Annotated in this window: 46 protein-coding genes and 2 tRNA genes (2 of these 48 cut by a window edge); 23 read left to right on the top strand and 25 right to left on the bottom strand. The window is 46.9% G+C overall.

The window, feature by feature from the left end:
* The 5 genes from ACZ5PW_RS08250 to ACZ5PW_RS08230 all read right to left on the bottom strand — a co-directional run.
* Positions 1 to 358: the start of a chemotaxis protein gene (locus ACZ5PW_RS08250; protein WP_464559758.1), read on the bottom strand. It extends 632 nt beyond the left edge of the window; only the first 358 of its 990 coding nucleotides appear in the window; it begins with the start codon at positions 356 to 358; its stop codon lies off the left edge, out of view.
* Positions 359 to 484: 126 nt separating this feature from the next.
* Positions 485 to 1903: a tetratricopeptide repeat protein gene (locus ACZ5PW_RS08245; RefSeq protein WP_464559756.1), complete on the bottom strand. Its 1419-nt coding sequence runs from the start codon at positions 1901 to 1903 to the stop codon at positions 485 to 487.
* Positions 1900 to 3192 (bottom strand): HlyD family type I secretion periplasmic adaptor subunit, encoded by a 1293-nt coding sequence (locus tag ACZ5PW_RS08240; RefSeq protein WP_464559754.1) that lies wholly within the window; start codon positions 3190 to 3192, stop codon positions 1900 to 1902. Before ACZ5PW_RS08240 ends, ACZ5PW_RS08245 begins: the two co-directional genes overlap by 4 nt.
* Entirely contained in the window at positions 3189 to 4952 is a 1764-nt protein-coding gene (locus ACZ5PW_RS08235; protein WP_464559752.1) for an ATP-binding cassette domain-containing protein, read from the bottom strand. The genes ACZ5PW_RS08240 and ACZ5PW_RS08235 overlap by 4 nt, the downstream gene beginning before the upstream one ends.
* Positions 4953 to 5055: 103 nt before the next feature.
* Positions 5056 to 6408, bottom strand: coding sequence for a TolC family protein (locus tag ACZ5PW_RS08230; protein ID WP_464559750.1), 1353 nt, complete (start codon positions 6406 to 6408; stop codon positions 5056 to 5058).
* A gap of 173 nt (positions 6409 to 6581) precedes the next feature.
* Between ACZ5PW_RS08230 and ACZ5PW_RS08225 the strand changes: the two genes are divergently transcribed.
* Entirely contained in the window at positions 6582 to 8942 is a 2361-nt protein-coding gene (locus ACZ5PW_RS08225; protein ID WP_464559748.1) for a CHASE2 domain-containing protein, read from the top strand.
* Positions 8943 to 9215: 273 nt separating this feature from the next.
* Here the strand turns inward: ACZ5PW_RS08225 and ACZ5PW_RS08220 are convergent, their stop codons facing one another.
* The gene (locus ACZ5PW_RS08220) at positions 9216 to 11510 is read right to left on the bottom strand and encodes a cysteine synthase (RefSeq protein WP_464559746.1); all 2295 of its coding nucleotides are present in this window, start codon (positions 11508 to 11510) and stop codon (positions 9216 to 9218) included.
* 187 nt (positions 11511 to 11697) lie between these two features.
* Between ACZ5PW_RS08220 and ACZ5PW_RS08215 the strand changes: the two genes are divergently transcribed.
* The 5 genes from ACZ5PW_RS08215 (at position 11698) to ACZ5PW_RS08195 (ending at position 17745) form a co-directional block, all read left to right on the top strand.
* Positions 11698 to 13473 carry a motility associated factor glycosyltransferase family protein gene (locus ACZ5PW_RS08215; RefSeq protein ID WP_464559744.1) on the top strand — a complete coding sequence of 592 codons (1776 nt, stop codon included), beginning with the start codon at positions 11698 to 11700 and terminating at the stop codon, positions 13471 to 13473.
* A gap of 359 nt (positions 13474 to 13832) precedes the next feature.
* Positions 13833 to 14057 (top strand): hypothetical protein, encoded by a 225-nt coding sequence (locus tag ACZ5PW_RS08210; RefSeq protein WP_464559742.1) that lies wholly within the window; start codon positions 13833 to 13835, stop codon positions 14055 to 14057.
* A 12-nt stretch (positions 14058 to 14069) separates the two neighbouring features.
* The gene (locus tag ACZ5PW_RS08205) at positions 14070 to 14696 is read left to right on the top strand and encodes a phosphatase PAP2 family protein (RefSeq protein ID WP_464559740.1); all 627 of its coding nucleotides are present in this window, start codon (positions 14070 to 14072) and stop codon (positions 14694 to 14696) included.
* Between the two features lie 4 nt (positions 14697 to 14700).
* Positions 14701 to 16338, top strand: coding sequence for an ArnT family glycosyltransferase (locus ACZ5PW_RS08200; protein ID WP_464559738.1), 1638 nt, complete (start codon positions 14701 to 14703; stop codon positions 16336 to 16338).
* A 183-nt stretch (positions 16339 to 16521) separates the two neighbouring features.
* The gene (locus ACZ5PW_RS08195; RefSeq protein ID WP_464559736.1) at positions 16522 to 17745 is read left to right on the top strand and encodes an HDOD domain-containing protein; all 1224 of its coding nucleotides are present in this window, start codon (positions 16522 to 16524) and stop codon (positions 17743 to 17745) included.
* A gap of 17 nt (positions 17746 to 17762) precedes the next feature.
* Here the strand turns inward: ACZ5PW_RS08195 and ACZ5PW_RS08190 are convergent, their stop codons facing one another.
* Positions 17763 to 18107, bottom strand: a complete 345-nt coding sequence (locus tag ACZ5PW_RS08190) for a hypothetical protein (RefSeq protein ID WP_464559734.1) — start codon at positions 18105 to 18107, stop codon at positions 17763 to 17765.
* A gap of 110 nt (positions 18108 to 18217) precedes the next feature.
* Positions 18218 to 20995 carry a response regulator gene (locus ACZ5PW_RS08185; RefSeq protein WP_464559732.1) on the bottom strand — a complete coding sequence of 926 codons (2778 nt, stop codon included), beginning with the start codon at positions 20993 to 20995 and terminating at the stop codon, positions 18218 to 18220.
* A 200-nt stretch (positions 20996 to 21195) separates the two neighbouring features.
* Here ACZ5PW_RS08185 and ACZ5PW_RS08180 point away from each other — a divergent pair, with 200 nt between their 5' ends.
* Entirely contained in the window at positions 21196 to 22845 is a 1650-nt protein-coding gene (locus tag ACZ5PW_RS08180; RefSeq protein WP_464559730.1) for an NAD+ synthase, read from the top strand.
* Positions 22846 to 23061: 216 nt separating this feature from the next.
* Here ACZ5PW_RS08180 and ACZ5PW_RS08175 read toward each other — a convergent pair whose 3' ends face one another.
* Positions 23062 to 23718, bottom strand: coding sequence for a trimeric intracellular cation channel family protein (locus ACZ5PW_RS08175; protein WP_464559728.1), 657 nt, complete (start codon positions 23716 to 23718; stop codon positions 23062 to 23064).
* Between the two features lie 255 nt (positions 23719 to 23973).
* Between ACZ5PW_RS08175 and purU the strand changes: the two genes are divergently transcribed.
* Positions 23974 to 24843, top strand: coding sequence for a formyltetrahydrofolate deformylase (gene purU, locus ACZ5PW_RS08170; RefSeq protein ID WP_464559726.1), 870 nt, complete (start codon positions 23974 to 23976; stop codon positions 24841 to 24843).
* Between the two features lie 187 nt (positions 24844 to 25030).
* Here the strand turns inward: purU and ACZ5PW_RS08165 are convergent, their stop codons facing one another.
* Positions 25031 to 26608 carry a hypothetical protein gene (locus ACZ5PW_RS08165; protein ID WP_464559724.1) on the bottom strand — a complete coding sequence of 526 codons (1578 nt, stop codon included), beginning with the start codon at positions 26606 to 26608 and terminating at the stop codon, positions 25031 to 25033.
* A gap of 229 nt (positions 26609 to 26837) precedes the next feature.
* On the opposite strand from ACZ5PW_RS08165, the gene ACZ5PW_RS08160 reads away from it, so the two are divergent.
* Positions 26838 to 27143 (top strand): hypothetical protein, encoded by a 306-nt coding sequence (locus ACZ5PW_RS08160; protein WP_464559722.1) that lies wholly within the window; start codon positions 26838 to 26840, stop codon positions 27141 to 27143.
* On the opposite strand, the gene ACZ5PW_RS08155 is transcribed toward ACZ5PW_RS08160, so the two are convergent.
* The gene (locus ACZ5PW_RS08155; protein WP_464559720.1) at positions 27100 to 27642 is read right to left on the bottom strand and encodes a hypothetical protein; all 543 of its coding nucleotides are present in this window, start codon (positions 27640 to 27642) and stop codon (positions 27100 to 27102) included. The two genes, ACZ5PW_RS08160 and ACZ5PW_RS08155, sit on opposite strands and share 44 nt — an antisense overlap.
* Positions 27643 to 28185: 543 nt before the next feature.
* Here ACZ5PW_RS08155 and ACZ5PW_RS08150 point away from each other — a divergent pair.
* Positions 28186 to 28866 (top strand): anaerobic ribonucleoside-triphosphate reductase activating protein, encoded by a 681-nt coding sequence (locus ACZ5PW_RS08150; protein ID WP_464559718.1) that lies wholly within the window; start codon positions 28186 to 28188, stop codon positions 28864 to 28866.
* Positions 28814 to 30868: a ribonucleoside triphosphate reductase gene (locus ACZ5PW_RS08145; protein WP_464559716.1), complete on the top strand. Its 2055-nt coding sequence runs from the start codon at positions 28814 to 28816 to the stop codon at positions 30866 to 30868. The genes ACZ5PW_RS08150 and ACZ5PW_RS08145 overlap by 53 nt, the downstream gene beginning before the upstream one ends.
* Positions 30869 to 31147: 279 nt before the next feature.
* On the opposite strand, the gene ACZ5PW_RS08140 is transcribed toward ACZ5PW_RS08145, so the two are convergent.
* Both ACZ5PW_RS08140 and ACZ5PW_RS08135 read right to left on the bottom strand, forming a co-directional pair.
* Positions 31148 to 33199: a copper-translocating P-type ATPase gene (locus ACZ5PW_RS08140; protein ID WP_464559714.1), complete on the bottom strand. Its 2052-nt coding sequence runs from the start codon at positions 33197 to 33199 to the stop codon at positions 31148 to 31150.
* Positions 33200 to 33753: 554 nt separating this feature from the next.
* Entirely contained in the window at positions 33754 to 33990 is a 237-nt protein-coding gene (locus tag ACZ5PW_RS08135; RefSeq protein ID WP_464559712.1) for a hypothetical protein, read from the bottom strand.
* Positions 33991 to 34145: 155 nt separating this feature from the next.
* On the opposite strand from ACZ5PW_RS08135, the gene ACZ5PW_RS08130 reads away from it, so the two are divergent.
* The gene (locus tag ACZ5PW_RS08130) at positions 34146 to 34532 is read left to right on the top strand and encodes a tyrosine-type recombinase/integrase (RefSeq protein ID WP_464560379.1); all 387 of its coding nucleotides are present in this window, start codon (positions 34146 to 34148) and stop codon (positions 34530 to 34532) included.
* Positions 34533 to 34637: 105 nt separating this feature from the next.
* On the opposite strand, the gene ACZ5PW_RS08125 is transcribed toward ACZ5PW_RS08130, so the two are convergent.
* The 6 genes from ACZ5PW_RS08125 to ACZ5PW_RS08100 all read right to left on the bottom strand — a co-directional run bounded on the left by ACZ5PW_RS08125 (position 34638) and on the right by ACZ5PW_RS08100 (position 40453).
* Complete coding sequence (locus ACZ5PW_RS08125) at positions 34638 to 35474, bottom strand: DUF5677 domain-containing protein (RefSeq protein ID WP_464559710.1); 837 nt, start codon at positions 35472 to 35474, stop codon at positions 34638 to 34640.
* Positions 35475 to 35995: 521 nt separating this feature from the next.
* Positions 35996 to 36835 (bottom strand): hypothetical protein, encoded by an 840-nt coding sequence (locus ACZ5PW_RS08120; protein WP_464559708.1) that lies wholly within the window; start codon positions 36833 to 36835, stop codon positions 35996 to 35998.
* Between the two features lie 191 nt (positions 36836 to 37026).
* A tRNA-Ala gene (locus ACZ5PW_RS08115) sits at positions 37027 to 37102 on the bottom strand.
* Positions 37103 to 37261: 159 nt separating this feature from the next.
* The gene (locus ACZ5PW_RS08110; protein ID WP_464559706.1) at positions 37262 to 38923 is read right to left on the bottom strand and encodes a nickel-dependent hydrogenase large subunit; all 1662 of its coding nucleotides are present in this window, start codon (positions 38921 to 38923) and stop codon (positions 37262 to 37264) included.
* A gap of 28 nt (positions 38924 to 38951) precedes the next feature.
* Entirely contained in the window at positions 38952 to 39917 is a 966-nt protein-coding gene (locus ACZ5PW_RS08105; RefSeq protein WP_464559704.1) for a hydrogenase small subunit, read from the bottom strand.
* Positions 39918 to 40051: 134 nt separating this feature from the next.
* Positions 40052 to 40453 (bottom strand): cytochrome c3 family protein, encoded by a 402-nt coding sequence (locus ACZ5PW_RS08100; protein ID WP_464559702.1) that lies wholly within the window; start codon positions 40451 to 40453, stop codon positions 40052 to 40054.
* A 269-nt stretch (positions 40454 to 40722) separates the two neighbouring features.
* Between ACZ5PW_RS08100 and ACZ5PW_RS08095 the strand changes: the two genes are divergently transcribed.
* The 6 genes from ACZ5PW_RS08095 to ACZ5PW_RS08070 all read left to right on the top strand — a co-directional run bounded on the left by ACZ5PW_RS08095 (position 40723) and on the right by ACZ5PW_RS08070 (position 47206).
* Complete coding sequence (locus tag ACZ5PW_RS08095; protein ID WP_464559700.1) at positions 40723 to 42942, top strand: mechanosensitive ion channel family protein; 2220 nt, start codon at positions 40723 to 40725, stop codon at positions 42940 to 42942.
* A 413-nt stretch (positions 42943 to 43355) separates the two neighbouring features.
* Positions 43356 to 44255, top strand: coding sequence for a DUF362 domain-containing protein (locus ACZ5PW_RS08090; protein WP_464559698.1), 900 nt, complete (start codon positions 43356 to 43358; stop codon positions 44253 to 44255).
* Positions 44256 to 44257: 2 nt separating this feature from the next.
* A complete protein-coding gene (locus ACZ5PW_RS08085; protein WP_464559696.1) occupies positions 44258 to 45772 on the top strand; it encodes a 4Fe-4S binding protein in 1515 nt (504 codons plus the stop codon).
* Positions 45773 to 45930: 158 nt separating this feature from the next.
* Positions 45931 to 46554 (top strand): cysteine hydrolase family protein, encoded by a 624-nt coding sequence (locus ACZ5PW_RS08080; protein WP_464559694.1) that lies wholly within the window; start codon positions 45931 to 45933, stop codon positions 46552 to 46554.
* 3 nt (positions 46555 to 46557) lie between these two features.
* On the top strand, positions 46558 to 47007 hold the full coding sequence (locus tag ACZ5PW_RS08075; RefSeq protein ID WP_464559692.1) for a MarR family winged helix-turn-helix transcriptional regulator: 450 nt from the start codon (positions 46558 to 46560) through the stop codon (positions 47005 to 47007).
* The gene (locus tag ACZ5PW_RS08070; protein WP_464559690.1) at positions 47000 to 47206 is read left to right on the top strand and encodes a hypothetical protein; all 207 of its coding nucleotides are present in this window, start codon (positions 47000 to 47002) and stop codon (positions 47204 to 47206) included. The genes ACZ5PW_RS08075 and ACZ5PW_RS08070 overlap by 8 nt, the downstream gene beginning before the upstream one ends.
* Before the next feature lie 49 nt (positions 47207 to 47255).
* On the opposite strand, the gene ACZ5PW_RS08065 is transcribed toward ACZ5PW_RS08070, so the two are convergent.
* The 3 genes from ACZ5PW_RS08065 to ACZ5PW_RS08055 form a co-directional block, all read right to left on the bottom strand.
* Positions 47256 to 47702, bottom strand: a complete 447-nt coding sequence (locus tag ACZ5PW_RS08065; protein WP_464559688.1) for a GNAT family N-acetyltransferase — start codon at positions 47700 to 47702, stop codon at positions 47256 to 47258.
* A gap of 144 nt (positions 47703 to 47846) precedes the next feature.
* Entirely contained in the window at positions 47847 to 48437 is a 591-nt protein-coding gene (locus tag ACZ5PW_RS08060) for an SET domain-containing protein (protein ID WP_464559686.1), read from the bottom strand.
* A 10-nt stretch (positions 48438 to 48447) separates the two neighbouring features.
* Positions 48448 to 50436: a GNAT family N-acetyltransferase gene (locus ACZ5PW_RS08055; protein WP_464559684.1), complete on the bottom strand. Its 1989-nt coding sequence runs from the start codon at positions 50434 to 50436 to the stop codon at positions 48448 to 48450.
* Positions 50437 to 50734: 298 nt separating this feature from the next.
* Here ACZ5PW_RS08055 and ACZ5PW_RS08050 point away from each other — a divergent pair, with 298 nt between their 5' ends.
* Complete coding sequence (locus ACZ5PW_RS08050; RefSeq protein ID WP_464559681.1) at positions 50735 to 51397, top strand: YaaA family protein; 663 nt, start codon at positions 50735 to 50737, stop codon at positions 51395 to 51397.
* 94 nt (positions 51398 to 51491) lie between these two features.
* Here the strand turns inward: ACZ5PW_RS08050 and ACZ5PW_RS08045 are convergent.
* Positions 51492 to 51567 (bottom strand) — tRNA-Ala (locus ACZ5PW_RS08045).
* 276 nt (positions 51568 to 51843) lie between these two features.
* Here ACZ5PW_RS08045 and ACZ5PW_RS08040 point away from each other — a divergent pair.
* From ACZ5PW_RS08040 to ACZ5PW_RS08025, 4 genes are all read left to right on the top strand, one after another.
* A complete protein-coding gene (locus ACZ5PW_RS08040; protein WP_464559679.1) occupies positions 51844 to 52836 on the top strand; it encodes an ABC transporter permease in 993 nt (330 codons plus the stop codon).
* Positions 52836 to 53678 (top strand): ABC transporter permease, encoded by an 843-nt coding sequence (locus ACZ5PW_RS08035; RefSeq protein ID WP_464559677.1) that lies wholly within the window; start codon positions 52836 to 52838, stop codon positions 53676 to 53678. Before ACZ5PW_RS08040 ends, ACZ5PW_RS08035 begins: the two co-directional genes overlap by 1 nt.
* A gap of 14 nt (positions 53679 to 53692) precedes the next feature.
* Positions 53693 to 55252, top strand: a complete 1560-nt coding sequence (locus tag ACZ5PW_RS08030) for a DNA repair protein RecN (RefSeq protein WP_464559675.1) — start codon at positions 53693 to 53695, stop codon at positions 55250 to 55252.
* Between the two features lie 151 nt (positions 55253 to 55403).
* Complete coding sequence (locus ACZ5PW_RS08025) at positions 55404 to 55781, top strand: response regulator (RefSeq protein ID WP_464559673.1); 378 nt, start codon at positions 55404 to 55406, stop codon at positions 55779 to 55781.
* A 23-nt stretch (positions 55782 to 55804) separates the two neighbouring features.
* Here ACZ5PW_RS08025 and ACZ5PW_RS08020 read toward each other — a convergent pair whose 3' ends face one another.
* Together ACZ5PW_RS08020 and ACZ5PW_RS08015 are read right to left on the bottom strand one after the other, a co-directional pair.
* Entirely contained in the window at positions 55805 to 56707 is a 903-nt protein-coding gene (locus ACZ5PW_RS08020; RefSeq protein WP_464559671.1) for a CheR family methyltransferase, read from the bottom strand.
* A gap of 21 nt (positions 56708 to 56728) precedes the next feature.
* Positions 56729 to 57671 carry the 3' portion of an EAL and HDOD domain-containing protein gene (locus ACZ5PW_RS08015; RefSeq protein ID WP_464559669.1) on the bottom strand. 311 nt of this gene lie beyond the right edge of the window, so only the last 943 of its 1254 coding nucleotides appear in the window; its start codon lies off the right edge, out of view; it ends in the stop codon at positions 56729 to 56731.

The raw sequence follows: 57671 nt of genomic DNA, 5'->3' as shown, positions 1-57671 counted from the left end.
CAAGAAAAGCACTCACCAGCTCATTGAATTCAGTAACAAGAACCATGCGGTTCTCTCCGCGGACAGGCTCCATACGCAACCATCCGCTAAGATCAATCAACGGAATGACCGTCCCCATAAACTCAAACATACCGAGAACAAGAGGACTGCTGGTATCTACTCTACCCGCAAGGGAATCTTCATGGCCCCGACCGGAAAATTTATTAAGATCAGTCTCTTTGATTATTTTTTTAACTTTAGCGACATTAAGTCCGAAGGACCAGCGCTTACGCTTTTCCCCGGTTCCCTCATCGAGGTACAATTCAAGCAGTTCAACCTCGTTGGTGCCTGCTTTGAGCAGAATCTTACTCCCCGTCATTATTTACCCTGTTTTCCTTCAATATAAATCCCGGCGCAGTGAGTGCACCCTTTAAAAATCAATTAAGTTAAGAATTACCGCAGCAGCTCTTTCACGTCCAGACCTGTTACAAAAAACACACAATTCTTAAACTGTCTGTATCTCTATTTCATTTTTAAGCTTTTTGAGCATGGCATCGAAAACAGGGTCCCAGCCGCCGGATTTCTTCTGTCTGAAAAGAGTCATCGTGGGATACCAGGGGCTGTCAGTGCGCTTCCGCATCCATCTCCAATCGGGATTGTAAGGGATCGCAACCCAGACCGGAATTCCAAGAGCCCCGGCCAGATGTGCGACTGAAGTATCAACTGTTATTACAAGATCGAGCTGCAGCATAACTTTTGCGGTATCCGCAAAATCCTCACACCCTCCGGCAAGCTCTCTGACAAGAGTTCCGCAGGAATAAATATCCCGCTGGGCAGATTCAGGCCCTTTCTGTAAAGAATAAAGGGTCACACCGGGAATTCGAGTAAAAGTAAGAAAATTTTCAACGCTTACCGATCGGTTATGGTCATTCTTGTGAGTCGGTTTGCCAGCCCACACAATACCGATCTTTTTCCGGGTCCCCGAGGGAACATGAACCGGAAAACCAGATTGCGCAGGCGGAATGATATAGGGACATTCCACAGGTATCGTTTCAAGTTCATGCTTAAATATGCGGGGAAGGCTCATGAGCGGGGCCTGTACATCAAACTCGGGAAGCTGATCACCGGGACTGATGATTTTTTCAAGACCGTCCATACCGCTGAGCAGGGTTCGAAGTTCAGGCTGGCACTCCAGAATCACCCGCCCGCCGGCTTCAGCCACAACAGGCACATAACGGCTGAAATTAATTGTGTCCCCGAACCCCTGTTCGGTGTACAGAAATATCCTTTTCCCATCTAGCGGCCCTCCTTCCCACAGCGGCTGACGGAAATGCCGTTCTCTGAGTTCTTCCCTTTTCCAACGATATTCATAAGCCTTGAACCCTTCAATAAAATCGCCCTTTGAGAGCAGGGCGAGTGATCTGTCCCAATTTATATTTACATTGTCAGGCTTATGTTTGAGGCAGTAATCAAAGATTTTAATGGCTTCATCAAGCTTTCCCAGATCCTGAAGGACAAGTGCCATATTGTAATAAGCATCGATAAATTTCTTATCCAGTCCTACCGCCTTGCGATGACAGGCTACAGCCTCCTTGAGCCGTCCCTGTCTCCTGAGCACATTACCGAGATTACTCCAGCTTCCCGGAGAATCCGGCTTTACGGCTATGGCGCGACGGTAACACATTTCCGAAGCCCTGTTCTTCCCCTGCGAGCGCAGCACCACACCAAGATTGGTCAGAATAACCGGATCATCCGGAACAAATGACAATGCCATTGCATAGTGGTTCACCGCATCTTCTAACCTGCCGGAGGAATGGCTGCGTACAGCCTGTTCAAAAGCACCGCGCGCATTGGGTGGAAGGCGGTCAATCCATTGCAAATCATTATCCTGCTGTGCAGGTACTTCCGGGTTATCCTGATTCATCGCTCCCTCATGGCATAGCTCATGGACCCCATGAACGGTTCAAGAATGTATTCCAGCACGGTACGGGTTCCGATATGGATTCCCGCAATCACCCTTATTCCGGGGAAAAGTTTGTAATAGTTGCCGTCATGTTCAAAATAATCACGGTCCGTCTCAATCCGCACCCTGTAAAAAGTCAACCCACGATCCGTAGAGTCTGCGTCCGGGCTTATATTAACGACTTTTCCATCAAGATTACCAAAACGGGATGCATCCCTTGAAGCAAGCTTGACCACGGCCTTCTGCCCGTCCTTAACATAGCCGATATCACTTATAGGCAACCGGGCCTCGACAACAAGTTTATCTCCGGCAGGGACTATGTCCATTATAGTCAAACCCGGACGAACTACTTCCCCCACGCTGACAACATAAAGCGTCTTGATCACTCCGGCTACAGGGGATCTTATCACAGTTCGCTTCAGGTTGTCCCTGAATTTACGCAACCTCTGGGAGAACTCTTCAAGCTCCATGCGGTCATCCTGCAGTTCTTGCCGCACCGAAGCGTAATAGGAATTCCTGATCTCCTGAATGTCGGCCTTCGCCTGTGCAAGCGCGGACCTTGCCTTGGCAAGCTTCGCAGTATCCTCTTCAATGGAGCTTTTCAGCTTGGACTCCTCTTTGAGGAAGCCGAGATGCTTGTAGCGTGATGTGAGTCCGTCAGCCAGAAGTCCGGCACTTATTTCAATCTGCTCCCTGAGCAGCTTGAGACTGTTACGGGAGTTTCGCTGCCGGGATGTTATCTGTTTAATGTCCTGTTCACGCTGCTTGATTTTCTCCCTTTCAGATTCCAGATCACTGCTGAGACGCTTCTTTCTGGTCTGGAAAAGCGTAAGTGAACGCTCCACCAATTGAGGAAATTTCCTAACAATGTCTGCGGGATAATCCGGTTCATCCAGATTTTTATCCTCGGCCTCAAGCCTTGCAATATTCACTCTCAAAGAAGTGACCCGAACATCAAGTTCCTCCACACTGGAATCGCTTGCTGTGGCTTCAAGCTCAATCAGTTCCTGCCCTTTCTCAACATCATCACCTTCCCGGACGTTTATCTTAAGGATAATCCCACCCTCAAGATGCTGTACCGGCTTCACCCGGGAACTCGGAATAACCTCTCCCTCCGCCTGACTTACAATATCAAGCTCGAAATAACAGGCCCAACCGAAGAAACCGAGGCACATCAGAATGCAGAGCCCGAGAAAAAGATGATGGGCCGAGCGGACTTCACCGGAGTATCTTTTTTCCATATTCATCATTTATGGACCTCCCCGGTTTCAGGTTCGCCTGCACTTTCAGTTGCGGATTCACTATCTCCATAATCTTTATCAGTGACAGCACTTTCCCTGCCCCGATCCTCCTTTTCCAATTCCGAGGTATAGGAAACTTCAGGGCGGGGTTTGCTGCTGAGATCAATTATGATGTCGGCACGCTGCATTATGCGCATATCCTGCGTAACTATAACAAGGGTTTTTCCGGCCTTGACCATGCTCTGAATAACCATATCCATTATTCTCAGACCCTCAATATCAAAACCTTCAGCAGGTTCATCAAGAACCGCCACAGCTCCGCGTACGGCAAGAGCCCTTGCAAGGGCAAGTCTTCGGCGGATTCCTACGGCCAGCTCTGCACCACCGTTGACAACTTCCGCCTCAAGACCTTTCACACTGGTATCAAGATATTTTTTGAGTCCTGCCGCTTCGACTATCCGTCTTACCCGCTCTTCATCCAGATCAGGGTTATTCAGACAGATATTCCGCTTGATCGTAGTATTAAGAAATGTAGGTTCCTGCGGAAGATACATTATCTGAGTCCTCCACCACGGCGCGGAAAGCTGCCGGATATCCACTCCCCCAGCCAGAATCTGTCCCCTGCCCGGATCAAGAAGCCCCAGCAGAAGGCGGACCAGCGTGGTTTTCCCTGATCCGTTATGTCCGGTTACAACCACCATATTTCCGGGTTTAATATCTACATCCAGTCCTTCGAAAAGCGGTCCCGTAGATCCCGGATATGCAAAGCCGAGATCCTTGATTTCAAGAGCTCCGCGGTAATTGCCAAGCTCCGTTCCGCTCTCGCTCTCAAGCGGCTGGCGCATGAACTCCTGAAGGGACTGCATCATGGTCGCCGCCTGACTGATCATTGTTTTTGATTTCATAAATGAAGCGGAAACAGACAGAGCCTTGCCGGAAAGAATAGATGCACCGATCAGCCCTCCCATGCTCAACGAGCCCATAACAACTTCACGGGCCCCGATGGCATAAACCATGACCCGCAAAAGCATTGCCAGAGTCTGGAGCACAGCCTGTCCTCTGGTTCCGCTCTGAACCATATCACTTTTTATTCTATGAATTTTATCAACCTGAGAATGAAAAATACCTGAAAGGAACTCCCGACCACCAAAAGCCCGCACAGTGTCAGCCCCGGAGATGGCATTGGAGAGATTCCCCCGGTGAACAACTGATTCATTGCGCATGGCGTCACTCATCTTTTTGCCACGGCGCATATTCAACCACCCCGCGAGAATGGTGCATAAAACCGCGGCAAGGGTAATCAGCGCAAGGACTGGACTTAAAAAGAAGACCGCGCCGACGAAAAGCAGGAAAAAGGGCATGTCCAGTACAGAACAGAGAACAGAAGCATCATATCCGGACTGAACAGTCTGGATACCGCCCATGAGTTCGTGGATTCTTGCGGGAGGAATGCGGCCGAGAGTAGTCATTTTTGCCCTGGCCAAGCAGTTCAGCACTGCCTCAGAAAGAGCGCGGTCCGGTCCCACGTTAACTGCCGAGGCCAGCCGTACCCGGACCACAGTGAACCCGTGATTCAGGAAACCGGCAATCAGCATCCCTGTGGTCAGTGTGATGAGGGTTCCGTCAAAACCGTATCCCACATAGCGGTTCAGCACCTGAATAACAAAAATAGGCGAGGCAAGAGAAAGCACATTAATAAACAGTGAAGCCACTGTAATCTCTAAGGCGAGAAACGGATGCAGGGAAAGTCTGCGCAGCAATTCTCTCATCAATGTATCCTTTTATACGGAACAGCCTCTAAAAAAAGAAAATTCCATGGGCTTTCACGCATGGAATTTTCATAGAACTGCATATTTTAAAATGTTCCTGCCGCTACTCGAAAACTCCGAGATTCATCATCCCCATCTGGTAGAGCAGTCTGTAGGCATAAATTATATTGTCGATATCAGCGGCTACACTGGCACTGGTTGCGGTTGAATAGTCTCGCTCACCAACCAGGATATCCAGCAGTTCAACCTGCTCGCCGGTGGCCCTTTTTTTCTTGATCAATTCAAGAAACTCGGCGGTAATGTTGGCCTGAGTCCGGTACAGTTCGGCATTTTTACGCAGAGTCATGAGTTCCAGCCACGCGTTGCGGACGTTTTCCTCAACTGTGCGCCTTGTATCAAGATCCTGCTTGCGTATTTCACGAAGCTGAGCCTTGGCGGACTGCATTCCTTCATACTCGTAAAGACCTGTAAAACCTGAATAGCTCACCCGAAATGTAGCCTTGTTCTCGGTTCTTACACCGTTAGCACCCTGATCCTGTTCCCGTCTTTTGCCTTCAAGCTCAAACTCGAACTTGGGATAAAGGGTTGCCTCCTGCACATCTATTTCTTCACTGAGACGGTTCTTGATGAAACCGATCTGGGTCAGCAGAGGGTTCTGTTCATTGGCCTGTGCTATTGCGTCATCCAGGGTTCCGGGCATATAACGCGCGGGCATAGTGACCGGGACCATCTTCTGGATTTCATCCATAGCCACGGGATAACCGAAAACCGCCTTGAAACGGTTGCGTGCGGTCTGAAGTGCACGCTCCTGAGTAACCCGGTAGGACATTGCCCCGGCAAGCTGAGCCTTGATCTGGAGTTCCTTGTAAGAAAGTCCGGCTCCGCGTTTTACAAGAGTCTCTTCCATACCGGAAAGCCTTTTCATGCTCTCCTCGGACTGGATAGCATATCTCAGGGTTTCACGGGCTCTGATAAGTCCCATGTAAGCTGAAACGCCTTCTATAATCAGATCCTGCCGGACCCTTTCAAGTACGGCCTTGTATTCATTGAGGGTAGCCTTGGCACTGTCGATGGAACTGGATGTACCGTCAAAATCATATATCAACTGGGTAGCTGTGAGGGATTGTTCATTTCTGTATTTATTGCTTCCGCCGCCGGGCTTATCGATCTCTTCCCGACCGGCTTCCGCTTTTACATCAAAAGAGGGAGTCCATCCGGACCAGCTCTGTGTGACGAGATGCTCGGCTGATTCCACCCGTGCTTCAGCCGCCTTGATGCGGTCATGGGTTGAGAGGAGATCCTTGAGGATTCCCAGCAGGTAGGGTTTACCGTCCACCTGTCCGGGGTTCATGGCGGACATTCCTTCCGACATGGCCGGTTGCGCCATAACATTGCCCGCGGGGACAGCCAGCGAACATGCTAAAAGCAGACTTATGGCATAACGTTTAAAAGACACTCGAACCCCCCGAATAAGCTAAACAAAATATATTAAATTTTTAAAGAGAACTGCACTCCGAACTTAACATTTCATATATATATAAATTCAATTGAAAAATCCAGATTTATAATACAATATTAGTCGGTATTCTTACCATTTTCTTAACACATTTTTTCCGAGGTGCACAAAAAATGTTTTCGAAAGTTAAAAAAATCCTGAGTTCAGATACCTTGATTCTGCTTCTCACCGGATTTGCTGCTTCGATAATGGTTGCGGCTCTCTATATTTTTCAGCCCAAGATACTGCAGTTCGTAGATTATAAAATATACGACCAACTCATGCGCAGCAGTCCTGTAGGCCAAAAAACCAATGTTCCGGCAATAATCGACATTGATGACGAAAGCCTCGCGGAACTCGGACAGTGGCCATGGCCCCGTTACCGTATGGCTCTGTTGATGGCCAAGATACAGCAGGCGGGAGCTCTCTCCACCGGGCTTGATATTCTGATAGGTGAACCGGACCGCACCTCTCCGGCAACCATTCAGCAAAGCCTTAAAAACGAACTGGGAGTTGCGGTAAATTTCAAAGGGCTACCCTCGGCCCTGATGGATAATGACAAGGTCCTGGCAGATGTTCTCGAGCGAGGGCGCTTTGTACTCGGGTTTTATTTTGATTTCATGCAGCAGGAGAATGAGCCAACAGTTGATTCACAGCCCTGTATGGTAAAACCCCTGCCTATCGCCCAGCTTAAGGCCAAAGGAGCCCCACCGGTCAAAGATCTTACCTTGAAAGCCCTTGACGCCATCTGCCCGCTTCCTGTCCTCGCGAAGGCTTCTCCTCTCTGCGGTTTCTACAACAGCATAACAGACTACGATGGAGTGGTTCGCCGGGTCCCGCTGATAATCACATGGAACGGAAAGCAGTACCCCAGTCTGGCACTGGGCACTCTCATGAAAGCTATGGGGCGCAAAAATGTCATAGTCAAAACCGCTATCACCGGAATCGAGTCGATCAGACTAGGCAAGACAACTATTCCAGTTGATGCCAAAGGGCAGATGCTGGTCCGCTACAGGGGCGGAATGGAGGAATTTCCATACTACAGCGCAAAGGATGTCTTGAGTGGAAAAGTCGGAGAAAAAGAGCTCAAGGGCAAAATAATTTTCATGGGAACCTCCGCCGCGGGTCTCAGAGATCTCAGGGTTACCCCATTTGCGGCTGACTACCCCGGTGTCGAAGTTCATGCCACGATCGTGGACAACATCCTTACCAAAGATTTCATACTCAAACCGGACTGGGTTCCGGGACTGGAACTTCTACTGATCATCTGTGCAGGTATAGCCTCCACAATGCTGCTGACCTGGACCCGCTCCTTGTGGATGATTCTGCCGATAGCAGCTATGGGAGCTTCGATCGTCTACGGTTCCGTTTACATTTTTCAGGAGTATAACGCCTACCTGACTCCGATGTATTCACTGATAATTCTGGCCCTGAACTTCACCATGCTCACACTCATCAAATTCTGGCGTGAGGAAGGACAGAAAAAATTCTTGCAGGCAACCTTCTCATCCTACCTCGCACCGGAACTCATTGATGAGATGTTTTCAAACCGCGAGATGCCCGAACTTGGGGGTGAAGCAAGGCAGATCACCGCTTTCTTTACTGATATCCAGAGCTTCTCAACCTTCTCCGAGAAACTCACCGCACCACAACTGGTTGAACTTCTCAACGAATATCTTTCCGCAATGACGGATATTCTAATTGAAGAGAAAGGAACGCTCGACAAATATGAAGGGGACGCCATCATTGCATTTTTCGGTGCTCCCATGGATGTTCCCGACCATGCCCTCAGAGCATGCCGTGTAGCGGTGAGAATGCAGCAGGCCAACAATGAACTGCGCGATAAATGGGCAAAAGAGATGCAACTTCCTGAAGAGGAGGACCGCAACACAAAAGGCTTCCCGGAAGAGCAGTGGGCCAAAGGTGAAAAATGGCCTAAGGTTGTGCATAACATGCGCACCAGAATCGGTGTAAACTCCGGTGAAATCGTGGTCGGAAACATGGGTTCCTCCATGCGCATGAACTACACCATGATGGGTGACGCGGTTAACCTCGCCGCCCGTCTGGAAGAAGGAGCCAAGCAGTTTGGTATTTTCACCGCGGTCAGCCATTTCACACTGGATCAGGAAGTGGAATACGAAGGTAAAACCCAGAAAATACTTGATTTAGTTGAAGCAAGGCTTATCGATAACATTCAGGTAGTCGGAAAGAATGAGCCGGTCCGCATTTACGAACTGGTGGCAATGAAAGGTGAACTGACTGAAAAAGAACAGAAGCTATTCGACCTATTCGCCAAGGCCCGTGAGGAATACGTTGCCACAAACTGGGACAAGGCAATCGAGCTTTATACAGAAGCCAACAAATACGAACGCTTCTCAGACACCAAGCACACCCCTTGCGAAGTGTTCATAAAACGAGCACAGGAACACAAGGAAAATCCCCCGGTTCCAGAAGGTGAAGTATGGGACGGAGTTTACCGGATGACCAAGAAGTAAGAAAACCTAAATCATAGTTATGAATGAAAATTCCCCCTTTGCTTTTGCAAAGGGGGAATTTTCATTTCGTATATGAGCGCACTGCCCATAAACAGTATTCATCAAATTAATAGCTGCTCCAAGAAAATCCATAGGACCGTATTAGTCAGTCAAATACTTTGCTACAAATCCTGCGAATATTCTGCTCAAAGCGGATCAATCCTTCCGGATAATCAAAAGCAGCCTTCGGCCCAACTACTATTCAAGTCCATAAGAAACATCCAGATTACAAAACTACCTTACACGGAAAACCCGTGCTCCCTCGGCACTGTCCTCCACGTTGAAGCCCTGATCCAGCAATTTGTCCCGCAGAGCATCGGCAGTGGCGAAATCTTTCTTTACCCTGGCCAGTTCACGCTGTTCAAGCAGATCTTTGGCTTCCTCCGGCAAAGAGCTGAAGGCTACAGGCATAGCATCGTGGTCGAGGATTCCGAGGATATCGTCAACCTCAAGAAGCTGGTCGAGACAGAACCTTGCTTCACGGGCAGACAACTTACTTCCGCTAAGCAAAGAGTTTATGGACTTGGTGAAGCTGAACAGGATCGGCCAAAAACGGTGCAATTTGAGGTTATCGTCAAGTGCCTGTGAAAGCCCGCTTTTAAGGGTGAAAACCTCCTGATCAATCTCTTCGGAAACTTCTCCTGAATCTCCGGCAACACCGCTCAGGCCAGCAGCCAGTTCCTGCACTCTCTGCTGGTTCTTGACCCACATTGAAACAGCCTGTTCGCTACAGACCAGAGGCTTCTTATAAGATGAGGAAAGCATCCACATACGCACAGCCATGGGCTGTCCCGCTTTTTCAATAAGCTCATCAACGCAGGGCAGAACAGGTCCGCCGGGCAATACCGGCTGGGCGACCATCCAGACCTGCGGGGAAACTCCCGCCCCCGCCCAGATTGCGCGCAGATTCTCAAGATGCGGAAAACGGTGAATCTCCCCGGCAAGCAGCAGACTTACACCGGGCAGCCCTTCAAGAGCGGTTACAGCCTGCTGCATGAACCAGCTGGGACGCACATTCCCCCACTCGGTTTCAATGATATCACCCAGTTTCAGATCCTGCAGGGTCGCTCTTTTCAGCAGAGTGAAATCACGGGGATTTTCTTTAACATAATCGTTCATATCCACAGTCTTGCCGAGGCTGACTTTATCGATATCCATATTGGACATCTGACCGTAGCCCTTGTCACGTGATATATCAAAATATACCGAGCGCAGCTTCTCATAAGCAAGCCCGTGGGCAAGGAGTGTCCGGCAAAGCTCAACCGTCCTGTCCACTGACTCCGAAGCCCGTTCAAATCGCATGCTTTTGCGCACACCCAGCAGATGGGCGGCCTTGCTGACTGCCGTTGCTATTTCACCGGAAAAAGTGTTTCTGTCCACTCCCCTTTCTCGGGAGGCGGCAAGAGTCTGATCCTCTAAATCGGCAAGCCCCACAAGGGCGGAGACCCTGCTGCCTTCACGTTCAAGATGCCGGGCCAGCACATCCAGTAAAATTATCCGGCGAAAAGCCTCGGGATCATAGGGATTATCGAATGAGGGGCCCATTGTGAAAAGCCCGTTTTCAGATTCGGTGACAGACAAAATTTTGTCTTCCCCGGAGCAGTGGTCAAAAATCTTAGGCCCCTTGAGCACCTGCGGACGGAACAGCGGCGTAGACAGATAGCGTTCACCGCCATCAGGAAAGATTGTAACTACAAGCCCTTCATCCAGTTCCGAAGCAACAATCGCGGCTCCGGCCATTGCAGCACCGGAGCTCATACCCACAAAAACGCCCTCTTCACTGGCAAGGCGGCGGCAGGCATCAAAGGCGTCATTGTCCTGTACCCTTATTATACGGTCCAGTTTCTGCTTATCATAAATTCCCGGAGGGTAAGACTCCTGCATATTTTTGAGCCCCTGAATCTTGTGTCCCGGTTCCGGCTCAACAGCTATCATCTGAATATCTTTATTCAGTTCTTTAAGTCTCTTGGTAATTCCCATTATGGTTCCGGTAGTTCCGAGACAGGCCACTACATGGGTGACTCTGCCTTCCGTCTGATCCCAGATTTCCTGCCCGGTTCCGTAATAATGGGCATCAATTGAGCCTTCGTTATTGTACTGGTCCATCAACAGATATTTATCAGGTTCCTCACGATAAAAACGGTAGGCCTGCTCAATGGCGCCATCAGTTGCCAGATGCCCGGGGGTAAGCATGATCTCGGCTCCGTAGGCGCGCATGATCATCTTGCGTTCCTCGGAAGCTGTTTCAGGCATGATAAGCATCAGCTTGTATCCCTTGACCGCACAGGCCATCGCCAGACCGATTCCCGTATTACCGGAAGTTGCCTCGATAATTATTTTGTCCGGGGTCAGCTCTCCCGCTTCCTCCGCCCTGCGAATCATGGCTCCGGCAGCACGGTCCTTAATGGACCCGCCGGGGTTCATGGATTCAAGCTTAGCCAGAATACTGACATTTTTATTGGGATTAAGAACCCGCATTTCAACAAGCGGGGTTCCCCCGACCAGATCCAGTATATTATTAGCAAACATTTATTTAATCCTTTCAGTGTTTTATCAATAAGAAAATGAAATACGACATCGCCCTTAGGCACTTGGCAATAATTTTGCAAATGAGGCAGAGAGAAGATCAGTGCAGCGTGTGCAGGCCGGGAGGAAGGAATTAACCCGGTACGCTTCAGAATTTAACGAATACAACAGTCTGCCAAGGACGGAACCAATGTCAGCTTATCCTTTTCTTAAAGACAACATCGAAGCACTTGCAACATACAACCCGCCCTTTTATGCCTGGCTCAGCAGTCAGAATATTGACGAAGAAAAATTAAAAAATTCACTGTTCAAGAACAAGTGGGATATTCTCGACTGGAAAATGGAAAACGGAACAGGGCTTTTTGAATCGGTTATGCCCAACATAATCTACAAAAGCTGGGAAGTTACCGAAAAAGCTGAAACCAGCGCGACTTTCATAGTAGGCTGCAACCTTGGGTACGGCCTCAATCATGTGCTCATGAACACCCCTGAGTCCCACAAGGTTATCGTTTCGGAACCTAATCCCGAAATGCTGATCGCCTGTCTGGGACAGTCCGATTACCGCCCATTCATGGAAAAGGGCAAGCTCCATTTCTGTACTGTCGATGAAAACTCACTGATGAGTATCATTAAAGAACTCGACCTTCAATTCGTATACGGCAAAATTTATCTGCGTCTTGATCTGCCCAGTCAGCAGATCGGCCCCGAGTATGCCCGCTGGTCCTCAACCATCAGGGATAAAATGGAATCCTTCACCGTTGAGATGACCACCCTGCGCCTGAAGCAGGACGTAATGGTCGGCAACGAACTCGATAATTTCAGTAGAATTCTGGAAGACGGGAGCATCACCCCGCTCAAAGGAGCTGGACAGGGACTCGGCGCGGTAATTCTCGGTGCTGGTCCTTCACTCGGCGAGTTCGGGCCGGAACTGGCCAAGAATCCCGGCACTGCAGTCTACTGCACTTCCCTGCAGGGACTCCCCGCTGTCCATAAAGCCGGCATCAAGCCCCACTTCGTAATCGGTATCGACTATAACGCCTCGATGGGACGTGTCTACCAACAGCTGGATAAGGAATGGGCCAAGGATATACCGCTCATTTATTCCACCAAACTGGACCACAAGGTTCTTTCCGAATACCCCGGCCCGACCATTCCCATGTGGACCATGGGCGGACTGGGAACCTTTGCGCTCAATCAGCATGAAGAAGTATTTGACGCAGGAAGTAACGTCAGTGTGACGCTGGCAAGATTTCTCGACTGGTGCGGATTCAACCGTATCCTGCTGGTCGGACAGGACTTTGCGTGGAAGGGAGATAGTTCCCATGCCGCAGGTCACCAGAACGCCAACGCAGTGAAGAATAACGCCTACAACAAGTCCATTCTGGTGAATCTCAAAAACGCAGACGGGGAAGAACTGACCTCGACAGTACAGTACATCTCCTCCAAAAGGGAAATGGAAGAAGACATCAGAAAACTCAAAGCCAGAGTCTTCAACCTCTATGGCGGATGCGCACTGATCGACGGAACCATCAACGTGGACCTGCAGAAAGTTCACATGGATGGACTGCTCGCCTCGGCTCCAGGAAGGATGGACTATTTCATGACTGCCATGAACGTGTCCCGCACCCCCAAGGACTTCCCCATATTCGAGCCCAGAAGCCCGAAATGGACTTCCTCACTCAATCACGTAACCAAAAGACTTGAAAAACTATTCCGAAAGCACGCCAAAAACCAGAAAGAAATCCATAAGGCCCTGCACGAAGTATATTTCTTCATCCGGCAGGACCCGCTCTACATGCCGTATCTTTACAATGAGATTCTCGATATGGCGGGGCTGGCCAGAGCAAGGTCAAGCTATGCTCCAAAGGATCTGCCGCATTATAAACGGATCATTAAAAAGACACTCAAAAAAGTACGCCACATGGACCGCTGTCTGGCACTGGCAGATAAAAGGAAAGCCGCCTGAAAGAAAGCTGAAAACAAATAAAAATTCAATCCATCATCTGAAAACCCCTGTCACACCTGCCCGTGGCGGGGGTTTTCCGTTTTTCATCAATCCTTTCCATAAACGCCCTAACTTTTGACTCATAATTCTCCATGCGCAACAAAATGGTATCATTCATCAAACCGTATGGGGGAGGTATACAGCTGCCTTGCCTGTTCCATAAATAAGTATTTCCGTTCCTTCAGAGAGAGCATCAAATCCATCTAAAAATTTGTAATCCAAAACACACCTCATAAGTTATTAATTAGCCCGTTAAGTTCACATCACATAATGTTGACGATTTACTTGAATACCTCGCCCTCTGAGTGTAAACCGTGCCCATGAGCGACGAAAAGAACGATAAACCATATTTTACAGAAGACGGCACTCTTGTCATCCCCTTCTCGTGCCCAGAGCACAGTTACAAATACTGGAAAAAGGAAGGTAAAAAACTTTCTGAAGTATTGACTGAACTCGGCGTGGACAGAGAAACCTGGAGCAGGTTCACGGCAGATCCTTTTCCGGACGATGTTCCGCCCGAAAATGAAACCGAGCAGCAAGACTGAAAGGGATAGAAATTGACGTCATTCATTAACAGATACACAACACTCTGCCATTTTATTCTGGGCTCCCTTCCCCTGCTGCTGATCCTTGGGTTACTTCATTTCAACTTCGCCAGCGAAAATGAAGTTATTATCTGGTTCAAGGCCCACGCGCAGGCCAATCCGGAATTCAAATCAACAGCGAAAATCATTACAGACTGGGGTAATGCTGTTTTTTACCCGGTATACCTGTGGTTTCTCATAACCGGAATAAGGATGCGTAGAACCTCCAAATCACGTTTGCGCTTCGCACTGGTTTTTCTGGCGGTGCAGTTGACCATCAGCCTTGTGCTGGTAAGATTCATGAAGATAGCAATCGGTAAACCCCGTCCGGACGAGGGAGGGCTGTTTCATCCCTTTTCAACCAAAGGGGTCCACCATTCCATGCCTTCCGGACACACCACCGAAATTTACGGGGCATCCCTGCCTCTTGTTTTCAGATACAGGCAGTTACTGCTGACTCTTGCTCTGGGGTCTTTTGCCGCTATTGTGGCATTCAGCAGAATTTATCTGGGCTGGCACTACCCAAGCGATGTGCTCTGCGGCTGGATGATCGGTTCGGTGGCCGGTCTTGCAATTCACCTTTTCTCACAAGAGGATTGATCTCATGCACAATGAAAAAAAATCCCTTATCTGGGGTATTATGGAAGACCATCCCTGGATAACGGTACTCTTCCTTATTTTTATGCAATCCATTTTCACCATGGATTATCGCTCATTATGGTTTTCGGACGAAGTCCGCTACGCCAACGTATACCATCAGATGAAAGATGCCGGACACTGGCTGGTAATGTATCTGAACGGAGTTCCCTACCCGGACAAGCCTCCTGTATATTTCTGGTTCCTGTCCCTGATTGAGACTTTAACCCCGGCTGATGGAGTTTCAGTCTTCTTTCTGGGATCGGCCCTGTCTGCGGCTATATTTCTGCTTTCAACCGTGGCCCTTGCCAGAACTCTGGGATGCGGCAGGAAAACCACACTTGCCACCGGACTTGTTCTGCTGACCAACATCTTTTTTGTCGGCATAGCGCACTACTCAAGGATGGATCTTCTCTTTGCAAGTTTCATCCTCTGGGCCAACATCTGCCTTTACAAAGGATTTCACAGCCGGGAAACAGTTCGCTGGTTTGTTGCGGCCTTCGCTCTCATGGGGATTGCCACGCTGACCAAAGGCCCACTGGGGCTGATTTTTCCTCTGCTTACCGCTGTATGTTTTCTGGTCTGGAAAAAGCGGGTATCTCTGCTGAAAGATAAATCCCTGCTGAAAGGATTGGGCGTACTGCTGGGAATTCTGGCGGCATGGGTTGTCGGGGCTCTCATTGTTGACGGAACCTCCTTTATCCACAACATCTTTTATAAGCAGATATATCAGCGGGCAATAAGCTCATTCCATCATGAGGAACCTTTTCAGTATTATCTGATAGCCTTCCCTCTGGCATGGCTGCCGTGGACCATGGCCCTATTTGCGGTCCCGCTCAAAAAGCTGTTCACTATTCAGCACTGGTTTAATGTTTTTGCAAAACGTGAAGATGAATCCAATGACGGACGGGACTGGGCATGGCTAATGTTCATAAGCGGCTTTGTCTTGCTCTCCTGTCTGAGTATCAAGGTTCTGATCTACATACTTCCACTCTTTGCCCCGCTGGCGATGCTCACTGCTAAAGGGCTGCTGGGAGAAGATGGGCGTGAACCTGTAATCAACTCCGGAAGACTGTGGACCGCAGTGGCGGGAGTATACCTGCTGATAGCTGTCGCGGCTCCCTTTGCGGAAGTGTTTTTCCCGTTTGACTTCCAGCTCAAAGGACTTGCGTTCACGGTCCTGATTCTCGGACTGGGGGGACTCGGACTTCTTGCACTCAAAAACTCCGGCCCCAGAATGGGTCTGATGCTGATGGCTGTTACCATGGTACTCTGGCTGCAGCCTCTGGCTCTTTACACCCTTCCCTCTCTCGACCCGTTGATGAGCCCGCGCCAGACTGGTGAGATCATGAAAGAACATGTAGAGCAGGGAAGTTACCCGCTGGCCCACAAGATATACTCCGGCATCTTCTCCTACTACGCAGGCACTGACATTCACGAAACCAGCGATATCAAGGAGATTGAATCGGTTTTGAATGAAAAGGATAAAGTTATTCTGGTCATGCAGAAAAAATATTATGACCGCTGGGAGAACAAGCCGGACGGCATAACCGTAATCAATGAGCAGTTTATTTCCGACAGGCCCTACGTCCTGATCAGCAAATAACATCTGCCGATAATTTGCTTTACGGCTCCCAGGGAGTTTAATCTGCACTTAATCCGCTCCACCTTCGGTGGGGCGGATTTTTGTATTATTAAATACGTTGTTGAGGTTTTCAAAGGAATTGCGCCATGATATGCTCACAAAAATATCCCCAATCCCCCTTGAGATAGAGTTAAGGAGATTTTAATGAGCAAGTCCAAAAGCATTCTCATTATCGATGAAGATAACGCTCAGCTTGAACTTCTGCAGAAACAACTCACGCCTCTGCAAAAACGCTGGGACCTGCATTTCGCAAGCACAGCTCAGGAAGCCCGAGATCAACTGCTCATCCGTCCTTTTGACATAGTCGCGACTGAACTTCATCTGGAAGGTTTTGAGGAGGGAGAGCTGCTTAAAGAGATCAAACACCGTCAGCCCGGCGCAATCAGGTTTCTGACCTCTGCCGATGTTACCTCTGAAAATTTTCTGAAGTATATCAACTTCGCCCACCAGTTCATCACCAAGCCCTACGCTCCGTCCGAACTGCTTGGTAAAATAAAAACAAGCCTGCGGCTGAAAAATATCTTTCTGAATGAGAGAGCCGCAAAAGCCGTTGCTTCGATAGACGAACTTCCCACTCTTCCTTCCCTGTACATCAAGCTGGAAAATGAACTCAGGAAGGAAGATGTGTTCATGAGTGATATCGGCCGCATTATAGGTGAAGATGTAAGTATGACCGCAGGGATTCTAAAAATTGTGAACTCCCCGTTTTTCGGTCTTTTTTCCAAGATCACAAACCCGGAGCAGGCTGTGGCCCTGCTCGGTCTTGATGCTGTAAAGGGTATTGTGCTTGGAACATTCCTCTTCAATACAAAGGCTGCTGAGGGAATTGATTTTTCGATCGAGGAACTGGGAGAACACTGCCGCTATGTGGGACTTCTAGCCAGAGCAATTGTAAAAGCGGAAGGAGCTGATGCAGAACTGGCGGAAAGTACCTTTCTGGGAGGCTTTCTCCACGATCTTGGTAAACTGCTGCTGGCCACATCCTACAGCGCTGAATACCAGATGATTCTCAGTGTGGTCCGTGACAGCAATATTCCCATACAGGAAGCCGAAAAAGATATCCTCGGATTCACTCATGCGGAAGTTGGAGCATACCTGCTCGCTCTGTGGGGATTCAGTGAAGACGTGGTGGAGGCCATATACTGCCACCACGAATTGAACAAACTGGGCAGCAATGATCTGAGCCCGGCAGTAGCCGTCCACGTAGCGAACTCGTTTGACCATGAGCTGAGAGTTCATAACAAAGAATACGCTCCACATCTGCTTGATGCGCAGTGGCTGGAAATAAACGGCTTCTCCCCCAGTCTGGTTAAGTGGCTTGAAACCTGCGGGGAAGCGATGGAAGATGATATCGGTGTCAGTGAATAAGAAGATTCACCGCTATGCTATTTAAGTTTTTTAAGACGTACGGCAGTTCCGTAGCAGGAATAAAATTTGTCACCTTCAGGATGGAAAGAAACGGATTCACGATAGCCTAAGATAGCATCGGCGTTGGCGTCTATTGCCTGTGCTATGAGTCCGTAAAAAGCATTGTCAAAATTGTAGCTTCTACAGACAATCAGGCCGAAAGTTCCAACTACTTCACGATTGGGAACAACCTCTGTGGTTACAATTTTTACCTTTCCGCCAAGGTAGAGATTACGGGCCATGTCGAGACGCTGATCTTTTTTTGCATCTTCCACGGACCTTCCGCGCCCTTTGCGGCTGGGTGAACCGAACATCAAAGCCATATATATGAATCCTCTTTAAATTATTAATCCGATGGAAGATTTCTGCCTCATTTACGATATTATTTCAACTTAATAAACTACCGTTTTTTGATGAAAAAACTAATTTAATTTTATTCCTCAACCCTTCCATCGGAAAGGATCTTTATATCCTTTGAGAGCAGCTTCAGATTCTTCTCCACTCTTCCCAGAGCTGTGGAAGCATCCTCCGCATTATCCGATTTACAGGCCTTTTCCAGCGACAAGGCAGAATAAGCGAGATCTGAAGCGGCAAGATTGGCGGCAGAACCTTTAAGCGTATGGGCTTTGTCCCCAGCATCCTTCAGCTTGCCCGCATCGAGCATTGTCCGGATTTCATTACAGAAATCCGCATTGTAATCGTTGAAATTATTCAAAATAGTTATCAGTACCCCCAGATCACCGCCAATACGTTCAAGAGCTTCGCTCACATTAAGTGACAAATCCCCCCCTGAATACACAGCAGCGGATTCAGGCTTTGGAGAATCAGGAACACTCTTCACCGCTTTCGAAGATTTATTTTTATGAAGATGGCTGCGGATTGTACTGATCAACTGCTCTTTATCAATAGGCTTGGGGACATAATCATCCATCCCGGCAGCCAGACATTTTTCCTTGTCACCACGCATTGCATGAGCTGTCATCGCAACTATCGGAATATCAGTCAGTCCCATTTCATTACGTATAATCCCTGTGGCCTCATATCCATCCATCTCCGGCATCTGAATGTCCATCAGGACAAGGTCGTATTTAGACCTTGAAAGCATTTCAATGGCAATTTTACCGTTGAAGGCCGAGTCGATTTCAAGTCCGGTAGGCTCCAGAATCTGCTCAGCAACCTGCTGGTTGATAGGGTTGTCTTCAACCAGCAAAGCCCTGAACCCGTTAAACTCCTCTTCAACCTGCTTATAAGGCTCTGAAACATATTCGTTGTGAATCTCATGGCCAAATGTAGTCAGGATTACGTCAAATAAAGTCCCCTGCTTGACCGGTTTACTGATGAGCTTGTTAATTCCTACTCGATTTGCCTTGGCGAGAGCTTCGTCAATCTCGGTAGAAGTTATCATTATAATGGGAAGTTCCTGCTGAGAATATTTTTGCCTGATCTTTACTGAAGCTTCATCCCCTTTCATGCCCGGCAGCCGCAGGTCCATCAAAACCAGTCTGAACGCTCCGTCTCCACGCTCTTCCATGATTTCAAAGGCTTCTTCCGCGCTTGACGCTGTCACCGGAGCAAAGCCGAACTGGCGAAGATACCTTGAAAGAACACTTCTCAAGGCAAGGTTATCATCAACGACCAGCACTGAGGCACTATCAAGATCAGCAGGGAGATTGAATTCAGTTGTGGAAGTATCAGGCGCCACCTCCGGAGTAATGGTAAAAAAGAATGTGCTTCCTTCACCCTGTTTGCTCCTGACCCATATTCCTCCGCCCATGAGTTCCACAATGCGCTTTGAAATTGTCAGTCCGAGCCCAGTACCGCCATACTTTCTGGTCGTTGAGCCGTCAGCCTGCTTGAATGCCTGAAAAAGATGCGGCTGAACGTCTTCTGAAATCCCTATTCCGGTATCCTTGATGGCAAAGACAATTTCGGACTTGCCCGAGGTGATTAAATCGGCGGATACAGTAATTGTTATTTCACCGAGACTGGTAAACTTAAAAGCATTCGCAATAAGATTGATCAACACCTGCCGCAACCGGAGCGGATCACCGATAATCCTCTTGGGAACATCCGGTCTGATATCAATCACCAGTTCGGTTTTGGAAGCAACCATCTGATCGACAAAAAGATCCGCTATATCATGAATAAGCTGGTGCAGGTTGAAGTTGACTTCTTCCAAGGTAAGCTTGCCCGCCTCAATTTTGGAGAAATCCAGAATATCGTTAATCAACCGCAGCAGCACCCGTCCTGAGCTTACAATTATTTTCAGGAATTCCCTCTGCTTGGCATTTAAATCAGTGGAGAGCGTAAGGTCTGCCATTCCGATAATGGCATTCATGGGCGTGCGGATTTCATGGCTCACATTAGCCATAAACTGACTTTTAGACCTTGATGCGGCCTCGGCTTCATCCCTGGCCTGTTCGAGCTGGCGGTTAATCTGCTTTAGCTCTCGGTAACTGTTTTCAAGATTTTTATTGCTCTGATGGATTTTTTCCTGCAGTTGTCCGCTGTATTCCTTTAGTTTCTGGTCCTGTTCCTCAATCTGCTGCAACATATTATTGAAATTTTCCAGTAGGGATTTCATCTCACCCTGCGACTTGAAATTGACCCTTGCACTGTAATTCTTATCCACCGAAATCTGCTTTGCGGTCTGAGTGAGTTTAATTATGGGAGAGATAAGAACACGCCGCATGGTAACAAACAGGGTTACCATCAAAAGAACTACCAGCAGCATGGTTCTCAGCAGTGAATTCAGCAGGGACTGATAAAGCTCATCTTCAATAAACTTGGGTGACAGAAAAATTTCAACCGCGCCAATCGGCTGGTTCATAATGGAAATTTCAGCCTTACGCTTGACCAGCTTTCCTTTGGGCCAGTCCGTGAAATCGACAATATTCCAATCATTATCCCGTACTTTTCCGGCAAAAACATTCTGTCCGTTATCTTCGGTTACCAGTATAGCCCTGACCCTTTTATCATTCATTTCGGAAAGGATTATCCGGTTGATGGCGGCCTGGTCGACATTCCACAAAGGAGTAATGAGAGACTCGGAAAGACGCTCAACAAGACCGTCCGCCTTCTCATTAAGTTCCTGCAACATGTTGTTGCGGGTGGAAGTATAATCGTATGCTCCGGACACCACGAATGTTATCAGGGAAATAAATATGATCAACAAGCCGATGCGGGTCTGGACTTTGTCTATTTTAAACAATTTCAAAACCTTGTGAGGGCAATAATTTCAGGTCCCAATAGACCTAGGATGGATATAGACAACGGTTTAACATTGCAGCATATTCGTTGCAACAGAACTTTTTTATATTGAGATATCAAGACCGCTGACGAACAGATGGACAAGCTTCCCTGCACAAGTTAATAAGTGCGCAGTAAAAATATAAGGATGGTCAGTTATTAATGAAAATAGCCCTGTTGCAGCTCAACCTGACAGTAGGTGACATTGAAGGAAACATCCGTCTGATACTTGATGGAGTGAAAAAGTCAGCCGATGCGGGCGCAGAATTATGCGTCACCTCCGAGCTGGCCATAACCGGCTACCCGCCCCGGGACCTGCTGCTCAATGCGGACTTCGTTACCCGCTGCCGTGAAACCGTATCCGAGCTTTCACGAAACCTGCCCGAAGGAATCGCTCTTCTTGCGGGCGGTGTTGACCTGAATCACGAAGCCATGGGCAATCCTCTGCGTAACGCGGCATGGCTCATCAAACGGAACAGTGCCCCGGAAGTTTTCTACAAATGGCTTCTGCCCACTTACGATGTGTTCGATGAGCAGCGTTACTTTGAGCCCGCCGCAGACATAAACACCTTTGAATTCAAAGGAATCAGGTTCGGAGTTACCATCTGTGAGGATGTCTGGAATGACCGGGACGAAAATTCCCACAGACGCTACGGAAGCAATCCCATACCGGATATCATGGCGGCCGGGCCAGATGTACTGCTCAACCTCTCCGCTTCACCTTTCAATATAGGTAAACAGACCGCCCGAGAGAAACTGCTTGGAGATATAGCCTCCAAATACCGGGTTCCTGTCCTTTATGCCAATCAGGTCGGTGGAAACGATGATCTGGTTTTTGACGGAAGAAGCTGCGTTTTCACAACTGATGGAAAGCTCTCCGCAAGAGGCAAAGGCTTTGCCGAAGACGTGGTGATCGTAGAAGCTGACGGATCAGGTGGAATTATAGAAGAAGACGATTTTTGTGAAGAATCTGAAGCATGGCGGGCAATGGTCCTTGGCCTCAACAACTATCTTTCCAAGACCGGATTCTCCAAGGTTGTTCTCGGTCTGTCCGGTGGAATCGACTCCGCCCTTACAGCGGCGGTAGCCGCAGAAGCACTGGGACCGGAAAATGTAACCGGCATTCTAATGCCCTCCCCCTATTCCAGTCAGGGCAGTGTGGACGATTCACTGGCCCTTGTTAAGAATCTGGGCATCAACAGTATTACCATACCCATAAAAAACCTGATGGATGAATTTGAAAAAGCCCTTGCCCCGACCTTTGAAGGACTTCCCGCCAACGTAACCGAAGAAAATATCCAATCACGTATCCGCGGCAACCTTGTCATGGCAATATCCAACAAAATGGGCGCACTTCTGGTTACTACAGGAAACAAGAGTGAACTCGCGGTGGGATACTGCACAATTTATGGTGATATGGCCGGAGGGCTCGCGGTTATTTCAGACCTGTACAAGACCCTTGTATTCCGGGTCTGCCGCTGGCTTAACGAGCAGGGGCGCGGTGAAATAATCCCCGTACCCATCATCGAGAAACCGCCGTCCGCCGAGTTGCGCCCGGATCAGAAGGATGAAGATTCCCTGCCGCCTTACGACGTGCTTGACCGGATAATAGAACTGCGTGTCGAGAATCACCGGGCCGAAAGTGAAATCATAGCGGATACCGGGTTTGATCCCGAAACTGTGCGCTATGTGCTAAGACTTATCAAAATCTCCGAGTTTAAGCGTAAACAGGCCGCTCCGGGACTCAAAATTACTTCCCGGGCATTCGGAACAGGTTGGAGAATGCCTATCGCCTGTAGATTTACAGGGTAGTTTTTATCCCTCCGGGGGCCAAAGGGAAAACTTTTGCAAAAGCTTTCCCTTTGGAATCCCTTTCAAAACCTTTCAATAAGCTTCGCTAGTTGAGCGCATAAATCCCGAATTAGCAACTGTTGATAATTTTTAAAATCTCAAGCGTAAAAAAAATTGAAATGAAGACTGGATAGGAATGAGTTCGTTTCGCTATTTTTCCCAGCATCCGGCTGTACCTTATTCCGGCAATTTTCCGAACCGGACAAACTCACCGGGGGGGCCCAGACGGATATTATGAACGATTGTTGCCCCGCGCAGCATCAGAGTTCCAACAAACCCCGAAGCCATACATACCCACAGCGGTTCGCCGAGTTCAATAAGCCCTACGTTGATAAATGCACCAACCAGTGCGGCTACCGCATATATCTCTCCACAGAGAATCATGGGACGGACCCCGGTCAGAAGATCACGGATTACACCTCCGCCTGTAGCAGTCATGACTCCCATGAAAACCGCAATCGACCATGGGACATCCACCTGCATGGCCACGGTACTGCCGGTAACAGCAAAAGCACTCAGCCCTAGAGCGTCAAACCAGGCTGTAGCCCTGTAACGTGACTTTACGTTGAATCTCCAGAAATATGTCAGGACCGCAGCCGCAATACAAAGGTACAGCTCAAGAGGCTCACGGGTCCACCAGACCGGCCTGTCCAGCAGCAGATCACGCAGCGATCCGCCACCAAGACCGGTGATCGTCCCGATTAGTACATATCCCACAATATCTAGACGCCTTTTGCCTGCCGCAAGCGCACCACTCACAGCAAAAACAACGTCCCCGAAATACATGAAACCGAGAATTGCGTTTTGCACAATTTCGCCGCTGATCACCGCCATAGTATCTCCTTGTCCGGTAATTTTTATTTTTTTATTACCCGGACACATTTTTTCATTATCTGAAAAAAGAGAGCACTTAATTTCTCATACCGACATTGTAAAGACATATTAATCCATATTTTTGAAATATGAGGCCGTATTTCTATTATAACTAACAACCTGCAAAACACTACTGCCCTTGCCTGTCAAAGACCTTGCTGCTATGAGAATTCCTTTTCTCGAAACCCCAAAAATCTATATATACAGAGTAACATTATGACATCATCAAGAGAATCCACAGCTTACCTCACTGTAACCTGTAAGGACAGACCCGGAATTGTTGCGGCGGTTTCCGGATTCCTGTTTTCCAAAAACGCCAACATTATCCATTCCGACCAGCATTCCAGCGATCCGGTAGGTGGCCGTTTTTTTCTGAGAATGAAATTTCACCTGGACGGCATTGAAAGTACACTGGATGAATTCAAGGAAGAGTTTGCCGAAAAAGTCGGGAATAAATTTAACATGGACTGGAGCCTTAATCCGGCATGGATAAGGAAAAAGACCGCCATACTTGTTTCCAAATTCGACCACGCGTTGATGGACCTGTTATGGCGTGCCAAACGTGATGAGCTTTTCACCGAAATCACCATGGTAATCAGCAACCATCCGGACCTTAAGGAAGCGGTGGAAGCTTTCGGAGTTACCTTCCACTACGTGCCGGTTGAAAAGGGAAAAAAAGAGGAGTCCGAAGGCAGAATCCTCGAACTACTCGACGGCAATGCAGATCTGGTTATCCTTGCACGCTATATGCAGATTCTTACTCCCAAACTTATAGATGCATACCCCAACCGTATTATCAATATCCACCACTCCTTCCTGCCCGCATTTGTCGGAGCAGACCCTTACCGCAGGGCCGGAGAAAGGGGTGTTAAACTTATCGGGGCTACAGCCCACTATGTAACTGAAGAGCTGGATCAGGGCCCCATCATTGAGCAGGATGTAATCAGGGTCTCCCACCGACACGATGTTGAGGAACTGAAGATTCTCGGCCGGGACATTGAGCGTCAGGTACTTAGCCGCGCGGTGAAATGGCATCTTACCGAAAGGGTTCTTGTTGACGGTAATAAAACAGTTGTCTTTATTTAACGAAAATTATCAACAGTAATTATATGAACGGGCCGGCATGCTTATGTGCATACCGGCCCGTTTTTTCATGCTGATCAGAAATTAGAATTTACTGTCTTGATAGTAAGTTGAGAAGTCTGTTCTAAAAATAAATTTTGTCAGCAGCAAAAAAGAATCGAAGAATTTCGTGTTGAAGATAAAAATTTTATCAGGAACCGTTCTGGAGCTTTTTGGCCAGTTGTTCGTCAGACTGTTCACCAATTCCAAACCGGATTAAAAGTTCATTGAGTTTTCCACGTATATCTTTGGTCGCTTTGGCTACAGCCTGAAGACTGATAAACACAAGGAACTCAACTTTAAAATCTCCTTTCTCAAAAAGCTTAAGTATCGCAGTAGCTAGTTCCTTTTCAAGAGCCAGAAGCTGCATCTCCTTGACCAGCTCTTTCGCGGTATTGTGCTTGAAAATCAGCCAGTTTTCATTGCTGGAATCCTTCAACCAGATTCGGGCCATCCTGATTCTGGTCATCCCGATCTCAGTCAACGCTTTCACTTCCTGAGAAGATGCCCTGCGACGCTTCATAACCCTGAGCATCATCTTGTTCTCTTCGCCCTGCATTTTCTTTTTCAGTAAAGCGGCGAACTTGACCTCGGTCAGGTAGAAAAACAGCTTATCCAGCGAATCCACGCCGAACTGGCGCAGAAACATGGTCAGGAGCTTTTCATCGTTATTAGTGTATGTTTTAAGCCCGAGCAGAAATTCCCTGACGACTATATCCAGTGTCAGACTGGCTCCGATGGCACATGCACAGATCTGGTCCTGAGTAAACTGCAACTGCCTTGCAAGATCCGCTTCCTTCTCATCCGCATTGGCATCGAAAGAGGATTCACGAAGAGAGGTCATTGCTTTGTCATAGTCTTCCCGGAACTTCGCAGTAGCAGGATCAATACAGACTATACGGGCAATCCTGTCTATGTTTTCATTACTCATCCCTTCACCGCGGATGAAAGCTCCATTCTCTGTGAGGGTCCTGAAAACCATGGTGAGGATTTTCATTGAATCCTCATCCCCTCCCACCTTTTCAAATGCCGCCTGAATTCTGGTCTTATCAATCGCCGGATTATCAGCGGAAAAACGTCCGGTAACTTCGTCAAAAGGAAACCTGAGAATAAGATAGCTTTTATCTCTGGTCAGGGTATACTTTTCAGCGGAAACCATTTCCTGCAGTGAAGACTCAAGCTCACTGGTGATAAACTGCTTTATCAGCTCCTGCCAGAAATCACGGGCAAGTTCATGCTGTTCAAGCAGCCCATTATATTTTTTCAGGGCCGGTTCACCGAAATGACGCAGGGTGACTTCCTCAAAGTTGTCGGAAATTAGACAGGACGCGTAAACAACGCCCTGCACGGTCTTGATGAGCAGGGTTTCCGCATTGATTATTCTGGAACGGATATTTTCCATCATATCCTTATCCTTGCCGCCCATCAGCTTACTGTAGCGGCCAAGCATAAGAATAAATTCGCCCAGAATCTTTTTAATGAACTCATGGGCAGGAAGATCAGTTGATCTGTGGCAGAGTAGAGAAATAATGCCGCTCTGCTGTTTCTCAAGCAGGGGAAATTCATTTATACGGTTGTTATTGTATTTAATGAACTCAAGAAAAACTTCACGCTCAAGCACCTCACGGAGAGTACTGCGTTCTTTTAGTCTGCCCAGAATATTCAGATAGAATTCTATACGCTTATCTTTGTCTGGAATCTGCGCGTTTCCCTGCACCGCTTCACTCATGAATAACCATCCCTAATTGCAATTTATTTGCATGAAAATGTCTCAAATCACCAGTATTAGTCAAGCAGTTTACATTCTTCTGACGGTTGTGAGCCCAGGTTCAACAGACTACCGTCAAAACACCTTAAGCCATGGTACTATTTTTGCTATTCTTTTCCAGAGGAATAATATATTGACTCTGACAAAAAACATTTAGATAAAACATTAACAAACCAGACAAGAACTGCAAATGATCACTTGTAATAAATGTGGACAGAAAAACAACAATGCAGCCAAGACATGCTCTTCCTGTGGACATAAACTCCAGTCCGGAAGAAAAAGGGCAAATGGCGATTCAACCTCAGCCGGGGGAAAATCCGACATGTTCCATCTCAATCTGGAGAAATCCAGCATGTTTTCCAAACATGGCGAAGCATGGGTCTATGCTCTTTTTCTGCTTGGCGCAGTAATATTTTTTACTTACCACAAAATATACTGGCCCCTTTACGCCCTTACTCCTCTGGTTGCTCTTCTGGCTTGGCTTCGGAAGATTTAGAAGTCCGGTTCTGCATCTCACTCAGTTCCTCAAGTGCTTCCTGCTGATCTTCCTTAAGAAGATCCGGTATAGTCCGCTGCCAGAACTCGGCTTCCTTATCTTCCTTGAGCTCTTTTTCCGACTTGGGAAAACAGCACCGGATCTGGTGACGCTCATTACAGGAGGCCGGAAAGTAGTCGATTATTCCGCACTCATTCTCGTCAATGTAATACTTAACACTGCGCCTGAATCTTTTGTTGCGGGATAATATGTTGATTTCACCCTGGTCGATCTTGCAGTAGAAGTCTCTGTACTTGGCCCCGTAAAATCCGTTGTACACATAAACATTTCCCTGACGAACACCTATGTAACTGTATTCAGAGGGTTTCTTGCACTGGGCTCTTGCGAGTGCGTTCAGGGTAAGACACATTGCCCGCTCTTCTTCCATACTGCGGGCATGGGCCAGCGATGAAATCCCGCATATAAAAATCAATAATGCTGCAAATATTTTTTTACTCATAAGAAACCGTAATCATTGTATCAGCTTTAATATTTTCAGACCCCGCTCCAGTTCATGCTACGGTACTCCAGCCGGCCTTTTCAGGCAAGCACCGGAACCTGATTTCATTATGAAACAATGCAATTAAAGGACTTTTCAAACCAGTAACACCTGTGTTAGACATACTGATCATTTTGCGCAAGTCTGCGCCCTTCCTAAGTTTGATTTCCCCTTGTCAAAAACCGGATCACGAATCCAGATTCAACTTTTTTTTCTAAACTTTGTTTAGAAAAAGTCCTGTTTTTCCGACCTGTTTTAGCTTTATGAACCTGTGGAAAACTTTTCATTATTTTATCTAATATCTAATAATCGCTTATAAGCATTAATTTTGGACATGTAACAACAAATTTTCAATTACCCCCCTGTACAAAACTCATACGCTTAGATACTATGTCTCTCGAAACAGCAACAGGTTCTTTTATTCCGGGACCTGAGCAAAAGGAACCCGGAAACCAGCCTGTTTTTACTAACCCGCAAAAACTGTAATTCAGAATAATAATCATTATGATCGACAACTCTTCCGGATGGGATCACCTTCGCGGCATAGAACCGCTGAGCCTTTGCGACTGGCCAGGCAGATCAAGCTGCGTTTTCTTTTTAGGCGGTTGCAACCTCAACTGCCCAACCTGCCACAACTTTGATATGGCATGGAACATGGAGCGCCTGCCGGTTATCTCCAGAAGAGATATGACAACTTTCCTAAGGGATAGAGCACGTTGGCTTGACGGGGTCACTATAACTGGTGGCGAGCCTACGACAGTTCCCGGACTTGGAGAGATTCTTTATGAAATAAGGCGTATTTCCGGACTGCCCATCAAAATGGACAGTAATGGAATGCTGCCCGAAATTCTGGAGGATATTCTCCAGCAGGGATTGGCGGATGTTTTCGCCATTGACGTTAAAGGACCGTATGACAGATATCCCGCCCTGACCGGCGGAGCTGTCACAGCCGAAGCGGCGCAGAAAAACCTTAAAAAGGTTTTCCAGCTCGCTGAAGCCAACCCCGAAGCCTTCTACTTTCGCCTGACCGAAGTTCCCATTCTCTCAGACGAAGATGTGGAAACAGCCAAAGGTTATCTTCCGGATGGATTCAAGTTAACCATCCAGAACTACATTCCTCCAAGGAGAGAGCATGCCCACGCAGATCATGAAGCGAGACGGCCGGTTGGAAACGTGGTCGACTGAGCGCATTGCGCAAGCCATTTTCAAAGCACTGAACGCCAGCGGAATCAAAGACCCTCTAATGGCCAAACGCATGGCCAGACAGGTTGAAAAGAAGCTCGAAGGAATTGAAATTCCCGAACAGGAACATGTTCAGAACATGGTCGAGGAAGTGCTGATGGATTCAAGGCTGCACAGTGTAGCAAAAAAATTCATACTCTACCGCGACAACCGCCGCAGACTCAGGAACCAGAAAGACGCTTATCTCGACATCAAGGAAACAATTGATGAATACCTTGAGAAAAGCGACTGGCGCGTGGCTGAAAACGCCAACATGACCCACTCTTTTCAGGGGCTCATGCTTCATCTCTCAGGTACAATTCAAGCTCGCTACGCCTTGGAGAAATATCCAGAAGAAATCCGTCAGGCGCATGAGCACGGCTATTTCCATATTCATGATCTATCCTACGGACTTGCAGGATACTGCGCCGGATGGTCCTTAAGAGACCTGCTCCTTGAAGGCTTCAACCTTGAAGGACGTTCCTGCGCCGGCCCGGCCAAACATTTTGACGCAGTGCTCGGGCAGATGGTCAATTTTCTGGGAACACTGCAGAATGAATGGGCGGGAGCTCAGGCTTTCAACAATGTTGATACCTATCTGGCCCCCTTCATACGCCACGACGGCCTGACTTACGAAGAAGTGCGACAGGCCATGCAGAAATTCGTGTTCAACCTGAACACAACTTCCAGATGGGGCGGACAGAGCCCGTTCACCAACCTTTCGTTTGATCTTGTCCCGCCCAAGCATATCGCGGATGAAGCGATTATTATCGGCGGAGAACTGCAGGATTCCACCTACGGTGATTACGGCAAGGAAATGGATATGATCAACCGCTCTTTCCTTGAGGTCATGCTAAGCGGTGATCATCACAACCGTATTTTCTCCTTTCCTATCCCCACTTATAATGTAACCGAAGATTTTCCATGGGATTCCCAGATAGGAAAGACACTTCTCGAACTCACCGCCAAATACGGAGTCCCCTACTTCCAGAATTTCATCAACTCTGATCTAAACCCTGAAGATGTGCGTTCCATGTGCTGCCGTCTGCAGATGGACCTGCGCGAACTGCGCAACAAGGTCGGGGGGCTTTTCGGAGCGGGAGACCTGACCGGTTCTATCGGCGTTGTAACACTGAACCTCCCCAAACTTGCCTATCTGGCACAGGGTGAGGAAGATTTTCTTGATCTGATTGAGGAGTACGCTGTTCAGGCCAAGAACTCTCTTGAGTATAAACGAAAACTTATCCAGACCAATCTGGATAACGGCATGTTCCCGTGGTCCCGCCGCTATCTTAAGAACGGATACAAAGGTCATTTTTCCACCATCGGTCTTCTGGGCGGACATGAAGCGTGTCTGAACCTGCTGGGGAAAGGTATCGACACCCCTTCTGGAATCAGACTGATGACCAGAGTACTGAACCATCTTCGTGATCTTACTTCCAGCTTTCAGGAAGAAACCGGCAACCTCTACAACCTTGAGGCGACCCCGGCAGAAGGTACCAGCTACCGTCTGGCCAAGATCGACAAGTCACTTTATGCCGACATCAAGACTTCCGGAGACGGAACCCCTTATTACACCAACTCCACCACACTGCCTGTAGGCGTATCCGAGGATGTGATTCTGGCTCTGACCCATCAGAACCAGTTGCAGCCCCTCTACACGGGCGGATCTGTTTTCCACACATTCCTCGGGGAATCCACCACTGATCTTGATGCACTTAAAAACTTCATTATCAAGGCGTTCCGCAATACTAAAATTCCATACCTGTCCATCACTCCGACCTTTTCCATCTGCAAGGAGCACGGATATATTCAAGGTGAACACCATCAATGCCCGGACTGCGGCGCAGATTCGGAAGTATATACCCGCATTGTCGGATACTATCGTCCGGTCAAGCAGTGGAACGATGGCAAAAAAGCTGAGTACAAGGATAGACAAGTCTACAACACATTCTGCTGCCAGTGATAATAAAAACCTGATCATATAAAGAATCAGGAAACTTTCTATAATTGATAAAACAAATCCGGCTGATATTCTTTAAGAATATCAGCCGGATACTTTTTTATGGTTCTTTGAAGCTGCTGGCTGCAAATATTTTCAAAAACCAAGAATTGCGGTCAAGGTGCAACTCGATTTCCGGTCAAGTCAAAGATAGCTCTAGACTTAACTAGAATCCCCGATTTTCCTTTTATGAAAATTTCCGGTTTTACCCTTTAAATCTTCAATCAAATGTATACCTGACCATCAAGCGGTAGCATCATCCTCAAACTCTGACAGCTTCATCATCTTGGCATTAATTGCAACAATTATTGTTGACAGGGACATAAGCAAGGCTCCGGCTGCAGGATTAAGCAGGATGCCCCACTTATAAAGGATTCCGGCTGCAAGAGGAATGGCAAAAATATTGTAGCCTGTGGCCCAGATAAGGTTCTGGACTGTTTTTTTATAAGTTACCTTTGAAAGTGCTATGATCTTAACAACATCCATGGGGTTGGATTTGACCAGCACGATATCAGCTGTCTCCTGAGCTACATCCGTGCCTGCACCGATGGCAATACCGATGTCTGCCTGGGCAAGTGCGGGAGCATCATTAACTCCATCACCTGTCATGGCACACATAATCCCTTTCTGCTGTACCTGCTTTACCTTATCCGCTTTTTTATCCGGCAGCACTTCAGCAAAATATTCCTCAAGATCCAGCTCATCAGCCACCCTCTTAGCGACAGCCTCGTTATCTCCTGTGATCATCATGACCTGAAGACCCAACTCCTTCAGACGCTTGACGGCTTCTTTTGATTCCTCACGAATAACATCGTCCAAAGCAAGACATCCTGCCGGAGAATTATCTACAAGTACAAATACAAGAGTTTTACCCTGGCTTAATATATCCTTTGTTTTACTATCATCGTAATCCAGACCTTCCTGCTCCATGTACTTGTGGCTGACAACCTTTACATTTGAGCCATCAACAGTCGCTTCCGCCCCCTTACCGGGAATATTACTGAAATCTTCCGAATTACCCGGAGCAGAGGCTTCTTTGGTTATAGCCTTGGCAATTGGATGCTCTGAACGACTCTCCACCGCGGCAGCTTTGTTCAAAAGACCCTCTTCATCAATTGTATCGGATAAAAGAACGATATCACTTACAGTGAATTCACCTTTAGTCAGAGTACCTGTTTTATCAAAGAGCACAGCCTGAAGCTTTCTGGCTTGCTCGAAAGGAGTTCTGTTGCGAATAAAAAAACCATGCCGCGCAGCGATTGCAGTTGTAGTCGCGACAACCAGAGGAATAGCCAGCCCCAATGCATGAGGGCAGGTAATAATCATGACAGTCACAGTACGCTCCAATGAAAACACAAAATCCTTTCCGTAGACTGTCAGCCAGAACAGCATGGTCAGAAAACCAGCCGAAAGAGCAATATAAGCAAGCCAGGCCGCAGCCTTGTCGGCTAACCCCTGTGCCTTGGATTTGCTATCCTGAGCCTCCTTGACCATATCCATTACCTGATTAATGAATGAATCCTTTCCAGTCTTGGCTACAGTGACTGTCAATGAACCTTCTCCATTCACAGCCCCGCCGATGACCTTTTCACCGGGGCCCTTTTCAACTGGCTTGGATTCCCCCGTAAGCATTGCTTCATCAATACTTGATGTTCCTTCTTCTATTTCACCATCTGCCGGGATTTTTTCACCGGGTTTTACCAAAACCCTATCGCCATCTTGCAGCTCATTAACTTTTACATCTTCAGTATCTCCGTCATCATTGAGACGGTGAGCTTCTCCGGGAATAAGCTTGGCAAGCTCTTCCATTGCTCCGGAAGCACTCATGACCGACTTCATTTCAATCCAGTGCCCCAAGAGCATGATGTCTATAAGACTTGCCAGTTCCCAGAAAAAGACCCGCCCTTTAAGGCCGAATGCAACAAGACTTGAATATCCGTATGCCACAGTGATAGCCAGAGCAATCAGAGTCATCATACCGGGCTTCTTATCTGAAATTTCGGTGTAAAGTCCTTTCAGAAACGGCCAGCCTCCATAGAAAAATATAGCCGAGGAGAACCCAAAAAGAACTAGCATGCTATTTGGGATGACCGGATCACCCAGATTCATAAATCCACGCAGCATGGGTGATAACCACATTATGGGCAAGGTCATTACCAAAGAGATATAAAATCTTTTCCTGAAATCTTTCACCATATGCTCATGATGCGAGGAATGGTTTTCACCAGAAGATGAAGAATGTGCACGCTCATGCTTTTCATGATGATTTGATTTGCTATTTTCTTCTTTATTCATATAAAAGCAACTCTCCCTGAACATAGTCTTTACGAGAAGTATAATCACATGGATTAATGATATTCACCGTATTTAAGGATCATACGTAGATAACATCAGCATCCATAAAAACATTTGAAATTTACAATTAACATATAAAATGGATTTTTGGCAAGAACTCACATATTTAATTCATAACATAGAGAAATAAACTTAATTTATATCTTTAATACTTCTGCTAATTATAATTCATAACAATAATAAATGCACAAAAAAAAGACTTAGAAGATAAACTTTCTAAGTCTTAAAATGAAAAACAAACGTTTTTAAATATATTCATAATTTAGTATTACAATCTATAACACCTGTTCTAACCCGATAGCAAATGAAGTACATTAATATTTTTAAACTATATAATCTGAGTCCAGAGAAAGATACAGCTTAAACCACTGAGTAAAATATCAGCGAACTCAGTATGCCAAAAAGATAGCGGCTACATTGGAATCACACCAGTCTATCAACTGTTGGATATCCTTACTTTATGAATAGATACCGAGGCACAAGCCCGTTCCTAACTAAAGATACTGCCAGACTTTTCCGATATTTTTTTCCATGACAACAACCGCGCAAAGATCACTGAAGGCTATTTCAACAACCTCAGCATGAAGACGATCCTCAGCCTGCTTATCATTAAAATCTTTCATAATCTCGAGAGATTCATCCAGGTTGCGAGATCTGGGAGAGCTTCCGTCATGGGTACGGGGATGATAGCCGATGTAGATGCTTTTAACCTTTTCCTGCGCCATATTCATTGCCTGCTCTCCTTGATTTGCGATTATTCTGTGTCAGACACCTGAACCTGTGCTCTATCCGCATCCGGTTCAGGATCACTTTTCAAAATAGGACAAGATCTATATCCAAATAATTTTGAACCTGAATACACTGTTGATTAACCCATGATTGAGATATCAAACTTCTCCTGCTTATTAACAAGATAAGTTATTGTTGTCACTTAATATTAGAGCTTGAGTGTTGTAACTTAAATACAATTACTGCTTTTTTCAGTGAAAGCGAAAGTAAAACTGACCATGCCATCGAGTACAACGGTCGCTCCATCAAGAGCTGGAGTGATGGATTCAGAAACTCATGCCGCCGTGCTGGAATCAGTGATGACGTTGTCAGCTACGATATCCGCCATCTGTTCTGCTCCTCCATGCTATCTAAGAGGGCGGCTCCGAACGCAGTTTCCCGCCTCATGGGACATGCGAGTACAAAAATGACCTTGGACCGGTATGGGCACGTTATGCCCGGTGACGAGAGGCGTGCCGTGGAGTTGCTGCCGGAGCTGGGGTAGCGGGTTAGGTTGAAATAGATTGATTAATTAAGGTGAGGGGCGTCTTCAGGCGTCCCTTTTTTTGTCGCTTAAATACTAATCGTTTATCACGCAATTGGTATTTTTTCACGACTTATCCATAATGACTTTGTTTTCCTCCCACTCCTTGATCAAATTCGAATAAAAACTATCATCATCAATTCCTAAATAATCCAGTATTTCAAAGCACTGTATAATGTCATATCTTGCGCAACACAGCATAATCATACCTACCCAGTAAGAATCAACAGTGACAACCATTTTCCCTTTATATTCAAACAACTTTAGATAGGTATCGTTAACAGAAGAGAAATCTGAATGTACAAATGAATTAAGCATTGTATATATCGTCAAATAGTCATGCTCAAGATTTTCGTACATTTTAGATTTAATTTTAGCTAATATATCACGCTTGTGCGACATAGCCCCTAAATTTAACTTAGACCACTTCGGTTGAAACTTACTACCTAGTTCAAAATCTGGATTGATTTCCTTCTGACTAAATAAGGCACGTTCAAATGACCTATCTACGTCTACAAAACTTTCTAAATTTTCTTTTAGCTGACAATCTTGACTGGCCTTCTTCAACAAACGGTAGTCATTGATGGGACCATGCTTAATATATTGCTTCAAGCCAATATTTTCATCTTCATATATTAAATATGAACAGACTATCAATTGTTCAAAACGGCTTCTTAAAAGGACTGAAGCTGGAGCACCAAAAGTCCAGCTATTTATCATTCTAGCACTAACACTGGTTGATTCTGCTATATATTTAAATCGATAAAACAGATGTAAAAACGGTGTATCCAAATCATCTTGTTTTTGATTAAACTTTTGGTTGAAGTATGCAAACGCCCTATCAGACAAATCATTAAAAAGATTGAATTCTTCCCATTTCTCATAAGGTCCCAATTTATACATCCTATCCTCACGAAATTTGTTTCAACATTGATCAATATGTATATTTAGAACAGTAGCTTATTCCTCATGGGCTTGCAAAAACTCCCCAGCTCGCCCCTGCAAATGTTGACGGCTCTACCTCAAATACAGGGGTCAGCAAAAGAAAAAGACCGCAAAGCCTATCAAGCTAACCGGTCCTTTTTATACGTAAATATAAGTGGTGGAGCTGAGGAGAATTGAACTCCTGGCCTCTTGAATGCCATGCCATGAATTGTGAGTTCAAGTGTTGAAATACTTTAACTTTTTGTTTCATGGTCAACAGAAAATCAGGGATGTTGGATGGGTGTTAGAGGCTCCCGGTTCACCAGGTGGTTGACCAGAATTTTGCGCTGGCTTGCACTGGGGTTGTGATGCTGAAGCACACAGAAGGGATAAAGAACGAAGCCCAATAGAGGCCTCCAGCCTTTTCTTTGAATTTGAGAAGATGCTGAATGAGGTCATCTGCTGGAAATAGATTGCCGTGCCCAGTTTCTCTACTCATCTCAATGTCCAATTATAGTTCGAATCCTATCAGCCAATTGTTGCCTGAGCTTTAAAAGGCCCTCTCTGTTATTGAGATATTTAATATAACGAAGATGTCTCAAGTCAAAGGGAATATCGTATTCGTTCTGTGTCACCAATACAACATCACGCCCAAGGGTATGAGCAATACCTGCTTCATAAAACACATTTGGATTCTTTCCCGTGCAGTCGCAAACAACAACCCTAGAACGATCAATAAGCGAAACGACATCTTGTATGATTGATGGAGCCTCCCATATATCATCAGCCCGCCTACACCTCAGACCTGCTCTCTCCGAGGCTTGCTTGATGACCTCGTGCACTTCCCTGAATCCAGCATCGAAGGGCATCATAGCGGACACAAGTGAGGTATCAATCTTTTCGTGCTCAGGAAGCTCAAACACTGTCGGTCTTTGGCGACGAGGGCGAACATTCGTAAGCAGAAAACGGTACAGGTCTACATCCTTGACAGCCCAATGATTCCGAGAGAATTCAAAGTCATGAGGCATATCTAAATCAATACGGTTTTCGTATAGCATCTTATTCTGCAGCACCGGAACATCTCTATCGAAGGCAACTTCAAGAGCCAAGGAATCACCTGCGAGCCTTGCCTTTACAATTCTACCTACATAAGCACTTTCTTGTCGTGTTCCTTCTTCACAGAATAAACATGGCAAAGACCTCAAGCGATCAAGCTGTATAACTCCATTGTCCTTGTATAAATTAACAAGAGAATCTTCTGTATATTCAAAAACTCTTCCTAAGGGGATTTGTACTCGACCAGATTCCCAATCCACGTTAAACATCATAAGATTAAACAAGCGTATCTCCTTACCATAAAATGCACCTCACTCTTTATCCGATGCCGATTATATCGTATCAGCCTCTTAACCCGCAATCAAGGCTCTACGGCTCTACCTCAAAGTGGCTCTACCTCAAAGACAGGGGCGATAGAATAATCCGACAAACGAAAAAAGGACCTACAATTTTCATTGTAAGTCCTTGAAATATCTGGTGGAGCTGAGGAGAATTGAACTCCTGGCCTCTTGAATGCCATTCAAGCGCTCTCCCAACTGAGCTACAGCCCCACTCGCTGTGAGAAAGTTTTTAAAGAATCCGATGCCTGCTGTCAACCATCTTTTATCATTCGTAATAAATTATTTATCAAGTTGTTGATCTTCAACAATCAAGTCCGGGCCGACAATTGGGCCCGGACCTGATACCTGCACAAGAACCAACCTTAACTACTAACCTTTAATCTTGATAACTTTTCCGTTACGTCCATCAATCAGATGTACGGCACAGGCTATACAGGGGTCAAACGAGTGCACTGTACGCAGGATCTCCACCGGCCTTTCCGGATCAGGACATGGACAGCCTACCAGAGACTGCTCACCCGGACTGAGTTTGTCATTGCCACACCTTGGTCCCAGATTCCATGTGGACGGCACTACAAGCTGGAAGTTTTCAATCTTTCCACCCTTTATCCTTATCCAATGGGAAAGACCGCCACGTGTTACGCAACAGGTCCCGACTCCCTTGGCGGTATCAGGCATCTTCCATTTATTGTATATTTTGTTGTCGCCGGATTTGATCCTCTTTTCAGTATCATCAATCCAGCCCTCCATCCTTCTGGTCAGCATCACGGTCTCAACCACCCTGCATAGAGTTCTTCCCATGGTTGAAAACAGCTGAGCGGGTTTCATACCTGATGCCTTGAAGAAATCATCCAGTATTTCTCTGGTTTCCTTCTCCTTACGGGCATAAGCAATTGCCCGGCGCGCCAGAGGCCCGGTTTCCATCGGTTCTCCCTTGTAACGGGGAGCCTTACTCCACGAATACTTTTCCTTGTCATCATAGGAAGTATATTTCGGGGAAGTCTCACCATCGTAAGGTTTGAGGGTCTTGTTTCCCTCGTACCAACTGCGGGTAACATCCTCCGCAATCAGATTCAGATCCATTTTATCGGTCTTAGCCAGATCATTACCCCACAGAACACCGGACTTGAAGTAAGGGTCCTTTCCGGTAACCGGATCATGAAAATCATCAAAAGCCATGAAATTTGATGTCTTTCCGTATTCTAGTGCTTCGGGATACCGTTTAGTCATCATAAGAATATCAGGCATCATGGCGTTTTCGCAAAACTCAAGAGTCTTGGCCCATATTTCCCTGTAATGATCAATAACTTCCTGTCTCAAACTGTCGTAACAGGTCATTCCTCCGACTACTATTGTCTGTGAATGAGGGTTCTTGCCACCAAACAGAGCCATTGCGCGTCCGAGTTCAAGCTGAATACGCAGCCCTTCAAAATAATGTGCCGACAGAATCAGATTCTCTTCAGGCGTGAAATGGTAAGCCGGGTTACCCCCCAGAAAATAAGCATTCTCCAGAAAGCCCAGCTGCCCTGAAGCCACAAAGTCTTTGAGCTTCCTTTGAATAATAAACAGATCTGAAGGATCATCACTGCGATTACTTGTTTTTGCCACAAGCTTGGCAGCTTTCACCGGGTCGGCATTGATTGCCGAAGCCATGTCTATCCAGTCCAGCCCATGCAGATGATAAAAATGCACCAGATGGTCCTGAACGATGAGCGGGGCAAGTATAAGATGTCGCATCAACTTAGCCAAAGGCGGAGCCTTAACTTTGACCGCATCCTCAATGGCCCTGACACTTGTCAGCGCATGGGTGTTGGTACAGACACCGCAGGTCCTCTGCGTGAAAAGGGGCGCATCCTCAGGGTCCCGCCCTTTTAGAATAGGCTCAATTCCCCTGAACAGCTGTGCGCTTATCCATGACTTTGAAATAATATCCTTTTCAATCTCAACTTCGATTTTCAAATGGCCTTCAATGCGTGTCAACGGATCTACAATCAACCGATTGCCTTTGTTTCCGGCACTGTTCTGACTCATATATATCTCCTCCTTCCGGGTGGGCGGCTTAACTTACCTTGCCATCTTCAATAGGATGGAAAAACGGGGAATAATCGTCCCAGAAATTGGGTTCACTGCATCCTATACAGGGAGCACCGGACTGGACCGGCCAGCTCACCTGATTGAACAGGGCCGTGGGGCAATTATTGTATGTGTACGGTCCCTTGCATCCCAGTTTATACAGGCACCAGCCCTTTCTGGCTTCATCGCTGTCAAAACCCGGCGCGAACTCGCCTTTGTTGAAATGCTCCTGTCTTGGGCAATGAGCATGCACCGTGTCGGCATAAAACATCTTCGGCCGGCCCCACTTATCCAGCTTGGGCATTCCCTTGGTGAGAAGATGCACCACAGTACCTACAAAGTTCATGGGATTAGGCGGGCATCCGGGGATATTGATTGCCTTGACTCCGACAGCCTCCAGAGCATCATTTGTTCCCTTGGCTCCCGACAGGTTGGGGGCGGCAGCCTGAACACCGCCGTAACTGGCACATGAGCCCATGGCGATAGTGGCTACGGCTTTGGAAGCAACACGGGCGCAAAGCTGAAACATTGTTTCGCCACCGACTTTACCGTATTCGCCTCCATGGAAGGTAGGGATAGCCCCTTCTATCACACAGATATAGCCTTCAGGGTTTACAAGAGCTTTTTCAAGTGCAGCGTGCGCGGCATCTCCTGAAGCGGCCATTATCGTCTCACAATAATCCAGCGAAATGGTGTTGAGGATTATCTCGTCAAAATACGGCTGGTAGGCCCTGAGAAGCCCTTCGGTACATCCGGTGCATTCCGCGCAATGCAGATAAACAACTGAAGGTCTCTTTTTCCTGATCAGAGCTTCCGCAACCTGAGGGACAAACGCAGGCCCCATTCCTAGGAAGGCAGCCATCGCCCCGCAAAACTTCAGAAAATCCCTTCTATCCGGTTTGGTCTCCCCGACCATCATTTTCAGAGAATCAAAACTGTTCTTGCCTGACATAAAATTCCTCCTCTGCAACGTGCTTACTGCTGAAGTTGTAGTCCTCAGACACACCAGAGCATTTTTTGTCCACCTGAAACGCCACCAGCCACGCCATCAAATAACCGTGATCAAACTCATTGAGTATGTTTGACTTACTCGGGTTTATGGCAGGCAGTGGTACATCCAACGGGATTTTTCCCGCCCTCAGTCCGCATCTGGGTATGACATCCCAGACAACTCGGCGGCCCCTCGGAATGCCAGGCCCGGTAAAAACCTGTCGGATCCTTAGGATCATCACCGGAGTGACACTGCCTGCAGCCAACAAATTCTCCGAGAGTCTCGTCACTTTCCTTGTGATGGCACTTTTGGCATGAAACCCTGATAGCGTGGAAACCATGCGGAAACTTGACTTTTTTCACCCACACGCTCAACTCCCTGTTGCCTTTGGGGCGCTCCAGAATAATCGTATCAGGAACGTCATAAGCAAGGGCCGCGGCAACCGTGACAACTGCAAACACCAGTGCAGCAATACAAACGAAAAACCTTCTGCTCATAATTCCTCCACTTCACAAGATTCTTATTATCCAAACAATAACACAAATCGTGATTATTAAAAGCACATTGCGTAATTAATAGTGTCTATCCGAATAAGCTTGAGAATAAGTGGAGACAAGCACCCCCTTAAACCCTTTATCAATTTTGCAATGTGTTTTATATAATTGAAATATTGGAATACAATCCTGACCCATAGCATGTTTCCGAGATAAGCAGTTTTGCCCGGATAGATATAATTTTAACAATTTCCCCAATGGAGCTTTCTGAAATGACCTTTCAGTTGCAAAGCAACAGTCGCCGTGTACTGTATCTTATTCCTGTTTTAGCATTGCTCTTTGTCGCGATGGCACAGCCTGTTCCTGCTCTGGAACCGGAAGGTGATCCAGCCACAGCACTTTCCCAGATGAGTCAAAAGGACAAAGCCAGATTCGCACCCACCAGTGAAGACCTGCAGAAGGCTAAGGATTCCGGTGACCTTCTTTCACTGCCGCAGGCAATACGCGACAGCATTGAAATGACAGATAAAAGTTATAAGGCGATGAAGAAAGGAACCGCCTACGTAGCCGAGGGATTCAGAATAGCCCCGCAGGAAATATCCAAAGCGCTTGATAAACTCACTCTGGGTCAGGGGACTGGTAGGCTTCTGTATATGATCGGAGTGGTACTTTTCATATACGGGGCAGGTCTTTGCGTTGAATGGGCTGCAAGGCTTCTGACCAGAAGACTAAGACACAAAGTGGAAGAAGCGCCAACGGGAAATCTCTTCAAAAGACTTATAAATGACCTGATTCTGACTGGATTCGAGGTCGGTTATTTTCTCATCTTCCTCTACTCCACAATCAACATCATAGTTCTGCTTGCCCCGGCGGGCAAAAACATTGAACTGCTGGCCGGCGGATTCCTGATCCCAATCACCCGAGCCAGAATCGGCATACTGATTATCAAATTTCTTTTTTCGCCACACTCCAGCGAATCACGTTTTGTGCCCATCACCGACTACGCCGCGAAAGAACTGACTTTCTGGCTCTCGCTGACAATGATACTCTCGCCTCTTTTCGCCCGGGTTATTTATAGTCTTTCAATGATGGGACTGGCGGACGAAACCTTCGAAGCACTGTTCATGCTTGAAATAATCATCCCCACTTCCCTCCTGCTTGCCCTGATCTGGAAAAACAAAAACCATCTCAAAAACTACATTCTCCAAAATTACCACGGACAAGAACAGGGAGCGGCCGGATATTGGCTTGCCAATAACTGGCACAGGCTTGCTTCAGCCTACCTTCTCTTTCTCGTTTTTCTACGCCAGACAAGCCTTCTTCAAGGCAAGGATATGGTCGGAGCACTGCTGATCAGTCTGGTTTCAGTACCGGGAATAATTCTTCTGGACATGACTCTCTTCGCTGCACTCAAAAATATGGCGGGCAAAAAAAAATCCAAGGACCAAGACGAGAAGGAAACAACAAACAGCTTCATATATATAAGCCATGTACACTCTGCTCTCAGGACCATTCTGGCCCTGGGGCTGGGATTTTACCTACTGGGAGTATGGGGACTCTCCTTCAATATCGGTCCGGCGTTTTCCAAAGGAGCGCTAAGCATATTCGTCACCGTTCTGGTCAGCTACCTGATCTGGGAATATCTCAGCGGACTTATTGATGCGCAATTTGACGGTCAGGATGATGACGGAGAGGAAATGGAAGAAATGGGCAAGGGTGGGTCGCGTAAAAACACCCTGCTGACCCTTCTTAAAAAGTTTCTGCTGATCAGTATCGTTATCATGAGCGCGCTGATTATCCTGACCTCAGTAGGGGTCAACATCGCTCCGCTGCTTGCCGGTGCGGGAATATTCGGCCTTGCTGTAGGCTTCGGTTCCCAGACTCTGGTGAAGGACGTCCTTTCCGGTGTCTTTTTCCTCGTAGATGATGCCTTTCGCATAGGAGACTATGTGGAAGCCGGGCGGCTAAAAGGAACAGTGGAGCGCATCTCGGTCCGTTCCATCAGCCTGAGGCACAGCCGGGGACAACTTCAGATTATACCTTACGGCTCACTTGGTTCGGTTACCAACTTCAGCAGGGACTGGACCGCCATGAAGCTCGAAGTAAGAATCCCCTTTGATGTCGACCCGGAAAAAGTACGGAAGATTATCAAGAAAATGGGTAAAAAGATTGCGGAAGATGAAGAGCTGGGTCCACTGCTGCTTTCCCCCATCAAATCTCAGGGAGTTAAAGAGATTGATGATTCTTCACAGGTTACAAGGATCAAATTCCGCTGCCGTCCGGGAGATCAGTTTTCACTACGAAAAGAGGTGTTCCGCCGTGTCCGTGAAGCATTTGCTGCCAATGGAATTGAATTCGCGCCGCGCAAAGTAACCGTCCATGTCCCGAATCTGGAGAATGCCGTTCTCACCAAAGAACAGCTCACGACCATCGCGGCCGCGGCTGCGGAAACCGGATTAGCGGCAAGTGACGAGAGCAAGAACAAGGAATAGCGGGATAAACACCCAGAAAATTGATAAGGATGGATACGCTTTTGAAGTTGAATCCATCGGCCAAACAAAACATAGGGTATTGGCAGGACAGTTAATACCGGCCTATCAAGAACATAAAACACAAAGAGTTTTTAAAAAGCAGGAGCACCGCGTATTCAAGAATACACGGTGCTCTTTTTCTGCCACCTGCTGAAGAAATAGGCTTATAACTTCAGTCGAGGCCTTGCCCTGCTGCCAATCTTCCCCCAAAAAATCGCAGATTCAAGAATCAAAAACAGCAACATTTAAAGATCATTAACTTATCTATCATTAATATCCTTCAGTTGTACTACCGGCAGACTGTATTTGCTTTTTCCACCCATAAAATACATTATATATAAACATCAGCGATCTTTTCAGCACAGGAGAAATCCATGAAACGCAGAGAATTCATCAAACTGGGCGCAGCAGCACTCGCAACAGGCGCGGTCAGTTTCGCAAACCTGCCTACTGCCGTTGCTGCCAAACCGCATGATATGGTGGCAGTGCGTAACGGTTCGCCCGAGAAAATGTTCGATGAGGGAATAGCTGTCCTCGGAACAATGAGTGCTTTTGTCAAACCGGGGCAGACTGTGGTCGTAAAACCCAACATAGGCTGGGATGTCCAGCCTGAAAGAGCGGCTAACACCAATCCCGGTCTGGTTGCACACATCGTAAAGCGCAGTCTTGAAGCCGGAGCAAAGGAAGTCCTCGTCTTCGACCACACCTGCGACAACTGGCGCGATGCCTACCAGAACAGCGGGATTGAGTCTGCCGTTAAAAATGCCGGAGGCAAAGTTGTCCCTGCCAACAACCGCCGCTACTACCGGGAAGTCCGGATACCAAACGCCAGACGATTACATAAAGTCGAAGTACATGAACTGTTTCTTGATGCTGATGTGGTGATTAATGTTCCCATTATAAAGCATCACGGCGGCGGAACCATGACCGTATCCATGAAGAACCTTATGGGAGTCGTTTATGACCGTCCTGCATGGCATCGGAACGATCTGCACCAGTGTATTGCTGATTTCGCCTCAGTACGCAAGCCGGATCTTGTCGTTGTGGACGGATACCGGGCTCTGATGCGCAACGGTCCGCGCGGATATTCGGTGGAAGATGTAAGTACCCTGAAAATGCAGGTGCTTGGCACAGACATGATTGCCTGTGACGCCGCAGCTGCCCGCATATTCGGACTTGAGCCGTCAGACGTACGGCATATCACGCTGGCTCACGAGTCCGGAACGGGCAACATGGACCTGTCCACATTAAACATCGCCCGTCTGGCATTGTAAACATGCGGCTCCTGCGTATCGCCATCGGAACGCTCAGCTTACTGACCATACTCATTTATGGTCTGGACCTGCACTCAATAATCCCGGACAAGGCGTCCCGCTGGCTGCTCTGGTTCCAGTTCACTCCCTCGGCCCTCAAACTCAGTTCGGGCGACATGGCTGCCGGAATCTCCGTTCTGCTGATTCTGCTTATTACTATGGTATGGGGTCGTATATACTGCTCTTTCCTCTGTCCACTTGGAGTTCTGTTTGACTGCATATCCCGTCTGAAACGAAAACGGCGTTATAAATTCAAACCCGCAAATCCTGTTCGATATATATTTCTGGCAATAGCAGTTATTCCCCTGCTGGCGGGGAGTCTGCTGACTGTGACCCTGCTTGATCCCTACGCAAGTTTCGGGCGAATATCGGCGGAGCTTTTCCGCCCGGCTGCCATATTGATAAACAATTCCGCCGCTATGCTCCTTGAGCAGGCTGGCAACTACAGTATCCCCCCTATACCATACCGGAGCTATGCGTTACCGGTTCTGGCATTCATTCTTGGCTATACAGCTTTAGTTACAACACTTGCGTGGCGGAGCGGAAGAACATACTGCAACCTCATCTGTCCGCTGGGAGCGCTTCTGGGACTTATCGCCCGGAAAGAACGTTTTAAGTTTCAAATATCGGACAAGTGCACCGGGTGCGGACGATGCGAAAGAATCTGTAAGGCTTCCTGCATTGATTTAAAATCGCGGGTAATTGATATGAGCCGTTGCGTATCCTGCTTCAATTGTGAAAGCTCATGCCCCGAAGGGGCAATATCCTTCAAGAGTGCCAGAAAAAACTCATCTACAAAAAGTAATGTCCCGACTAGAATTGAACGCCGGGCCTTTTTACAAAAAACATTCGCACTTCCGGGACTGTTCTTCGCCACACCCAAAAAAACGCCCGATACATTGAGCATAATTCCTACCGGACGCAGCACTCCGATTCTGCCCCCCGGGGCAGAGTCAATGGCCCGCTATGCTTCTCTCTGCACTGGATGCCACACTTGTGTGGCCCGCTGCCCCTCCCAGGTCCTTCAACCCAGCCTGCTTGAACTCGGCAAAGGAAAACCTTTACTGCCCCATCTGAATCCTGACTTCGGGTTCTGCAATTTTCAATGCACCAGTTGCGGAGAAGTATGCCCCAACGGAGCCATTCTCCCCTTGGATCTGGAAACCAAGCAGCGCAGGCAGATTGGGCAGGTAAAACTCGAAATAGAAAACTGCATAGTGCGCACCCGTAAAACAGACTGCGGCGCATGCGCCGAGCATTGCCCCACGAAAGCTGTATCCATGAAACCAAAAGGAAAATTGAAAGAACCTACAATAACAACCGAAACCTGTATCGGCTGCGGAGCATGCGAATTTATCTGTCCCTCCCGCCCCTTCCGGGCAATCTGGGTTGAAGGAAACGCAACTCAAAAACAAGCTGACAAGCCCGACTTTGGAAAACTGAAAACACCCTTAGGCAAAGAAGATTTCCCTTTCTGATTCCATTTGCTGTTTTGAATAAATCCCGGTGAATCAAAGAGTAAAGAGGTTCAAGGCGAGCAGTTGAATTAAATGGCTCTTGACAATAGGAAGAACTGAACTTAGTTATCATGATAACTGTTACGAAAAATGAAGCACTAAACCAAGGAGAGATTAGTATGTTGCATGGCATAACAAAATCCAGATCAGCAATTGTGCTTATCGAGTTCCAGAACGAATGGCTTGCCGAAGACGGAATTCTGCAGACCCGCCTCATCAAAGACAAGGAACCATTCCAGGCTGCTGTTCAGAATGCAGCCAAAGTGCTCGAATCAGCGAGAAAATACAATTTCACGATTGCCCATGCCGGGCTTGATCTGAGTCTTGACCCTACCTACAGACTGTTCAATCAGGGGAAAAATGTTCTGGGGTTAAGAAAGGCCATTCCAATGGCGAAAACATGGCAAAAGGACGGTTCCGGATTTGTAGAACCTTTTGTTCCAAAGGAAGAAGAATTTATCGTATCAGGACGTTCCGGGGCAAGCGTATTGAAGAACTCAACCCTTGACCCGTTCCTGCGAAATAACGATATTGCAAATCTCTTCTTCATGGGATTCGCAACGCATGTCTGCGTTGAATCATCTTTGAGGGAAGCCCACGACCTCGGATATAACGCCTATATCGTGGAAGATGCTTGTGCAGCGTTTGAAGAGGCGCAACATGAGCACGTTTTGAAGCATGTGGTTCACCACTTCGGTGAGTCAGTTAATTCCGAATCTCTGATTAATTTCATTAAAGGATAACTAATGTTTTTCCTGAAAGAACTGCCGACACGGGATATCCTGGAGCAATACCACAGACGTTTCCCGGAGATGAAAGTGGACATGGTGGAAAATGCACTCCTGCTGATGAGGCAAGCCAGTATATTGCTGCGGCAGCTTGACGAGTATTTCTCCAAACATGATTTTTCCCAGCTGCGGTTCCTGATCATAGCTATATTGGACAGGGAGAGGGAAATACAGCATACAGCCAGTGATATTCTGAAAAAGCTGGATGTGTCCAAGCCTGTTATGACCCGTACGCTGAAAAACCTCGAGGCATCCGGGATGATAACTGTTTCCGGACACGAAAAAGACAAGCGCGCAAAGCTGATTGCTCTGACTGAAAAAGGCAGGGAAAAGCTGAACTCAATACTCCCCGGGTACTATGAGACGATCGAGGAATTCATGACCGGGCTCAGGAGTAACGATGAATAAACTCATATTTACTTTTCAAGTCTGGGGGTGCGTATGGATGCTGGTCACACTTCTCAGCTACACAATCCGCTGGACAGGCATACAGCTTCCGTTGTTTGCCCAGACATTTGTCATCAGCACGATTATGGTTCCGGCCATGATCTTCATCATCATGCCCATTATAAATAAGGCAGACCGAAAGAGTCAGCACTTATCTTAGCTTATGTAAAATGATAGGCTGCCCGGCTAAACGGTCAGCCTATCTGGTTTTAATCTACAGGCACTCTGTAATAGACATTACTCTTATCGATTTTGAATCCGAGTTTGGAATATAACTTCTGGGCATTGAAATTATCTGCACCGGTTTTAAGCTCAACTCTTATGGCGTTTGTGGATCTGGCATACTCAAGAACTTTATCAATAAGCACATTGGCCACTCCCAATCTTCTGAATTTACTGGAAACACCCAGATCATTCAATATCCATATTCTTTTCAAAGCCAGAGTAGAGTAAGAAGGATACAGATTAACAAATCCCATAACTTCGTTTTTATCGCTTATTGCCAGAAATGTTACCGCCTCATGATTATCTGAAACTCTTTGAAAAAATTCTGTGGTTTTAAACTTATCCCTCTCAAAACCACAGAATTCACGATACTCATCAACTACATCCACAAATTCATCAATATATTCATCACTGAGCGGTTTGACCTGCATTTATTCTCCTCATTTGAAGTTACACAACAGAATATTGTTGATAATTATACATATCTTTCCAATCATGATCATTTTCTAATGAATTAGAAACGGAGAATTTCCGCACAGAAAAATCCACGCTAGCCGGGAATATTCAAGTCAGTTTTAATCCCTGCGCCATTTAAGATTACGGATAGAAGAATAAGTGCCATCATCAGCAATAAACGCTTCCAGCCGGGACCTTATTCCCGATGAAATCAACTCCCATAATGGCTGATAAACATCCGGCACTGCAGTCAGGGCCGCCATAATCTGTTCATCCCACTTTTCCCCGAACACATCAATATCGTCCGGACGCAGCTTCCCCCGGCATCCGTCACAGCCGCAATGGATATCATAGCATTCCTGAATATTAAGCAAACCATACTCAGTGGTAATCTGCTCACCGGCTTTTATGTCCCTGACCGCTATCTCCAGCTGATAATCAGTCATCATGGTATTACTGCAACAACTGTGGTTCATGAAACGCGCATGATCCCAGCTCAAAACGAGCCGACCATCCTTGTCGTGATAGACATATGTTTCCATCGATTCACGCACTATATCCGGAAGGCAGTTGAATTCTTCGAATGAAAAACAGGAGTCATACTTATCCCGGACAACAACGATTGTGCCTCTGGGAATATCTCTGGTTGCGAAAACACCATTCCCTATATACGGGGAAACCGCCCTGACAACTGTATCTGGATGAATCATCCAGCCCTCCTTAACAAACGTAGCGAACCTGCTGACGTTCTGCTTCGATTCTATTAAATATTGAACGCATGATGCATTCATAAAGCTTATCGCCAAGACACGCATCTTCAACCCCGGCATCAATGTTGGGGTTATCGTTCACCTCAATGACATAAGCCTTACCGTTGATCTCTTTGAGATCGACCCCGTAAAGTCCGTTACCGATCAGCGATGAGGCATTCACTGCAGCCTTCAAAATACCTGACGGAACGTTATCGACAGAAACAGTTTCGTGGCTTCCGCTGAAACCTCCAGAATCGCCGGACGCCCAGTTATATATCTGCCAATGGTCTCGGGCCATGTAATACTTACAGGCAAACAATGGTTTATTATCCAATAGTCCGATACGCCAGTCGAAATCGGAAATGAGAAATTCCTGCGCAATGACAAGATCGGTCTGCTTGAACATCTCGCCCAGTCTTGACTTCAATTCTTCAAGGTTTCCCACCCGGAATACTCCCTGGGAAAAAGAACTCTCCGGCAATTTGAGAACAAGCGGAAACGGAAGGGTTTTCAAAAAATCCGTCTTGATTTTTCTCCGGGTAAGGAACCAACCTCTTGGTTGACAAACACAGGCATTTGCAAGCCGTTCCTGCAGATATACCTTGTTTGAACAGAGCATGATCGACCAGGGGTCGTCCACGACAACAAGTCCCTCTGTATAAGCGTGGCGTGAAAGGCCGTAGGTATGGTTCTCAATGGCGGTTGTTTCCCGGATGAACAATGCATCAAATTCGCAAATACGATGTTTGTCAGCCTGGGTGATAAACTCCACATAAAAACCGATCTTTTCTGCCGCTTTCCGGAATCGCTCAAGGGCCTTGGGACAGGAAGGCGGAGTCAATTCATTACGGTTCACCAGTATAGCCAGATCATACTTGAAATGTTTCAGCCGGGGACGATTGTACCTTTTCCTGCAATAACCGGACAGAGCCTCACCGAACAGCTCCTTATTACTGCCGAGAATGCTCTTTAGGGACAAGGCTTTGATTTTCTTTAATTTCCACCCTTCCCTGCGTTGAAGATAAAGAGTGAAAAAAGGAATGGAAAACAGAGCAAATAATTTCCGGGCAAGGACTTTGTGCCGGGGATTAACGGTCTTTCCAAGAATAACCGTCAATTCAAAATCATCTCCCTCTCCATCCTGAAGATGCCCTTCTATATAATCCTTGATCTCATCAAGCAGACTTTGGGCCACAACTGTGCTGGTGGCATCCTTCATGTTCATCACCGAAGGAACCACAAGATGATTGCGGGCCGAAGCCAGCAGGGACACATAATACCCCAGAGAATGAGTTTTGTGGGAACTGCAAAGGTTGAGAACCTGAAACCGGCTTGAGTTAGCGTAGTTCAGATCGGACAGATAATCATGGGCGGCACAGAAGTTAATACCGGCCGACCAGGAGCTTACCTGCTTGACATCGTCAACAACAATAATCATGCGCTCCTGGACATTATTCAATTTTGAAAGCATCAGGACCATGCGCAGTGCAGATTCTCCCGGTCCATAGTAATCAGTCAAAGGACGAACCGGCTCAAACCCGAATCTGCGATACCAATCCACCAGCATGCAGTTATTAATATCGGCTTCCAATGATATCCGCTCATATCCATGACTGACGGCGAAATTCATAATGTACCTTAAAAGAGCTTCCCCTGCTCTGTTCATCCGGTAACACTCTTTTATAGCTAGGGAATAGATACGCAGAGACCGTTTATAAAGAAGCACTATGGCCGCGCCCATCCTGATGTGCGACCTTTTTCCATCCTTTCTTTCAATGATCAGTACAAGCTGACTGGTACTGAGTACACTGTTGCGCAAACTCTTTCTTGAGCTTCGCCGGCTCTTGGCAAAGCTCTCCCTCTCAAGATCTTCGAGAAAATTAAGATCATCAAGCGTTGCCTCCCGAATCTGGGGAGTGCTGGAAGTTTCAGCGATGGTCTGACACGCAGTGTTCATGTTTTCGCCTCCGGTTATGATATATACCCGTCAGCGACGGGAAAAAACTTTTAGGACAAAAACACAAATATACCTAACGCACTCGCCGGTAAACAGAAATACACACAATTAAACTACATTATTACAAATACTTAAAAATAAAAAGTCATCACAGATAATGCAGTGACAACTTTCCGCTGTGTAGCTCCATCTTTTTTCCAACTTGGTTCAGCCAGATAAAAAAAGCTTTGACTGGTTAGTTTAATATCCTATAAATTAATTCAAAATTATCAATAAATTAAAAACATAAGACAGAACAATGAACAATATTATCTTGATTCCACCATCCGAGGGTAAGGCCGAAGGAGGCAATAGTGATCCTTTAAAGTCTGTATCAGGTATTACTGAAGACTTAATTGAAGCCATTAAAGAAGCTGATCCAAAAAAAATGTATGGACTCAAGGAAAAGGCTCTAGAAAAAGCAATCACTGTTAACAAGGAAATCCTGAGCTCAAAAACAATGCCGGCGATTGAACGTTATACAGGTGTTGTTTATGACGCTATTGAGTACCAGACTTTGAAAAACAAATCTGATTTTAACAGCAGAGTGTTAATCGTATCAGGGCTGTTTGGTCTTGTCAGACCGACAGATCTGATTCCCAATTATCGTCTGAAAATTGACAAGTTGAAAGCTGCCAAATTATGGCTGAATTCCAATTTCAAGAAACTTGAAGATAAATTTGTCATAGATTTACTACCACAGGCACACAAGAAAGCCGTGAAATACAAGAATGGAATTGCGGTTGAATTTGTCTTGAAAAAAGCAGGTAAAAAGATGCCCGCAGGTCATCAGGGTAAGCACATCAAAGGCAGGTTTGTCAGATGGCTGATTGAAAATAATGTTACTGATCCAGAACGTTTCAAGGATTTCAAGGAAGAAGGCTATAAGTGGACTGGTGAAGTTTTTTTAAAGGAAATTTGACCTTGGCGGCTCTATCTCAAAGACAGGGACAGCAAAAGAAAAGGACCACATAGCTGACTAAGCTAAATGGTCCTTTTTTAATCGTAAATTTAAGTGGTGGAGCTGGAGGGAATTGAACCCACGGCCTCTTGAATGCCATTCAAGCGCTCTCCCAACTGAGCTACAGCCCCACTCGCTGTGAGAAATGTGTTTATACAAGACGGACTTCACTGTCAACAAGCTTTTTCAATTATTTTAAATTTATCGAAGTTTACAGATTAATCAGGACAATCAGTATAAAAAAAACTAGTAACGGCATAGATCAACAATCGCAATATGGCGAACAGTAAAACTAAACAACACACAAAGTTTACTTTTACAAAACAACCCTATTGCCACTTCAGTAAAGTTCGATTATCTTATGCCCAATTCAAGATATTAACCCCGCTAGCTGTTCACGAGGTACCATGCTCGACATCGGTCTGAAAATTTTATCTAAATTTGCATGGGTTGCAGTGGTTTTCATAGGCATCACCGTCATAAGCTTCTGGGTAATCCACCTTGCCCCCGGATCACCTACGGACATGCAGACCACTTTGAACCCTACCGCAACAGTTGAAACACGCCAGAAACTCGAAAAGTTGTATGGTCTGGATAAGCCTCTGCACGAGCAATACATAAACTGGGTAACAAGACTGGCAAAGTTTGACTTCGGGCTCTCCATGTCCGGTGACCGCCGCCCCGTTTGGGATCGCATAAAAGAAAGACTGCCCCTGACTTTCGGAATGAACGTGGCATCACTTCTGTTGACGCTTATGATTGCTATTCCCATAGGCATGTATTCAGCGTGGCGGCAAGGAGGCTGGTTTGATCGGGGCATGACGGTTTTTGTCTTTATCGGCTTCGCGGTTCCCGGATTCTGGCTGGCCCTGCTGCTTATGCTCTGGCTGGGAATATATTATCCGATTTTCCCGATTTCGGGGCTGACTTCCCTTGATTACGAACTGCTTTCACCATGGGGCAAAATGGTTGATCTTGCGAGACATCTGGCGCTGCCCATATTCATATACACTTTCGGAAGTCTGGCCGGGATGTCCCGCTTCATGCGTTCTTCAATGCTTGAAGTTCTTCGTCAGGACTACATTACAACAGCCAAAGCCAAAGGTCTTCCTATGCACAAGGTGCTTTTCAAGCATGCACTGCGCAACGGCCTCCTGCCGGTCATAACGATTCTTGGGCTATCCATACCGGGACTTATAGGCGGAAGTGTCATTATTGAATCCATTTTTGCCCTACCGGGACTCGGGCAACTGTTTTACGGAGCGGTTATGGCCCGAGACTATTCACTGATAATGGGCTCCCTTGTTCTTGGGGCCCTTCTTACTCTTGCGGGCAACCTGCTTGCAGACTTCGCTTACGGGCTGGCAGATCCGCGCATACGGGCCGGAGGTAAGGACTGATGCAAAAGAAGCCTCTCTCTCCTCCATCCAGACTTCAGAAATATGGACTGCTTTACCTTGGAATATTTCTGGTTGGAACTGTTTCGCTGGCGGCAGTATTCGCCCCACTGCTGACTCCGTACGACCCTTTTGCGCTGAACGTGGACCAGCTTCTGCAGCCACCAAGCTTTGAGCATTTTTTTGGAACCGATGCCCTTGGGCGTGATGTTTTTGCCCGTATGCTATATGGCGGGCGGGTTTCACTGTGGGTCGGCTTTGTAGCTGTGGGAATCTCCACGGCCATAGGACTGGCTCTGGGCCTTGCTGCCGGATACTTCGGGGGCCTCGTGGACGAGATAATAATGCGAGGGGTTGACGTTATGCTTTGTTTTCCCTCATTTTTCCTCATTCTTGCGGTCATAGCGTTTCTGGAACCCGGACTGACGAACATAATGATTGTCATCGGCTTCACTTCATGGATGGGAGTCGCCAGACTTGTCCGGGCTGAAACACTTTCCCTGCGCAAACGGGATTTCGTGCAGGCCTCAAGACTTTCAGGAGCGGGCCCGCTGCGCATCATGCTGACTCACATTCTTCCAAATGCCATCACTCCTGTTCTGGTTTCAGCCACTCTTGGCGTAGCCGGAGCAATTCTTGTGGAATCATCGCTCAGTTTTCTGGGCCTCGGCGTACAGCCACCCGATCCTTCATGGGGCAACCTGCTTATGGAAGGAAAGGAAGTGCTAGAAATTGCGCCCTGGCTATCAGTTTTCCCGGGAATGGCAATCTTACTTACTGTCCTTGGCTACAACCTGCTGGGAGAAGCCCTGCGGGACATCCTTGACCCCAGACTGAAACAGTAGACGGTAATCATAACATGCTTGAACTGCTAAGAATTAAAAATCTCGCGCTGATTGAAGACGCTGAAATTGAATTCGCCCCGGGAATGAATGTGCTCACAGGTGAAACCGGAGCCGGTAAATCATTCATCCTCAAGGCAATTGACTTTCTTACAGGACAGAAAATGCGTCCTGATATGGTCCGTCCCGGCAAGGACAAAGCCGAAGTTGAAGCAATATTCATACATCCAGACGGGGATGAAATAATCGTACGGCGTGTTCTTTCCGCTTCAAGCGGACGCAGCAGGATATATGTAAACGACAAACTGAGCTCGCAGAACACAATCCGGGAACTGGGCGCGTCAATGATCCTGCACACAAGCCAGCACGCTCAGCAAAAACTTCTGCAACCGGCATTTCAGTGCCGCATTCTGGATTCATTTCTCGCTGACCCTTCCCTTCCGGAAATAAAAGACAGCATTCTCTCAAAACTGCGAAGCATCCTTACCCAAAAGGAAGAGCTGAAAAAACGCTCTGCTTCACTGCTGGAAAAGAAGGATTTTCTGGAATATCAGAGCAGGGAAATTGAAAAAGTAGCTCCTTACCCCGGTGAAGAAGATGAACTTCTTGAAAAGAAGAATAAACTCCGCGCACAGGAAGACGCAGGGCAATGCATTCAGAATGCGATGGATCTCATGCGCGGTGCTCCTGATCTTTCTGGCGGGGTTGCTGCTTTGAGCTCCGAAATGGAGAGGATATGTGCTCTTTTTCCAGAATTTGATGAGGACCGTGAAACCGTTATTGAATTCAGACACTACCTGGATGAACTTGCAGGCAAGCTCAGGGCACAGCCCCTTGATTTCGATTCAGAGGATTCCATAGATGATATCGAAGCACGCCTTTACGAGCTATCCAAACTTAAACGCAAGCTGGGTCGAACCCTTGACCAGATAGTAGACCTGCAAAAAGAAATACAAGACAATCTGGATTTTCTAGACTCCTGCGCCCTTGAACTTGCCCAGATAGAAAAGGAAGAGAAGGAGCTTGCCGGACAGCTTGCCGGAGCCCTTGAAAAACTGGCGGCTGCCCGTAAAAAAGCGGCAAATAAATTTACCAGTAAAGTTGTTGAAGAGCTTAAAGGCCTCGGTTTTTCTGAACATGTTCAGGTTCAATTTGAATTCAGACCACACGAACTGTACCCCGGACTTCATGAAATGCGTGGCAGACTCATGTGGATTCCCAACCCCGGACAGGCGGCACAGCCTCTGGACAAAATCGCATCCGGCGGTGAACTTTCCCGCTTTCTACTCACGATAACCGGGCTGCAGGGAGAATCCGAAAGACCTACCCTTATTTTCGATGAGGTAGACTCCGGAATCGGCGGACACACCCTCAACCGGGTGGGTGAAAAAATGCAGGAATTAGCGGCACAGCAGCAGCTAATTGTTATCACTCACTGGCCGCAACTGGCCGAACTTTCCGAGCGCCACTTCCTCATTCACAAAGGGGTTGTGGACAAAGAGACATTTACCACCTGCCGTCAGCTGAATAAAAAAGAAGTGAAAGCGGAACTGGAGAGAATGGCCGGTATTGAATAGAATCGTCCCACTGTTTGAATCATTTTCATTGCCATTAAAATTACATTGCCTTATGATTGGAAGTAATGAAGCCGTATGGAATTGCAGTAGCTATTCAGAGAATTAAGCTCTCAGCTACGAATCCCGAAACCGGATTAAGGATGGAAATTATATGCGAATTCTGGTTGTTGATGATGAACAGATGGTCCGAGAGAATCTTGTAGACTACCTTGAGGATGAAGGTCTTGACGTCATATCAGTTGGGAGCGCGGAAGAAGCGATTACACTGATGAAGACGGAAGAGGCGGACATTGCCATTGTCGACATGCGTCTGCCTGTTATGCATGGTAATGACCTCATTATACACTTGAAACAGATTCACCCGGACATGGATTTTATAATCCACACAGGATCTGTAGATTATGCTGTTCCACCGGATGTAAGAGCATACGGAATTTCTTCAGATAATGTGCTTCTGAAGCCGGTGGCAGACATGGACTTGTTTATCCAGAAGATAAGAACTCTTTTCGGCAGTAAATACGATGTATAAACATGCAGATTGCCGAACTAAGGCTAACTGATTTTTCGGACTGAAGTCCCACCTCTGCTTTTCAATCCCTTATATGAACTCAAGCCGCTTCCTTTCAGGCCTGATACTTTTCTGTACAGTATCACAGGACCGATATGCTCAGGCATAAACCTGTCTGTATGTCCTGAGAGAGTTTCAGTAGATCCAAGCATAAGATAACCGGATTCCGGCAGCAGCGAATGTATTCGGTGAACAATGTCCACTTTGGTCTGATCATCAAAGTAGATAAGAACATTGCGGCACATCACGAAATCAAACTTTCCAAGTGAAGTAAATGACTTCATCAGATTGAATTTCTTAAACTGCACCAGCGATCTCACATCGTCATTCAATTTCCATCCATTTTGTATTTTCTGGAAAAAATTCTTGTAATTAGCCGGCAAGCCGCGTGATATCTCCAGATTGCTGAAAACACCTTCCCCTGCCCTCTCCAGCACTTTTCTGGAAATGTCCGTTGCCAAAATGGAAAAATCAGATGGATTGACTTTTACGCCAGACCCGCTGCAGAAATCATGAATCAGCATAGCCAGGGAATACGGCTCTTGTCCCGTGGAAGAGGCAGCACACCAGATACGAATCCCGGACCTCTTTTTGTGCTCCTTCACAAGCTTTGGAAGAATCTCTTTTTTAATGATGGTAAACGGGTGAGAGTCTCTGAAAAAACTGGTTTCATTTGTGCTGATACAGGAAATCACTTCATCCCGGAAAGATGAATCACCAGATTTGAGCAATCCATAAAACTCCATCCATGATCTGCACCCCCTCGCCTTGAAAAGAGCTGAGAAACGATGTTCGATTAGATACTCTTTCCCCTCGGAAATTGTTAACCCGCAAAGCTTATAAATTTCCTCACGAATGAGATCATATTCCTTCCTGTCGATTTTCAACAGACTTCCCCTATAAGATCATTATTCGATCTTATTAATAGAGACCACTTCATTGGCCCACTGCATCGCTGCCATATGATTTCTGGCAACAGACAGAGGCGAAAGGTTGTTTTCAGCTATCAGTTTGCCAAGAGTATTCCAGTCCGCCTTTTCAAAAGCTCGCACCAGGTCAAGCCACACAGATGCAGAGGATTCTTTTTGAGTCAATGCCAGAGCAAGTTCATTTTCAATAGGCAGTTCTTTTAAAAGCTCATCCATCGGGCGGCCCATCAAAGTATCGAGAAGTGAAAACAATCCCAGAAGAAACATAGACTCGGCTGGAAGGTTCACACTCTTTTCATTGGCAAGCAACTCAAGAAATTTTGCTCGTTTGATGGACAAGAAGGCAAGTTCATTTCCAGCAGGACCGGAACACATATCCGAGAGCAGTATAACCCGCAGCCATCCGGCCAGTTTTTTATGCCCAATTAGGACAACGGCCTGCTGGATAGAATTTATGGTATTGGAAAGCCCAAATGTGGGGGAATTCATAAAGCGCAGCAGGCGGTAACTGATGGACACATCGGAGTTGATAGCCTTTGTAAGGTCATCAACATCAAATTCATCTCCGCTAACAGATTTCAACAACTGCATGCGGTTAAGATTACTTGTAGAGATCTTCTTGCCGGGAATTATTTCAGGACGGCTGAAGAAAAAACCCTGAAAAAGTTCAAAGCCAAGCTCTTTGCAAAGCATAAACATTTCATTGTCTTCTACCTTTTCAGCCAGCAAACTAACATCATACTTTTTGAGATTGGCGGCAATTTCCGAAAGTCTTTCATGCTCAAGCCCCAGGCATTCGACCTTGATGATATCTGCAAGCTCCAGAAAAGGCTCAAACCCATCCTGCCCTACATAATCGTCAAGAGCTATTACATACCCACATTCCTTAAGCTTTTCCAAAGCTGCAACTATTTCAGGCTCA

It is taken from the genome of Maridesulfovibrio salinus (genome assembly GCF_055394525.1).
Note: the sequence above shows the minus strand (reverse complement) of the source record. Positions and strands in the feature narration are given on the sequence as shown.

Coding starts and splice junctions, on each gene's coding strand:
- ACZ5PW_RS08245 (WP_464559756.1), bottom strand. CDS start 1,903: ATGAATCAGGATAACCCGGAAGTACCTGCACAGCAGGATAATGATTTG.
- ACZ5PW_RS08240 (WP_464559754.1), bottom strand. CDS start 3,192: ATGATGAATATGGAAAAAAGATACTCCGGTGAAGTCCGCTCGGCCCAT.
- ACZ5PW_RS08235 (WP_464559752.1), bottom strand. CDS start 4,952: ATGAGAGAATTGCTGCGCAGACTTTCCCTGCATCCGTTTCTCGCCTTA.
- ACZ5PW_RS08225 (WP_464559748.1), top strand. CDS start 6,582: ATGTTTTCGAAAGTTAAAAAAATCCTGAGTTCAGATACCTTGATTCTG.
- ACZ5PW_RS08220 (WP_464559746.1), bottom strand. CDS start 11,510: ATGTTTGCTAATAATATACTGGATCTGGTCGGGGGAACCCCGCTTGTT.
- ACZ5PW_RS08215 (WP_464559744.1), top strand. CDS start 11,698: ATGTCAGCTTATCCTTTTCTTAAAGACAACATCGAAGCACTTGCAACA.
- ACZ5PW_RS08210 (WP_464559742.1), top strand. CDS start 13,833: ATGAGCGACGAAAAGAACGATAAACCATATTTTACAGAAGACGGCACT.
- ACZ5PW_RS08200 (WP_464559738.1), top strand. CDS start 14,701: ATGCACAATGAAAAAAAATCCCTTATCTGGGGTATTATGGAAGACCAT.
- ACZ5PW_RS08195 (WP_464559736.1), top strand. CDS start 16,522: ATGAGCAAGTCCAAAAGCATTCTCATTATCGATGAAGATAACGCTCAG.
- ACZ5PW_RS08190 (WP_464559734.1), bottom strand. CDS start 18,107: ATGGCTTTGATGTTCGGTTCACCCAGCCGCAAAGGGCGCGGAAGGTCC.
- ACZ5PW_RS08180 (WP_464559730.1), top strand. CDS start 21,196: ATGAAAATAGCCCTGTTGCAGCTCAACCTGACAGTAGGTGACATTGAA.
- ACZ5PW_RS08175 (WP_464559728.1), bottom strand. CDS start 23,718: ATGGCGGTGATCAGCGGCGAAATTGTGCAAAACGCAATTCTCGGTTTC.
- purU (WP_464559726.1), top strand. CDS start 23,974: ATGACATCATCAAGAGAATCCACAGCTTACCTCACTGTAACCTGTAAG.
- ACZ5PW_RS08165 (WP_464559724.1), bottom strand. CDS start 26,608: ATGAGTGAAGCGGTGCAGGGAAACGCGCAGATTCCAGACAAAGATAAG.
- ACZ5PW_RS08160 (WP_464559722.1), top strand. CDS start 26,838: ATGATCACTTGTAATAAATGTGGACAGAAAAACAACAATGCAGCCAAG.
- ACZ5PW_RS08155 (WP_464559720.1), bottom strand. CDS start 27,642: ATGAGTAAAAAAATATTTGCAGCATTATTGATTTTTATATGCGGGATT.
- ACZ5PW_RS08150 (WP_464559718.1), top strand. CDS start 28,186: ATGATCGACAACTCTTCCGGATGGGATCACCTTCGCGGCATAGAACCG.
- ACZ5PW_RS08145 (WP_464559716.1), top strand. CDS start 28,814: ATGCCCACGCAGATCATGAAGCGAGACGGCCGGTTGGAAACGTGGTCG.
- ACZ5PW_RS08140 (WP_464559714.1), bottom strand. CDS start 33,199: ATGAATAAAGAAGAAAATAGCAAATCAAATCATCATGAAAAGCATGAG.
- ACZ5PW_RS08135 (WP_464559712.1), bottom strand. CDS start 33,990: ATGAATATGGCGCAGGAAAAGGTTAAAAGCATCTACATCGGCTATCAT.
- ACZ5PW_RS08125 (WP_464559710.1), bottom strand. CDS start 35,474: ATGTATAAATTGGGACCTTATGAGAAATGGGAAGAATTCAATCTTTTT.
- ACZ5PW_RS08110 (WP_464559706.1), bottom strand. CDS start 38,923: ATGAGTCAGAACAGTGCCGGAAACAAAGGCAATCGGTTGATTGTAGAT.
- ACZ5PW_RS08105 (WP_464559704.1), bottom strand. CDS start 39,917: ATGTCAGGCAAGAACAGTTTTGATTCTCTGAAAATGATGGTCGGGGAG.
- ACZ5PW_RS08100 (WP_464559702.1), bottom strand. CDS start 40,453: ATGAGCAGAAGGTTTTTCGTTTGTATTGCTGCACTGGTGTTTGCAGTT.
- ACZ5PW_RS08095 (WP_464559700.1), top strand. CDS start 40,723: ATGACCTTTCAGTTGCAAAGCAACAGTCGCCGTGTACTGTATCTTATT.
- ACZ5PW_RS08090 (WP_464559698.1), top strand. CDS start 43,356: ATGAAACGCAGAGAATTCATCAAACTGGGCGCAGCAGCACTCGCAACA.
- ACZ5PW_RS08085 (WP_464559696.1), top strand. CDS start 44,258: ATGCGGCTCCTGCGTATCGCCATCGGAACGCTCAGCTTACTGACCATA.
- ACZ5PW_RS08080 (WP_464559694.1), top strand. CDS start 45,931: ATGTTGCATGGCATAACAAAATCCAGATCAGCAATTGTGCTTATCGAG.
- ACZ5PW_RS08075 (WP_464559692.1), top strand. CDS start 46,558: ATGTTTTTCCTGAAAGAACTGCCGACACGGGATATCCTGGAGCAATAC.
- ACZ5PW_RS08070 (WP_464559690.1), top strand. CDS start 47,000: ATGAATAAACTCATATTTACTTTTCAAGTCTGGGGGTGCGTATGGATG.
- ACZ5PW_RS08065 (WP_464559688.1), bottom strand. CDS start 47,702: ATGCAGGTCAAACCGCTCAGTGATGAATATATTGATGAATTTGTGGAT.
- ACZ5PW_RS08060 (WP_464559686.1), bottom strand. CDS start 48,437: ATGATTCATCCAGATACAGTTGTCAGGGCGGTTTCCCCGTATATAGGG.
- ACZ5PW_RS08055 (WP_464559684.1), bottom strand. CDS start 50,436: ATGAACACTGCGTGTCAGACCATCGCTGAAACTTCCAGCACTCCCCAG.
- ACZ5PW_RS08050 (WP_464559681.1), top strand. CDS start 50,735: ATGAACAATATTATCTTGATTCCACCATCCGAGGGTAAGGCCGAAGGA.
- ACZ5PW_RS08040 (WP_464559679.1), top strand. CDS start 51,844: ATGCTCGACATCGGTCTGAAAATTTTATCTAAATTTGCATGGGTTGCA.
- ACZ5PW_RS08035 (WP_464559677.1), top strand. CDS start 52,836: ATGCAAAAGAAGCCTCTCTCTCCTCCATCCAGACTTCAGAAATATGGA.
- ACZ5PW_RS08030 (WP_464559675.1), top strand. CDS start 53,693: ATGCTTGAACTGCTAAGAATTAAAAATCTCGCGCTGATTGAAGACGCT.
- ACZ5PW_RS08025 (WP_464559673.1), top strand. CDS start 55,404: ATGCGAATTCTGGTTGTTGATGATGAACAGATGGTCCGAGAGAATCTT.